Genomic DNA, 45,778 nt, shown 5'->3' on the forward strand with positions numbered 1-45,778 from the left:
CGAGGTGCTGGATCTGGCCAAGGTCGAGGCCGGGCGCGTGGATCTGTCGCTGGAAGCGGTGCCGTGTCCGGATCTGGTGGATGAGTGCGTGATGCTGGTGCAGCCGCTGGCAGAACAGCAGGGCGTGCGTCTGGAGGTTGAGCCCTTTACCGAACGTATGGTGCTGGCCGATCGGATGCGCCTTAAGCAGGTGGTGATCAACCTGCTGTCCAATGCCATCAAATACAATCGCAAACAGGGCTGGGTCTTGATTCGCCCGGTAAGCAGCGCCTCATCCAAACAGGTGGTTCGTCTGGAGGTCAGCGACAGTGGTGTCGGTATCCGGCCAGATCGGCAGGCCGAGATTTTTCAACCGTTTAACCGCCTGGGCGCGGAAATCAGTGGGGTGGAAGGCACTGGTATCGGGCTGGTCATCAGCAAGCGCCTGATTGAAATGATGGGCGGCGAAATCGGTTTTTCCAGTCTGCCCGGCAAAGGCTCCACCTTCTGGATTGAATTGCCCATCGCCCAGGCGCCGCCCAATGAAACGGCAGAGCTGGCGGTACCGGTTGAAGATATGGAGTGGGAAAATGACCTTGATCCCGACTCCTTGCACATTGTTTTGCACATCGAAGACAATCCCTCGAATCTGAAGCTGATTGCCCATGTCCTCACCCTGCGCCCGCAAATCCGCTTGTTGCAGGCACCGACTCCAGGGCTGGGGCTGGAGCTGGCGACCATTCACCGCCCGGATCTCATCTTGCTGGACATCAACATGCCAGGTCTGGATGGCTATGGGGTTTTGGCAGAACTGCGCGCTGATTCAGTCACCGCCAAAATCCCGGTGGTGGCAGTGACGGCCAATGCCACCACCCGCGATATTGAACGTGGCCAGGCGGCCGGGTTTGATGAATATCTGACCAAGCCGGTGAATGTCACCCGACTTTTGGATACGATTGACACCGTTCTGGCACGAAAAAACGCACCTAAGTGATCGCCCCGGCGCATTTCGTATGCCATGGATCAGACGCGCAGGCAGTTAAGCGCAGTGAATTGTTTTAATTTATCTTTAAATGACGAAGCGAGTGTGCCATGACAGACTCTTACGTAGGTCTTTTATCTGCAACCATCATGGTGGTTGATGATGAACCCGCCAATCTCACGCTGATTGACCGCACCCTGCGCAGCGAAGGTTACCGTCATCTGGTGTTGATTCGGGACCCCCGCGAGGTCGAAGACATCTACGTCAGCCAGCGTTTTGATCTGATCATCCTGGATCTGAACATGCCCTATATTGACGGCTTCGGGGTGATGGAGAAACTGCTGGCGCGCAATGACCCCATCTTGCCCCCAATTCTCGTACTCACCGCACAATACGGGCGTGATTTTGTCTTGCGCGCCCTCACCGGCGGGGCGCGTGATTTCCTCAGTAAACCCTTTGACCGCATGGAATTGCTGGCGCGGGTGCGCAATCTGCTGGATGTGCAGCTCGGGCGCCGCCTGCTGCATGACCAAAAGCAGATGCTTGAACAACTGGTCCATGCGCGCACCCAGGAATTGCGCAATACCCGCCTGCAGGTGGTGCAACGCCTGGGGCGGGCGGCCGAATACCGCGACAACGAAACCGGCTTTCACATTCTGCGCATGAGTCACACCTGCGCCCTGTTGGCCAAATCACTGGGCTGGAATGAAGCGGACACTGAACGCATGTTACACGCCAGCCCCATGCACGACATCGGCAAGATTGGCATCCCGGATGGCATTTTGCTCAAACCGGGAAAATTGGACCCCGAGGAGTGGGAGATCATGAAAACCCACGCCACCATCGGTGCCCATATTCTGGATGGTGATGATTCAGACCTTTTGGTGATGGCCCGCGAAATCGCCCTGACCCATCATGAACGCTGGGATGGTGCCGGTTATCCGCGTGGCCTGGCTGGGGATCAGATTCCCCTGGTGGGGCGCATTGTGGCTATTGCTGATGTTTTCGACGCGCTGACCTCAGAGCGGCCCTATAAACGCGCCTGGACGGTTGAAGATGCGCTGAACTATATCCGCGAGAATAACGGACGTCATTTCGACCCGCAGATTGTGGCGCATTTTGAAGAGCGGCTGCCAGAAATTCTGGCCATCCGGGAGCGTTTCTCGGAACCGGAAAACCAGCAAACCCCGTGAACGGGGCAGAAAGCGTGTCCCTGTCTTGCCCATTTCTGGCACACTGAGCGGATTTTTTGATGGAGAACTGAGCTTTGAATCCTGATTTTCTTGATTTTGAACAACCCATTGCCGAACTTGAGGCCAAGGTCGAAGAGTTGCGCTATGTAGGCAATGATGCCGAGATCAATATCCACGATGAGATCTCGCGCCTGCAGGCCAAATGCAAAACCCTGACAGAATCCATCTTTGCCAAGCTCACCCCGTGGCAGATCTCCCAGATTGCCCGGCATCCCCGGCGTCCCTACACGCTGGACTATCTGCCTTTATTATTCAGAGATTTTCATGAGCTGCACGGGGATCGGGCCTTTGCCGATGACCCGGCGATTGTCGGCGGCATGGCGCGCTTTGCCGGTCAGCCAGTGATGGTGATCGGGCATCAAAAAGGCCGCGATACCAAGGAAAAACTGCGCCGCAATTTTGGGATGCCGCGCCCGGAGGGCTATCGTAAAGCCTTGCGCCTGATGCATCTGGCCGAGCGCTTTGCCCTGCCGGTGATCACCTTTATTGACACACCAGGGGCCTATCCCGGCGTGGGTGCCGAAGAACGCGGCCAGAGCGAGGCGATTGCCCGCAACCTGCTGGAAATGTCGCGGCTGCGCACCCCGATTATCTGCACGGTGGTGGGCGAGGGCGGCTCAGGCGGGGCGCTGGCCATCGGTGTGGGCGATCGGGTGATGATGCTGGAATACAGCACTTACTCGGTGATTTCGCCGGAGGGCTGTGCCTCCATTTTGTGGAAAAGCGCCGACCGGGCCGCCGATGCGGCCGAGGCACTGGGCATCACCTCCGCCCGCTTGAAAGAACTGGGGCTGATTGATCATATCATCCCCGAACCTTTGGGCGGTGCGCACCGCGATCTGGAACTCATGGCCCATCATCTGGGCGAGGCTTTGGGTCAAGCCCTGGCCGAGATGCAAAGCATGGATCTGGATACACTATGCGCTCGGCGTTACCAGCGCATCATGGACTATGGACAATTCAAGGACTAAGGCCAGACATCGGCGCCGGTGGCTGGTCTAGGCAGGCCTAAGTCCGGCGCAGCCGTTCGCCGACCGTGTGCCCGCCGGATGCGCGCTTGGCAAGGCATGGCGCAAGGTCTTTGAACGTGTGGAAGATCGCCGCACTAAGCCGTAGCCGGGCACGCCATCTGGCCCGCATCCTCGGCGTGCTGGGGGTGTGCGGCGTAATCCTGCTGCCGAGCGGCGGGGGATCAGGGTTTGATGAGCTTTACCAGCGTCTGCAGCTAATGGCTTATGACCAGACATTGCACGGCTTGCCTCCTCCCTCCTTGCGCGCCTCCGTCCCGCCGCTGGTGATTGTAGATATTGACGAGTTATCCCTGCAGCGCGAAGGCCACTGGCCCTGGCCGCGTGAGCGTCTGGCGACATTGCTGATGCATTTGCAGGCCGCCGAGGTGGCGCTGGTGGTCTTTGATATCCTCTTTGCCGAGGCACAGCACAACCCGGTGGATCAAATTCGCGCGCACCTGAAGGATTCAAGCCTGCAACAGGCTCTGGATGGCCTGCGTCCACAGCTGGATCAGGAGCGTATCTTCAGTGAAGCCCTCGCCCGCCAGCCCACCGTATTGGGCTATGTCTTTCGCCCCCAGGATCAGATATCGCCCATCGGCCAGCTGCCATCCCCGCTACACACCGAGCCACCGCTTGAGGGTTTGCGTCTGTCCATTTCCCCCATGCAGAGCTATTCCGCACCTCTGCCGATCTTAATGCAGGCCGCCGGGAGCGCGGGGTTTTTCAGCCTGCATCCAGATCGTGATGGCGTCATCCGCCGCGTGCCCTTGCTGGCCCTGTATGAGGGACAGCTTTACCCCTCGCTGGCGGTGGAAACGGTGCGCCAATACCTGTTTTTAGAACAGCTACGCCTGTACACCGAAACCATCCAGGGATTTGATGCGCTGCGTTCGGTGCAACTGGATCTGGATGTCAACATCCCCACCGATGGCCAGGGGCAAATGCTGGTGCCCTATCGTGGGCCATTTGGCCACTTTCCCTATGTCTCCGCCGCCCACGTTCTGGCCGGTGAGGTTGACCCGCACATGCTGGCCGGGGCCATCGTGCTCGTGGGCACCACCGCGCCGGGTCTGTTTGATCTGCGCACCATCCCTCTGCAAGCGGCCTATCCGGGCGTAGAAATCCAGGCCAACGTACTCACGGCCATTCTGGGCGAAGCCTATCTGGTGCAACCCAGTTGGGCGCCTGGCGCACAAAACGTGTATTTCCTGATGGCCGGGCTACTGCTGGCACTGTTATTGCCATCACTGAGCGTCGTGTGGCAACTGGCGCTGGCTGTGTGTGTAGGGCTTGTAATCGTAGGGCTTAACACCGCGCTGTGGATCTGGCACGGCTTGGTACTTGACAGCGCCGGGCCACTGCTATTGATGGCCGTCTTGCTGGTCTTCAACATGGGCTGGGGCTTTTTCTTTGAAACCCGTACCCGGCAACGCCTTAAAAATATGTTCGGGCAATACGTGCCACCCGCGCTGGTCGAACACATGAGCGAGCGGCCGGGGCAATTTGGCTTTGCCGGACAGTCCCGCGAGCTGACGGTATTATTTGCCGATATTCGTGGTTTTACCCAGCTCTCCGAGCAACTGCGCGCCGATGCGCTCAAACAGTTTCTCAATCAGTACTTTACCCCGATGACGCGGATCATCTTTGCCCAGCAGGGCACCATCGACAAATATGTCGGCGATATGATCATGGCCTTTTGGGGCGCGCCGGTAAACGACCCCGAACACGCACACCATGCCATCGAGGCCGCCCTGGAAATGCTCAACGAAACCCAACGGCTCAGCCAGAGCTTTATCCGCAAAGGCTGGCCACAGGTGCGCATCGGCGTTGGCATCAACACGGGCCTGATGAATGTTGGCGACATGGGCTCCCAATACCGCCGCGCCTATACCGTCCTGGGTGATGCCGTCAACCTCGCCTCGCGCCTGGAAAGCGCCAGCAAGCAATATGGTGTTGCACTGCTGGTTGGCGAACGTACGCACGCCCTCACCCAATCTCATTTCCTCTGGCAAGAAGTAGACTGGGTGCGCGTCAAAGGCAAACAACACGCCGTGCGCATCTACCAACCGCTGTGCTCCATCGCCAAGGCAACCCCGGCACAACACGCACAGGTCCAACAATTCCAGCAATTTTTACACGCCCTGCGCCAGCAACATTGGCAACAGGCCAGCACTCACCTAGACACCTTACAACAAACCCACCCGACAAACGCCCTCTACGCCCATTACCGCCAGCGCCTGCACACCCTGCAAACCCAGCCACCCGCCCCAGACTGGGACGGGTGCTGGGTCTTGAGCGAAAAATAAAACACTTCTTGGTAAGTCACAAAACATAGAAACATCAAAACCAATACACAAACACCCACCACACGGCCAGGCCACAGATAGCGAGCAGGACAGCGGCCAAGGTCAGGCTGGCAAAGCGTATTTCATCGCTTTCCTGGGGGCCATTGATCTGCTTGCGTCCGGTGATCATCGGGGACAACAGGTTTTCCCGACGCACCAGCCAGTACATGACAATGGCCAGGACATGCAGGCTGATCAGTACCAGCAATCCATCAAACAGCCATTTGTGCAGGCCGGTCATTTCGCGCTGGGTGGCGTAGCTGACCTCGCTGGCAAGCGGGCCGCTCATGAAAATATCATCGTTGGCGAACAGGCCGGTGATGGCGGTGGTGGCGAGCATCACGAGCATGACCACGGTCATCCAGCCGCCGATGGGGTTATGGCCCAGATAGGCAGCCTGCGGACGAAGCCAATGGCGGACATAATGCCAGACGGTTTTTGGCCCATAAAGAAAATCACTAAAACGGGCGCTGCGGCTGCCGACGATGCCCCAGAGCAGGCGAAAAACGATGAGGGCTATCAGGGCATAGCCCAGATAAAAATGCCACTCCAGCATCAGGCTGCCTTGTGTGCCGGTGTACCAAAGGCCGATGATGAGCACCGGCAAGAGCCAGTGAAAAAGGCGGGTGGGCAGATCCCAGACACGCAGTTTGCGCATTGATTTTTCCTCATTAAATGGTGAGCAGCCACTCATAAAAACCTACCCAAACTTGCACGAAGCTGAATAAGTCTGTTCACGCCGTCAACACCCATGCTGCCGAAGCAGTCTGACTTGGCTCTTGCGTGCGTTTAACGTCCGGCCTGAGCGCGTCCAGACGATCCAGACCATAACGGTCTAAATTTTTTGCGGCATTGAGGTCACGATCCATTACATGCCCACAGTCACACGCCATTGTGCGCTGATTCAGTGGCATGTCATGGATTTTCCCGCAGGCGTGACAGGTCTTTGAAGACGGATAGAACCGATTCGCAAAGATCACAGTCACGCCACGCCACGCCGCTTTGTATTCAATTTGTCGCCGCAATTCGCCAAAGCCAGCATCGGCAATAGCGCGGGCAAGACAATGGTTTTTGATCATCCCGGAGACATTCAGGTCTTCCAGGGTAATGACCTGATAGGTGCGGGTCAGCTTATCGGAAAGCTCATGTAAAACGGCCTTACGTTGATGGCTGATCCGCTGGTGCAGTCGTGCAACGGAGCGCTTGGCTTTCGCGCTCCGACGACTACCCTTCACTTTGCGCGACAGGTTCCGTTGCCGCCGCTTTAAATATTTGAGGTGTTTCTTAAGGCGCTGATTGGCGGGGATGACTTCGCCGGTGCTTAATGTCGCTAAATCCTTGATACCCAGATCAACACCGACTGAAGCGTGTTCGGGGGCGTGTGGGTTGTATTCGTCAGTGTCTACCAGAATAGAAGCATAGAACCGGCCTGCCCGCTTGCTGATCGTGACCTGTTTGGTCTGCCCGGTAAAGCGTAAACCTTGGCGCATTTGGTTGTAACAGTGCCGACGCACGCCGCAAGCGCGGTTGAGATAATCGGCCTGCTCAGGTGTTGGGCGCAGTTCGATCTTGTGAGCAATCAGCATGTGCCTCGACCGCCTGTTTCACGTCGTCCAGCAGTTTCTGGTTTTTGTGTGAGCAACTTCCGTAGAGCTGGGCCGAGAAGACGCTGATGATCTCCAGCACATCGTTGACCAGGTCGTCCTCAAAGGTCGTGTCCTCACCCTGGTTGAGGATGACGACTTCGACCTGCTTGGCTTCGCAGATCGCGAACACCAGTTCCGCGCCAAAGCGCAGTAGCCGATCCTTGTGGGTGATGACCAGCCGCCCAACGTGCCCTTCAATCACCTCGTCGAGCAGACGCTTGAGTCCCTTCTTGTGATAATTCATCCCCGAGCCGAGGTCTGAGATTAACTCGAACCTCCAGCCCTGGCGAGCGCAATACAGTTCGAGCACCTGCTTCTGGCGTTCCAGGTCGGCTTTCTGGTCATGGCGGGAGACGCGGGCGTAGGCGAGGGTACGCCGGGCGGCATCGACCCCAGCGCGAAACAGATCCGGGCGCAGCTTGGTTAGATCATAACGACGATGCCCGCCGGCCGTATGCTCGGCAACCAGTTTGCCTTTGGCCTCCCAGCGCCGCAGGGTCGTGATGGACACGCCCAGCACTTTGGCCGCTTCTCCTATGCTTACTAATCTCTTCATTTTGGAAATATTAGCATAGATATGCGTAAATTCTAAGCGAGCAGTTCAAGCCCTCACTGCGGCGCAGAGCGGCATGATTCACTCCTCCTCCCAATCCAGCGCCTCCAGGGCTTCCAGTTCTTCCAGCATCGTCTCGCTGCCGTGCGTGTCCACGGCGCCATCACGCACCAAAAAATCGCGCCGTTGCAGATAGGCATCCCGCAAGGCTGCATAACGATCCGTCACCATCGACTCCATCGCCCGCTCGGTGGGTAAAAATCCGGCACGCATATCCACCAGCTTAACCACCGCCAGGGCATTGCGCGTGGCCGTTTCATCGTAGTGATACAGCGGGCTGCTCAGATTATCCACCACCCGTGCCGGGCCATCACGCAAGGTGCTTGGCCCCAGCAAGGGCAACACTAGATACGGCCCCGAAGACACCCCCCAGGTCCCCAGCGTCTGGCCGAAATCCTCATTGTTTTTCGCCAATCCCATCGGCGTTGCCACATCAAACAGCCCAAACACCCCCCACGTCGAGTTCATGATCAAACGGGTCAAATCAGAGGCGGCATCATGCGGCTTGGCCTGCAACAGATTATTCAACAGCACGACCACATCATTTAAGTTAGAGAAAAAGTTACCCACACTATTGCGCACCGGCTGGGGCAGCGCCTGCTCATAGCCCTGCGCCACCGGCTTTAATACCGCACGATCCACCGCATCATTGAACTGAAACATCGCCCGGTTATAGCCCTCCCACGGATCACGCGGATGCGCCGATTCCGCCGGAACACTCGCACAGCCCCCCAAAAACCACATCAACACCACCGCCAAACCAAGCGACCACACAGACCGTACACACAGGGTTTTCATCAACGTAACGTATCCGGACGGAATAGCCTGCAAGCTTTCCTGTCCCGATCCTCCAAAGGCGTTAAAGGTTAAACAATGAAATCAAGGATAGGAGCGCCGAGTCCCCGCGTGGCATTATGGATCACCGCTCACCCGCGCACGCAAAGCCTACGGCGTTATGTCGCGCACAGGCGGATACCCGCCGCACCTGCACGCCATGATAAGCCGTTGCACACATGATTTCATAGGTTCTCTGGTGCTGGCGGTGGAAAGCCTCAGCATCCGGCGGGCTTTGATGATTTGGCGCTGCGGGGGTTAAATGGGGGGCGCTGTGTGCGTGAGGGTTATGCAACCGCATAAAATCAGCGAATATATGCCCTCTTTGATAAATGGGCACGAGAATTCAGGATTGACAACGTATGAGTGACAACACGATGAAAAAAAAGACGAGTGGATTGGTGCCGAGGTTGCGGTTTCCGGAGTTTCAGGATGCGGGGGAGTGGGAGGAAAAGCCGCTTGAAGAAATTGGTGAATTTACTGGCGGCGGTACGCCAAGTAGAAGCAATGACTCTTTTTGGAAAGGAAATATTCCATGGGTTTCAAGCTCTGACATATCAGAAGACTCGATCCATGAAATTAAAATCAGCCGATTCATCACTTCTGAAGCTCTGAAAAGATCAGCTACAAAGCTAGTGCCAAAGAACAGAATTCTTCTTGTGTCTCGTGTTGGGGTTGGAAAACTTGCGATAATGAAATCTTCTGTTTGCACAAGTCAAGACTTTACCAATTTCACGCCATGTAATGATAATCTTGAATTTATTGGCTATTTGCTTGCGTCAAACAGGAGTGTACTAGAAAAATTTAGCCAAGGCATGGCTATTAAAGGCTTTACAAAAGACGACATTTCAAAGCTCGCGGTCTACCTGCCAAAGCTAAAAGAACAACAAAAAATCGCCGACTGCCTCTCCTCCCTCGACGCCCTGATCACCGCCCAAGCCGACAAACTCGACGCCCTTAAATTGCACAAAAAAGGGCTGATGCAACAACTCTTTCCCCGCCCTGAGGCGGAGACATGACCCAAAAACACGCGCGTTCGCATAAAGGTATCGGTTATCAGACGGCGTTGCGCGGGTGTTTGCGATGATGGCGACCATCAGCCAAGTTCCAGCCGGTCCTGGCCCTGTTCTTTTGCGCGGTAGAGTGCGGCGTCAGCGCGTTTGAGCAGGTCATCCAGGCGATCTGTGGTCTGGTGGGGGGTGACGCCCTGGCTCAGGGTAATCGGTTGACCGGGGCAATTTCGAGGGTGGCGATTTGCTGGCGCAGGCGTTCCGCGAAGTGGACGGCACCGCTGGCCGGGGTATCGGGCAAGAGGATGACGAACTGCTCAGGTCTTCAATGCGCGCCTGCGCTAGCGGATCAGGATACCAAGCGATCCAGCCCCCCCAGATCAACCGAGGTCTGCTCGCCAGACAAGCTCAGCGGGGGAAATTGGGCCTGGGCATTGGCCATCATGCCCGTTGACAGCAACAGCAGCAGAACAGCCCGCATCCGCTGGACAAGGCATTTAAGGATGCGGTGAAAGTCCATGCAGCCGATCCAGTCGCAGACGTTCCCGCTCATCAAAGAGCCGTCGGGAACCCAGCCACACGGCGAGCAGGGTGCCAAAGCCGGTGCCGCTGGCGATCAGGAACATGATCAAGATTTGATATTTGACCGCTTCCATCGGCGGGATACCCGCGAGGATTTGCCCGGTCATCATGCCGGGCAGGGTAATGACACCGGCGGCGGCCATGGCGTTGATAATGGGCACCAGGCCGACGCGAATGCTGTCTTGCACGATGGGCTCAATGGCCTTGGCAGCGGGTAGCCCGAGCATCAGGCGCGCTTCAATGATCTGGCGTTGCTGACGGGCGGAGGTGGTGAGTCGATCCAGTCCCAGGGCAATGCCGCTCATGGTGTTGCCCAGCACCATCCCCAGCAGGGGAATGGCGTATTGTGGCAGGAACCACGGCTCCGGTTGGATCAGGATCACCAGGGCCAGCAGCGTGACCACAAAGGAAGACAGAAACATGGACAGCGTGCCAACCCCAAATCCCCACCAACCGGCAAAGCGTAATTCCTGACGGGCCATAACCTCGCGCCCGGCCAGCAGCAGCATAAAGGTTGCCATCAAGGTGATCCACAGCAAGGTGGCGTTATCGAACAGGATTTTGAGCACCAGACCAATCAGCGTCAGCTGTATGACAGTACGCAGCGAGGCAATGAGCAGGCGTTTTTCGATGCCGAAGTGCATACGCCAGCTAATTCCGGCCAGGATCAACACCAGTATTGAGGCTAAAGACAAGTCTAATACAGACAGCGAGATGACCATTAAGCGATTTTCCTCTGACAGAGGCTGATAGTATAACTATTCACTATCTTGGCGCGAGAAACCCGGCGCTACGCGGCCAAAACTCTCCCCCTGTTAAGGGGGAGTCCCGCCGCAGGCGGGGAGGGGGTCTTGTGTTCAGTCTTTTTTAACCACCCCGCCCCTGACGGGGCACCCCTCCTTGAGAAGGAGGGGAGTTTTTTTGCGCGGCATCAAAATGATGCCGCCACATTTTCAGACGGTTTTAGGCTTAATAGATACGCTGTTCAGATTTGGCAATGACGCGGGCTTGTTTCAGGTCGTCGGGTACGTTGTCAAACATCACTTTCATCGCGGGCAGTAACAGGTCGTAATACAGCTCGGTGCGCACGACGGCCACGTTTTGGGCCGGTATCTGATACAAAAAGTCTCTGGATTCATGCGGTTGCAGGCGGGTGTCGGTACCAATGGCCTTGGCCTGCGGTGGGGGTGCGGGTTTGCCGTCTTCATCCACCAGGGTGAGCATGAGCATGGCCTTGGGGTCTTCGGGCAGGGGGTGTTGGCGGAAATTGGCCCAGACCAGGATGCCGAAGCTGTCATAGGCAGACACCCGTAAAAAGGCGTTACGGAACGGGGCGCCGGTGGGCATATTGTGCGGCAGCATGTTTTGCAGGGTGATGTTGACCTCTATGCTGTCTTGTTCCCGTGCGGCCTGCATGGTGAGGATCACGGAACGGCGCAGCATGGCGGTATCATAGCCGCCGTAGAAGTTATGGCTAACCCGGCCATCAACCACTGGCATGTGGCATTGCTGGCAGTTAAAGGTGCTGGACTGGCGAAATTCTGCACCGGTCATGCACAACGGCACACCGTGCGGATTGTTGCGCTGATCATGACAGCCCAGGCAGGCATCTGCACTGCGCAATAAGGCCGCATTGCCTTCCATCGGGAAGGGGTGAAAGGTGGGTACAATGGCCTCGATGCCGCGCGGTGGCGGTGGAATGAAGCGCGTGGAGAAAACCCGTCCGGAAGGCCCTTGCAGAACTTCAGAAAAGCTGTAAGCCTTGATGCCCAGATTCATCTGGCCGCCTTCGTGGGCGTGAATCCCTTGATAGCTCTTCATCGTATGACAGGTGACGCAGGTCACGCCTTCGCCATAGACCGGCAAGGCATCAAGCTTGGTGCGCCCATCCATGGCTGCTGACGGGGCATGACATTGCAGGCATACCGGAAAGGCGCCATTGCGGGTGGTCTGCCCGTCCTGGCGCGGATCGCCGACCTCACGCCGATACATGGCCTCATGAATCGGGCTGTACAGCGCCGTGGATTTGGCATGCATGGAGGCCGCCCATTCGTTGTAGATTTCCCGATGGCACTCCCGGCAATGCTCCGCCGATAACCGATGGATCGGGCTATTCAGCGGTTCCAGCGGTTGCGCCTTGAGCGGGGTTTGCGCACATAGCCCGAACAGCACAACACTGCCAGCCAGCAGCACAAGGGATGCCCTGAGCCGGTGATACCCAGACATGATATACATCGCACACTCCTTATCGAATACGTTATTGTTATGGGACACTATGGCGTATATGAGCCACAGTGCTCACTTTGCTAAAATTGCAGGGACATTTGCATTGACTAGCGACAGGAAATCGACAAATAGCCCCTGGCAAGGGTGCGCAGCAGATCAATGGCATCCTTCAAATTTGTGTTGAGAACCCCTTTGTGCGTGAGATTCCCCCCTTAGTGCTAGCCTCCAGTTCACCCTTTCGGGCGCAGCTTCTGGCCCAATTGGGTCTGCAGTTTCAGTGTGTCAGCCCGGATATTGATGAAAGCCCGCAGCCCGACGAGACGGCTCCGGCACTGGTGCAGCGTCTGGCCATCGCCAAGGCCCAGGCGGTGGCTTCACATCATCCGCAGGCCTTGATCATTGGCTCGGATCAGTGTGCGCTGCTCAATGGGCAGATTCTGGGTAAACCGGGCCATCACGCCAATGCGGTGGCGCAATTACGGGCCGCACGCGGGCAATGGGTGGTATTTCATACCGGCCTGTGCCTGCTCAATAGCGCCAGCGGCCATCTGCAGGTGGATGAGGTGGCCTATCAGGTGCAGTTCCGCCCGCTCAGCGATGCCCAGATTGAACACTATCTGCAGCGCGAACAGCCCTACCAATGTGCCGGTAGTTTTAAATCAGAGTCCTTGGGGATTGCGCTGTTTGAACGCATGCAAGGTGATGATCCCAGCGCCTTGATTGGCTTGCCTTTGATCCGTTTAGTGACGATGCTGCACGCTGAGGGTCTGTGTGTGCTGACCCACCCCCACTGAACGCCTTGTTGATCAGCGGATGCGTTTGGCCTGTGTTGTCGAGGTGTGCTCATATTTTGGCCCATCCTTTGCTTGTTCTATTGTAGGCTTCACCATGAGCATACCATTCACCTTTTAACCGGTTTAACGCCATGTCTGCACGGATTATTGATGAGCTTCACCCCATCAAGGCGCTAAGCCCGCTCAAACGCGAGCGGCTGGCCCAAGAGGGGTCTATCCTGCTGGCCGACCCGGAGCAGGAATTTCGCAGCGCCGATGAAGCGCAGTGGTTTTTGTATCTGCTGAAAGGCAGTGTGACACTGCTGGAAGACGGCGAGCCCATTTTGATTAACGCAGGTACTTCACGCGCCTTGCATCCGCTGTTTGCGGAGGATAGCCGCGAGGATTATCTGCTGGTATTGGCAGAAAAAACCCAGATTCTGCGTCTGGATCGTGCGCTGTATGCCACGCTCAAACAAGAAGATGAGGCCAATGCCCAGACTGAAAACGCCGAGCAAAACCCCCAGATCAGCGAGACGGATCGGGATATTTTTGCCGGGGTCTATCAGGCCTATCTTTCCGGCAAACTGGAATTGCCCGTTTTGCCGGATATGGCGATCAAGATCAAAAAGATGGTCAATGATCCCAATATTGATGCCAATAAACTCTCGCGCTTGATTCAGGTGGATATGGCAACAACCGCCGCCTTGATTCGCAGCGCCAACAGCGGCATGTATGCGGGCCTCAATCGGATCAACAGTGTCCGCGATGCCATCGTGCGCCTGGGGCTGGAAACCACCCGCAATATGGTGTTTAGCCTGGCGATTCGTCATGTGTTCAAGAGCAAATCCGCCTTATTCAAGCAGCGCCTGCAGCAACTTTGGGAGCGCAGCGTGCATATCTCGGCGCTCAGTTATGTGATCGCCCGCCATGTGCAAGGTTTTGACCCGGAACGGGCGATGCTGGCCGGCTTGCTATGCGATATTGGCGAATTGCCGATCATCGGCTATCTGGAGCAAGTCAAGGCGCAGCCGACCGCCGAGGAGCTGGAACGCATCATCAGCACGCTGAAAACCGATGTCGGCGAGATGATTGTCAAACACTGGGGACTGGATGAAGACATCGCCGTGGTGGTGCGTGAGTCCATGCACTGGCTGCGCGAAACCGCCGATGGCGTGGCTGATTATTGCGATATTGTTCTGGTGGCGCGGCTGTATTATGCGCTGCAAATCGGACGCGCAGAGGAATCACCCCGGTATAACGAGGTTCCGGCCTTTGCCCGGCTCAGTCTTGGCCAGCCTAATGAGGCCCTGAAACTGGATGTGATTGAGGAATCGGAGGAAGAACTCAAGGCAGCGATGGACATTCTCAAAGGAAACGCCACCATGCCCGGTCAGGAAAAGGGCAAACGCCAGGATTCAGCAACGGATACCCACAGCACCCCGGCAAAAAAAAAATCCGCCGCCGAAGCGCAGGCCGCCGTCGCTGAAGCCTCGCCAGAATCCGCTGCTGCGCCCACGCCCACGCAGCGGGGCTTAGTGCAGCGCGTCTTTAAGGAATTACGCGAGGCGCAAGACTTTCGTTTATTGCTTGAGCGTGAGACTGGCCACAGCTATCAGATCAAGCAAACCGCCAATGGCTATATCATCCAGCGCAAACGGCAGATCAAGGAAGCAAGCCCGGTTCTGGCAAACAGCTTTAGCGTACCCAGCCCGGCGCAGCGTCAGGCCATGACCAATGGACTGCTGTTCGCGCCCTCCTGGTTAGCCGCCTGGCCCTTTGCCTTGTCTACCTTGACCGGCCTGGGTCTGCTGATCTTCAGTCTGATCTCCAGCCACTTTGCCCACAGCAGTGCCCTGCTTGCGATTTTTGCGCCGGTGCTCGGGCCAGCGTTTGTGATGATGGGCACCGCCTTGCTGGGCTTTTCGCTTATCGGCGGCCTGATGGCGCGTTATGCGCGTAGCTATCTGGTCAGTCATGAGGGCCTGGAAGTGATCAACGGCCTGTTTTCCTATACCGCGCATCATATTCCACTGGATAAGATTGACGCGATGGCGGTGCAGCAATCCGATTGGGAACGCTGGCTGGGGATTGGCAATCTGACCTTCAGCAGTCTGGCGAAAAACAAGGATCTGATCTTTTCCGGTATTGCCGCGCCCTTTGAGCATCTGGATCAAATCTCCAGCTATATCAATCGCCTGGGCGAAGACGAGATGGAGGCGCTGCTGCAGGCCCCTAAAGACAAAGCTGAGGTGCTCACACTGGCGCCCGGCAGCACTAACGCCGCCGCTACGACCCCGGCCCCAGAAGCCAGCACCGGGGTAAAGTCCGATTGAGCGGCACCTTACGCGTGTGGCGGCGTTGTTTCGGTGCTGTTTTATGTTCCACACTGCGGGATGAAACCATGCGAAACGTACTGCTTTGCTTGCTGTTATTACCGAGTACGCTATGGGCCAGCCCTTTGCTGGATGCGGCGTTTTGGCCGCAGGCCACGCCCGAGACGCTGACGGAGCTGCTGGAAGCGGGAGGCGAGATTATGCTTAAGGATGAGCAGGACAACACGCCTTTGCATCTGGCGGTGCGCCACGGTGCCAGTCCGGAGGTTTTGGCGCTGTGGCTGCAACACGAGGGGGTGGATATTGACGCACAAAATGCGCAGGCAGAAACCGCCTTGCACCTGGCTTTGGATGATGCGGTGGCCCCGGAGATCATGGAGCAGCTGCTGAGCGCCGGTGCCTCGCCTAAGCTTGCCGATGCCGAGGGTTTGACGGTTTTACATCGGGCGCTGAATCAGCGCGTGGCGGCTGAGCGCATTGCGCTGTTGCTCCAGCACGGCGCAGACGTGGCGCAACGTTCCACCGAGGCAGATTGGACCGCACTGCACCACGCCGCCCGCTTTCATGATGACCCTGACGTTGTGAATGCATTGCAGCAGGCCGGGGCCGATCTTCATGCCAAAGACGCGCAAGGTTTGACGGCGCTGCATCTAGCCAGTGCCTACAATCCGGCGGAGGCCGTGGTTGCGCAATTATTGGCGCTGGGTGCCAAGGTGGGCGCGGTCAATCCGCAACAGCAAACCCCGCTGCATCTGGCCGCCGCACAGAGCCAAAATCCAGCCATTGTGCGTCATTTACTTGCCGCCGGAGCGCAACTGACCCAGGCCGATAAACAGGGCTGGACCGCGCTGCATCACGCGGCTGCACATAGTCACACCGCCGCTGTGGTATACGCGCTGATCAATCCGCAGGCAGAGCCCGAGGCGGAGACGGAGGCCGATATTGCGGCTGAAGCGCCCGCCGAACCGGCGCCTGATCTTGCCGAGGATGAGAATACTACGCCAGCGGCTGCAGAAAGCCCGATGATTGACTGGTCGCTGCGCACCCAGCAAGGGCTTAGCCCCTTGCAACTGGCCGCCATGCACAGCGCAAGCCCGGAAGTGATCCAGGTCTTGCTCAACGCCGGGGCGGATGTGCAGGAACGGCTCGCCAATGCGCTCAGTCTGTTTTATGACGAAGGCACCCGCCCAGCCGATGCCGCCCTTGCACAACGCAACACCCAGCGCCTGTTGGCACTGAGCAAAACCATTGACGAGCGGATGGAGCATGGGCTTAGTTCGGTTTACCTCGCGGCGGAGTATCTGCTCAATCCTGCGCAGGTACAAAATCTGCGCACCCTGGGGGAACAAATGGGCGGCTGGGCCGATGATGGACTGACCTCGCGCCAGCTCAACACCGCCTACGAGATCCCTCAGGCGCTGCTTGATAAAGTTGGACAGCTTCCGCTTCCCGTTACCACGCGGCCAGCCGATGACTGGACGCTCTTGCATCTGGCCGCCGCGCATAACCCACAGCCAGATATTGCCCAGGTGTTTACCGCGCACGGTCTGGCGATTGACACCCCCAGCGCGCAAGGCTTGACCCCGCTGCATCTGGCCGCTGCGTACAACGAACAGGCGCAAGTCCTGCAAAAGCTGCTGACCTTGGGTGCCGATCCCCAGGCGCAGACCCAAAGCGGTCTGAATGCCCTGCATCTGGCCGCTGCCGAAAATACCAGTCCCGAGGTTGTGCGCGCCCTGCTGGCCGCAGGCTTGCCCGCACGCAGCCAAACCGCCCAAGGTTTGACACCTCTGGACTATGCCCAACGCAACCCGCATCTCAAGGACACGGATGTCCTCGATCTGCTCAGATAAATGTACCCCATGCTCCTTGATCACGCCCCTACCGACACCATCGCCGCCATCGCCACCGCACCGGGCAAAGGCGGTGTAGGCATTATCCGCATCTCCGGCCCACAGGCTCCACAGATTCTGCAAGGCATCACCGGCAAGGCCTTGCCACCCGCCCGGCAGGCCCGCCGCGCCTGGTTTATCGACGCACAGCGTGCGCCGCTGGATGACGGGCTGGTTTTATGGTTCCCGGCACCGGCCTCCTATACCGGCGAGGATGTGGTGGAATTACAAGGGCATGGCGGCCCGGTAGTGCTGGATCTGCTCTTGGCCCGCTGTCTGGCCTTGGGGGCGCGCATGGCCCGCCCCGGCGAATTTACCGAGCGCGCCTTTCTCAACGGCCAGCTTGATCTGGCCCAGGCAGAGGCCGTCGCGGATTTAATCGAGGCCGGTTCAGCCCAGGCGGCGCGCTGTGCCGCCCGTTCACTGGCCGGAGAATTTTCCCGGCGGGTGGAACCGCTGTTTGAACAGCTGACCGCGCTGCGCGTCTACGTGGAGGCCGCGCTGGACTTTCCTGATGAGGACGTTGAGCTTTTGCACCACGGGGCGATAGGCGAACGCCTGCGCCAGACTCAGGACTCACTTCACGCACTGACCCGCAGCGCCCAGCAGGGCAAATTGCTGCAAGAGGGGATTCATCTGGTGATCGCCGGTCTGCCCAATGCCGGTAAATCCAGCCTGCTCAATGCCTTGGCCCAGCGCGAGGCCGCGATTGTCACCGACATTCCCGGTACTACCCGTGATCTTGTGCGCGAATGGATCAGCCTGGAAGGATTACCGCTGCATCTGGTAGACACGGCGGGCCTGCGCGAATCCAGCGACCCCATCGAACAGGAAGGCATCCGCCGTGCCTGGCAGGCCATTGAGCAGGCCGATCTGGTGTTATTGGTCATCGACGACACCTTGGGCGAAGGCGCAGCCGAGGCCGCCATCCGCGCCCGTCTGCCTGCCCGTCTACCCGTGCTGAGCGTACATAACAAGATCGACCTTAGCGGGCAGCCCGCCGGCGTGCGCGAAGAACGGATTTATGTCAGCGCCAAACAACACGACAGCCTGCACCTTCTCCGTGAGCGCATCAAGCAACAGGTTGGCTACGAGCAATGCAGCAACGAGGGCCTCTTCATGGCCCGCCGCCGCCATCTTAACGCACTGGCACACACCGCTCAACATCTGCAACAGGCCAATACCCACCTGCACCAACACACCGCCGAATTGCTCGCGGAAGAACTGCGCCTGGCGCAAGAAGCCCTGGGAGAAATCACCGGCCGTTTCACCAGCGATGACCTCCTCGGACGCATCTTCAGCAGCTTTTGCATCGGCAAATGAAACAACCCGCTTGATTGACATCCTCCCCGCCCTACCTGCCTGCGCCGCGTGCGTCGCGGCAGGCAGGAAGGACGGGGATTCCTAACCTCACGATCAGGACTTTCTGTTTCAACGAGATCAGCCGATGCCGCTTTACAGCAACACGGGACTTACGTTCTCTCCACAGACTAACCCCGCCAGCCCGGCGGTTAACACATTGCGCGCTGCATTCACATCGCGGTCGTGGAGACTGCCGCATTCCGGGCAGACCCAATCTCGGACAGACAGCGGCATTTTCGCTACGGTGTGTCCACACTCAGAACAGCGTTTGCTCGACGGATACCAGCGGTCGATACCCACCAGCATTCGCCCACACCATTGCGCCTTGTACGTTAACTGCCGGACAAACTCCGACCAGCCTGCATCACTGATGGACTTCGCCAGACAGCGGTTCTTCTGCAGGTGGCTCACGGCCAGCGTCTCGACGGCGATCACTTGCTTTTCGTTGATCAACCGGGTTGAGCGCACGTGGCGGACGCATCTTGCGTTCGCTTGGTTTTCAGCGGCACCTGGAAGGTGCCGCCACGTCTTTGAAGGCGCTCGTCGTGTATTCCGCTGACTGCGAGCCGTCCTTGCGCTTGAACGCGGGATACCCGGCACGCTTGGCAAAAAAGTTGGCGAACGCCGTTTGCAAATGGCGTAACGCCTGCTGTACCGGGACGCTGCTGACTTCGTTGAGCCACGCATGTTCTGGCGTCTTCTTCAACTCGGTCAGTCGTGCGGAGGTCTCGTGATAGCCGACGCGCTTTTGGTCCTTGAACCACGCATCCGTACGCAGCCGCAGCATGTGGTTGTAAGCAAAACGCACACAACCGAACGTCCGGGCAAGGGTTTGTTCCTGCGCGGGCGTTGGATAGAACCGGAACTTGTAAGCGCGTTTAACTTCCATTCACAGGAAATAGCATACATGTATAAAGATAACAACCCACTACAGAGGAGGCGTCGGGAACAGGAGCACGCTTTGCGTGCTGCGCTATCCCTCTTCGGCCTGAAGGGCCGAGGTTTCCCGCGCAAACTGATGACCACTGCACCACCATGGGAATACAGGGAAAAGAAATCCCGTCAATGGGTTTAAAAAGCGTTTGACAGCGTGGTGTCAGAAGGTATAATTAGCAGCTTAGCAACGACAGGCGCGTAGCTCAGCTGGTTAGAGCACCACCTTGACATGGTGGGGGTCGTTGGTTCGAGTCCAATCGCGCCTACCACTGAACAAATTCTCCAAGCCATTGTCTATCTCTATTAAGCAATGGTATTCAAGCTTCTTTATCATTACCCATTATTAAAAAAGAGAACTGCAAGGGGGCGACCTGGCTTCGACGGGGGTCGCGAAACCTGAGGTGCATGCCGAGGATGCAACTTACCTCGTAAATCATGTTGCTAACTTATAGTTGCCAACGACGACAACTACGCTCTAGCCGCTTAAAACCGGCTGGACCCTCATTTAAAGTTTGCTTGTGGGTTTTCTTTGAGGGTCACTTTACACAAGATCGCAAAGCGGACTCGCCCGGGTCTTAATTGCTAAACCTGATCGGGCCAGCGTTTGGGTATCCTGTCCGTCGGAAATTCAGGCGTTAAATTAAAGACCGGACTAAGCATGTAGTACCAACGGCGTAGGGCTTTCGGACGCGGGTTCGATTCCCGCCGCCTCCACCAATACCTAAAATCCTGACCCTTATCGATCGGTTGGGATTTTTTTTGCCTGTTCCCCCACCGTTGGCGCGTTTTCCGGGCATGGCCTCGTGAGCGCCATCTCACCAAACTCTGCCATTTCGTCATCACTGAATTTCGAAGATTTCGCCTCTATTCGGCTTTTGTTTAGCACGCGCATTGATAGATCTGGAAACCGTGAAAGCAACGCCTGACCGGAGGGTACCGGCGACGGGCTCAGGCTGCTGGCCCGGCTGCAACGGCTCTCGCGCAGCCTCAGCCGCACGCAAAAAAGCTATGCCAACCGCAAGAAGGCCAAAGGCAAACTGGCAAGACTGCATGCCCGCATTGCCAACATCCGGTCTGATGCCTTGCACCAACTCACGACGAATCTGGCCCGGCGATTCCACCGTTGCAACATCTTTACTGAAATGCCCAGCAACGTTGCTGCCTTACCTGTGCTCATCGTATTTTCCATGAAACAATAATAAACTAACACACGCTATTCACAGAATTTCCGGCGCGGAAGCCCCTGACTTCAGTCGGGGGAAATTGACAATGGTAGAGTTTAGCCCCCTAGAATATGTTTTAATACCGTGGGCTACGCGATGATGCCTGCAGCTATCCATTTATTTGCGATGAAGACTAACGTTTGGAGGAACAGTACCGTGATTGATCGAACCAGGGGGCGTTATTTACGCACAGGATTGGCCTTGCTCCTGTTGGCTGGGCTTGGCGGTTGTGCTGGGCTTGGCAAAGACCCACAGGCCGAACAGGCTCAGGCCGTACACGCCCGCATGGAGATGGCGCAGGCGCTGCACGCAGACGGTGAGCGGGCACAGGCATATCAGCAGTATCTGGAGATTTTAGCTGAGGCCGACGCCCCCCCTCAGGCCGACGCAGCCGCCCGTGAATTATTACAAGATCAGCTCAACGAGGCGCGCAGCGCTCTACAGCAAGGGAATCTGATCAAGGCCCAGCAGTCGCTGGATACCTATCAGCGTATGGCCAGCGCCTTACCCGGCTATGTCAGTCAGGCACCGAGTGTGCAGCAGGACATCCAGCAGCAAAAGCAAGCCCAGGCCCGTCAGGCGCGTTTAACAGAACTGCACGCTGAGGCCGAACGAGCCGAGCAGTCGGGAAATCTGAGCCAGGCGGCCCATGTGTATCGCCAGATACTCAATGAAGATGGCGCCAATGTGGAGGCCCTGACCGGCCAAAAACGCCTGATTGAACGCCAGGAATCGCTGGTTAGCCAATCACTTGATGCCCGCCGTTTCAATGAGGCCGAGCAGCGTTTAGCCACCTTGCGCGAGCTCAGTATTGGTCTGGATCAGGATAATATGATCGGGCGGCTGGAGCGGCGTTTAACTCAGCTACGCGCCGCGCAAGCGGCTCAAGCCAGAGCACAGCGGGCAGCGCAAGCTCAGGCACAGGCTACGCCAGTGCCCACGCCGTCGCCAACCCCGGCTCCAGTTTCGGCTGAACCCAGTCAGGCCGAACGCATTGCCGCGCAAATGCAACGGGCGCAGCAGCTTGAGCAAGCGGGCGAGCGCACTCAGGCCTATGGCGAATATCTGGACATTCTGGCACAGGATGCAACCCACGGCCCGGCGCAAGAAGGTGCCCAGCGTTTACTGGAAGCCAAGGCATGGATGGTGCGCTCCGCCATTGCCCAAGGAGAACTTGTGCAGGCAGAAAGCCACTTGAACCTGTATCGCCAGATGAGCGCCTCCTTGCCGGATTATCGCAGCCATGCGCAAGCCCTGGCCGATGAGATCGTTGAGGCCCAGCGTCAAGCGGTAGCTCCAGTGCCGTTACCCGAGCCAGTACCTGAACCCATACCCGAGCCAATCCCTACCCCGGCGCCTGAACTGGCCTCACCCTTTGTCCCTGAACCCATTGCCACTCCAGAACCGCCGCCCGCCGTGCGTGCGCAAGCCGTTGAGCGACCACAGGATGCCCTGGAGACGGTTGTAGATACCCAAACGGTGGCCGCCATGACCGCCGAGGTGATGGATAGCGCTGAATCGGCAACTCCGGCAGTCGTTGTGGGTGAGCGTTATCTGGATCATGCCAATGGCACGGTGACCGATACCCAAACCGGCCTGCACTGGATGCGTTGTTCACTGGGACAGGACTGGAACGGCCAACGCTGCGAAGGTTCGGCCCAGCGTCTGACCTTCGATCAGGCTAAAGCGGCGTTAGCTGCGTTTAACCGCGAGGGCGGTTTTGCCGGTTATCGTGACTGGCGCCTGCCCACCCGTGAGGAATTGCGCAGCCTGATTTATTGCTCCACCGGTCAGCCGCAAACCTGGAATAACAGCGGCGAGCCGTGTGAAGGCAATTATCAGCGCCCCACCATCCATGCCGAGGTCTTCCCCAATACCCCGGCCTGGAATTTCTGGACCTCATCGGCCTATGATGCCAGCAATATGCCTGCCTGGGAGGTGAATTTTTACCTCGGGCGTGATGGCTGGGAGCGTGAAGACGGTGGCGATACGCGGGTACGTCTGGTGCGTTAAACGCCGCGACCTTGGCACTCTGGCGATGGTATAGCGCTGTCGCCAGTGTGTATGGCATCGCCATGTCCCGGCCCTGTGCCGGGGCTTACTTTTAAATAAAAAGCAGATCATGCGTGTTCAAGAAACCATAAAAATGCAACGCGACTGTCTGGCAGTAGCGGTACCCTCAGGACAGCGCGTATTGATTGGCAAAGATGGCGAAGTGGGTTTGGTACAAGCCCTGGGCGGCAGTTTTACCGTCAAGGCCCAGGGTCGGCTTTATCGCATTGATGGCAAAGATGCTGATGCGCTGGGTAAAACCCCGCTGCCCCCGCCGCAATTGCCACACGGGGCCACGACTGCGGATGTGGAAAAACTCATCTGGCAGCAAATGCGTTCCTGCTATGACCCGGAGATCCCGATCAATATCGTCGATCTGGGCCTGATCTATCGTTGCGAAGTCAGCCCGCTGGAAGATGGCGGCTGGCAAGTGGCTGTCGATATGACCCTGACTGCACCGGGCTGCGGTATGGGCGATATTCTGGCCAGCGATGTGCGCCAGCTGATTTTGCAAGTGCCAGAGGTCAAACAGGCCGAGGTTGAAGTGGTTTTTGACCCGCCGTGGGACGCCTCGCGCATGACTGAAGAAGCGCGCCTTGCCACCGGCATGTTTTAAGTATATGGAGATTTATTTAAATGACGCAGTGGATTGATGTGATCAACGCCGATGCCCTCGCCCCAGGCGAGCATCACACCTTGGAGATTGAACACCTGGCCATCGTGGTGTTTAACGTCGATGGAGCCTTTTACGCGGTGGAAGATCTCTGCTCTCACGACGAACAGCCATTAGCGGACGGGCGCTTATCGGGCACCACCATTGCCTGCCCGGCACATGGCGCACTGTTTTGTCTGCGTACCGGCAAGCCCCTCTCACCGCCAGCCTATGAACCCATCCGCCATTTTGCCACACGGATTAAGGACGGCATGGTGCAAATCAACCTTCAGGCACATTGATCGGAGGCGCGCAATGGCCACGCCAGTCCCTGCCGAAACCACTGAACTCCCTCTGTTTCCCCTCAATACCGTGCTGTTTCCCGGCGGGTTATTGCCCTTGCGCATCTTTGAAATACGCTATCTGGACATGATCAGCCGCTGTCTGCGCCATGACAGTGGCTTTGTCGTCTGCCTGGCCCCGCAAGAGCAGCACGAGGGCGAGTCAAGCGAGCTGGCCCAAGTCGGCACCGTGGCGCGCATCATTGACTGGGAGCGTTTGCAGGATGGCTTGCTGGGGATTATGGTGCAAGGGGAGCAGCGGGTGCATATCCAGCAAACCCGCGAGCAAAAAGACCGGCTGCTGCTGGGCCAGGTCCATTTTCTGGAAGAACCGCCCGATGTCGCCCTGCCCGAGGAGTTTATCTCGCTGGCGGAATTGCTGGAGCGGATTCTTTCCACCCTCGGCGGGCACTATGCGCAGATTGAGCGCCATGGCCAGCAGGCCAGTTGGGTCGCCGCCCGGCTGACGGAAATCCTGCCCATTCCGCCGCTGGAAAAGCAGCGCATTTTAGAAAATAACGACCCGTTGGCTAGACTTTTTTACCTACGGGATGCCATGATGCACACCTACGCCTGAAGGGAATTTGCCCTCCATTCAATCAATCGTGCAGCCCAACACCGCGCTGCGCAGCGGATCAAAACGATCCGTTTTATTTTATCCACAGGAGCCGTACATGGCCGTCATTGAACTGACCGAATCCAATATTGAAGACACCATCAATCAAAACGACATTGTGATCATCGACTTTTGGGCCTCCTGGTGTGCGCCGTGTCGTGCCTTTGCGCCGATCTTTGAGGCCGCCGCCGACAATCACCCCGATGTCGTCTTCACCAAAATCAACACTGAAGAACAGCAAGGCTTAGCCAGCTATTTCCAGATTCGCTCCATTCCCACCTTAATGATCTTTCGCGACCAAATCGCCCTGTTCAATCAAGCCGGGATGCTCTCCGCCCCACAGATTGACGAACTGTTGGGCAAGGTCAAGGAGCTGGATATGGACCAGATTCGCGCAGAGATCGAACGCGAACAAAACACCACGCAATAATTTTCCCGATGCCGCTATGGTGAAAGTCACTGCTCTGCTGGCGGATTCGCGGTGTTTTGCTGTTTTTTGACAAGGTAGCTGATTTGTTGATGGGCTTTGCGCAGGGCGGCTTCCAGATGCGTGTTGCGCTTTTGGGCATTGACACAGCTTTGACGCCAGTCCTCGGCGTGGGCCATCACATAGGCCAGGCTGTTTTGTAAACCCTCGGCATAGGCCTGTTGTTCTGCACGGTGCGCTTTGAGGGAATCAAGCTGTTCTGCTTGTTCAAGCAACTGCTGCTTTAACTGTCTTTCCAAGGCATCCTGCTGTGCGCGTTGAGCGGCCTGTTCAGCGCGCACCGCCGCCAAGGCATCCTGCACCGCTGCAAGCTGGCTTTGTTTTTCCTCCAGACGCTGCTGATAAGCTCGCGCCTCATCTTGCGAGCGTTGCCGCTCAATATCCAGACGTGCCACATACTGCGCCTCGCGTTGTGCCGCGTGTTTGGCCTGCTCGGCCTGCTCGGCGCGCAAATGGCGTATCTGCTCCTGAGCCTGCGCTAGTTCACGCATCAAGTGACTGGTTTCCTGGGTTTTAACCGCCAACGCTTGGCTCTGCGCCTGAAACTGCTGTTCTAAGCGTGCGTGCTGTTCGCCCAGCGCACGATATTCCACCTGTTGCTGCTCATATTGCTCACGCTGTGCATTAAGCGCAGCATCGGCTTTATCCAGACGTTCCTGCAATGCGGCCAGCCGCGCCTGCGTTTGCGCCTCAATCTCCTGCTCTTTGGCCTCAAGGCTCTGTGTCATCTCGGCCCATAAGCGTGCAGCCGCCATGCTGATCGGATCGGGCACGCGCTCAAGCAGTGCCGGTGCCAACTGCTCAAGCTGTTCCAGCTCAATTTCATGCAATAAACGCCGCAATCGCGGAATAGAGCCACGACCAATGTGTTTTTGCAAGCGCAATAAACCTGGGCGCATAACGCCCTGGGCGCGGAAATGTGCCAGCGCATCAAGCACATCTGATTTTTCTAAGGTTGCTTTAGGCATGAGTAAATTATAACGCTATGTCGATATATCGACATATTAAGACATAAAACTATGCAAAACAAGCTGGAATCTGCTTGTTTGATGCTTTCGACAATTGGACTTATTGAAAGTATGTGCAGAACAACCGGGAACGTGGCGACACCTTCCAGGTGTCGCTTTGGATTGGAGATGAGTTGGAGGTGAAGAGGCGAAGATGCACCCGCAAAAATCCGACGAACGGTCGATTTTTCCTGACAAACGGCAGCGCGGTCTTTTCTTCTATGGGCTATGCTAATACTATGGAATGATTCATTTCTTCCACCCCTTTGCAGGAGTACTGCTCATGCTTTCCCCTACGCGCCGTCGCGGTTTCACCCTGATTGAAGTCATGATTGTGGTTGCCATTATTGGCATCCTTGCCGCCATCGCTTACCCCTCTTATATGCGCTATGTGGAGCGCTCGCACATTTCCGAGGGCAAAACCGCACTGTTACAGGCGGCGCAGTGGATGGAGCGCCGTTATACACAAGCAAATAGCTATCCTGATGACGCTGCATTCCAGGCGGGTTTTGGCAGTGGTGGAACCGATTACTACACGTTAAGCATTACGGCACGCACAAATACAAGCTACACCCTGACAGCGACCAGCGCGGCTAAAAAAGTTGGTACCAAATGCAATACCATGACGATTACAAATACGGGTGTCACAACGGGTAGCACGGGCGGTGCTGCTGACAACAGTTGTTGGAATTAAGCGATGCATACCATCCCACGCCACGCCTTTATGCGTGGCTTGACGCTGGTCGAGTTGATGATTGCGCTGGCCGTTTTGGGCATCATGCTGACCATCGGCGTTCCGGCGCTGAGTCAGGTGGTCAATCAAAATCGCCTGACCAGTCAAGCCAATCTCTTCGTCGGTTTAGTCACGTTGACCCGCAGCGAGGCGGTCAAACGGCGCACGGATGTCAGTCTGATTTTTGTACACGAATCCGGAAACTGGACGGGCGGGTTGCAGGTTCGCGAGGGCGCGAACAACCCCAACGGTACCTTGATTCGCCAGGCTCAGCTGGCGAATGATTTTTTTGCCTTCGGGGTGATCGATGCCGCCAATTTACCTGCCGCAATCTCATTTAATGCCGTTGGCCAAACCGACAACAGCATCAGCATCACGTTTTATTTTCAGCATAACGATTGCAAGGGCGACCTGCGCCGTGAAATCACGGTGTCGCCGCTGGGCAATCTGCAGATGGAAAGAAAGTCATGCGCCACCTAACGACCTGCCGTACACCACACCGCCGCGCTGCGCTGCCGTTTACACGAGGCACACAGCAGGGCTTTACTCTGATTGAAGTGCTGGTGTCGTTTATTGTGCTATCCATCGGCTTGTTGGGTCTGGCTTCGTTGCAACTCAATGCGCTGAAAAGCTCACATTCGGCGTATCAACGCACCGTCGCCAGCATTATTGCCATGGATGCCGGTGAACGGCTATGGGCGAATCTGGCAGCCGATGACCCGCTGGATGCAGACGCCGTTGAAACAGCATGGCTTAATGCTTGGCAGGACAATGAAGATGAGGATAAGCCGCCTCTGGTTACTCTCCTTGGGCTTGAAGAAGAAAGTAATATTTTATGTGATCCTGATACTAATGTATGCACTATCACCGTAATCTGGCAAGATCAACGCTTTGCAGATGATGACGCCGACGCGACAACTTTTGAATATACCATCAGGCTAATGCCATAGCTGAATATCGTGCCTTCGTCGAGGCGATATCAGGAAGGCATTTTTAGAATAGCTGACACATTGCGGAGAATTTTTATGTGGTCGAGAAATAACGCGACACCCATGCGATTAAAACTCGGCGGCTTCACCCTGGTTGAGCTGATGGTGGCCTTGGTCATCGGCCTGATTCTGATTGCCGGAGCGCTTAAGGTGTTTGAAGGCAACCGCGCAACCTATCAGCAAGCGCAGCACTTGTCTGAGTTGCAAAATAATATGCGCTTCGTCACTGAGGTGTTTGCGCGTGAGATTCGCGGTGCTACAGCTATTGATTACGAAAAAGTCACCGTCAGTGGCCAAGATCGGTTTATTTTAAAAATTACGTCCAATCGACCTGGTTCTTGGTGTAGTGCAACTGCAGGCCAAGAAATTCAATATTTTGTTATGACAAGCCCTACAACCGGCTTGCGTCAACTTAGCTGCAGGCCTCCGCCAACTGCGACTAATCTTAACCCTAATTCTGAGCCTATTATAGAGGGACTGAAACCAAGCTCTCATCTAGCAGTCAATGGATATGATGCAGATGGCGTTGAATTATTTACTTTTGATAAAGAAAATTCAACGCTTAGAGAGGGAGATATAAATGGCCCTGTAATTACATCACTTACTACAGACATGCAAGAAAACGTAATTCGCTTGGAACTCGAATTAGATTTTGAAACCACGCCTGGGGGTCAACAGTTTCAGCTAAAGCGCACCTTGAAATTTAATGTCACACTGCGTAATCGCGCATTGCAGAAGTACAGCAGTTAACGGCTATCCAAACCCAGGCCCTGTGGCCTGGATAGTACCATCCCCGGCGCAGATTGCTTATGCGCCATCAACCGAAGTGGAGGGCGTTACTCAGAGTCCAGGACTTTGAAGCGGAGAAACTGATGAACACATATCCTATGTACACACAGCAACGGGGCGCGGCCCTGGTGATCAGTCTGGTGATGCTGGCCACCGCGACGATGGTCGGCGTTGCCGGGATGATGGGCGCCGTCACCGAGGAACGCATTGCCGCCAATCAGCGCCAGATTACCAGCGCGTTTATGAGCGCCGAAACAGGGGTATCTAGTGGCTATGCACAACTGATTGATCCTGATAAAAAATTTGAATGGCCAAAATCTGATGATTGGGAGCCTGACCTGTGGAAATCAGACGGTACTCCTGAGAGCGCAAATGTCTTGCAAGACTGCGTCATGAAATATGGAGATCGGGAAGATCAAGACGGTGAAATGGTCCAAATTGGTTCGGACAGTATTATCTGTGCCGCCAGGCTAAAAACTCCTGAAAAACCCGAAGAGGGTTATATTATTAAGGTAAGAGGCAATCATGTGCTTACCGCAAATGGAAGCAACAGCAATGGAATCTGGAAAATCGAGCATCTGCATTTTGTCTATGCCGTAAAAAATAACGAAGGAGAGTATGTCTTTATTTTTCCCGGAACAAATGATGTGGTAACGCACCAGACAGCAAATGCTGCACAGATTGTCGTTATGCGTGTTGCTGGAACTGTTGATGGCGCTAAAAGACAGATAGAAATTATATTCAGCAGAAAAAACCAAAGCGGTTTTGGTTTCCCCCCGCCAGAAGCAGCCTATACCTGTTATGGTGCGCACTGTACAACAGCTACAGGCTCAAACAGCAATAGCGCTATTTACTATGATGGGCGTGATTGGAATTTGCCAGCATCCACTTCTTGTACAGGTGCTGGCTGCAATGGAACGCTGGGAACGGGAGGAACCACAGGCATTTATTTGATTGGCAACAATGCGGGCGATGCCATCAGCACTGGAAATCAAAGTGGTGATAGCAGGCCAGATCAAATAAGAGGTGAGCCTGATGCAAGAAAGCAAACAGATCAAGCTGTATCACAAAATGGTATCTCTGTGGATGATTGGAATGCATACATTAGCCGAGTCCTGAGCAGCACCAGCCCTCTTCCCAGAAACACTCATGTATCGGGTAGCAATAATACAATCCTGCAAACAGATTTTGGGGAGAGAGATAATCCGACTATTTTGCATATTACCGGTGCAGGGTCTGTTAGAATGTCTGGAGGTGCGCACGGTGCCGGAGTCATGATTATTGATGGCAATATTGATGTTGGGCCTGCCAACGGAACATCAACTTTTGAGGGCTTGATTATTTTGAAAAACGGGGCTCGTTTCGCCCAAGGAAATGGCACATTTAATGTTTTCGGTTCAATTATTTCTTTGGGGGGCATTGAAAATCAAACAGACGCTGATTTTGGAGGTAATTTTACTCTAAAGTACAGCAGCCAGGCACTTGGAAATATTCAAAACCTGGGTAATAGCTCAGGCTCAGGAGGAGGCAATCATTCCCCTTTGTCGATTGCATCCTGGTCAGAGTTATAAAATTAATCGTCAATACACATAAAACCGCCAGCCCCTGTGCTGGCGGTTTTTTATTCCTGCCGATACTGGCCTCGGGTGATGCGTAGAAACACCAGGCGAGCGGGTTGGCCTGCGGGGTCGTTGATTTCGCGGGTGCCGTAGGGCAAAAAGCCCAGTTCGGCAAACAGCATCATTGCCGGTTCATTGCCGCCGACGATGGCGACATGCACCTCACGCAGGCCGTGGCGGGAAAAGCTGCTGTCAAGCGCGGTGCGCACCAGTTGCGTGGCAATATCCTGGCCCCGGTGCGTGGGGGCGACCATCAGATGCTGCAACATGCCACTGCGCTCTCCTTCCAGCGCGCTGAGGCTGACAAAGCCCACGATGTGTTTATCTACGTCGGCGACATAACATAACAGGGCCTGGGCGCAGTGTTCGCTGATCCATGCGGGGCTTTGCAGGCTGGCGGGCGCATACTCTGGAAAGCTCCACCAGCGCTCGATGGGGTCGGTGAGCAATTCGGCAATGGCGGTGGCATCCTCTGCACGGGCCTCACGCACTGCCGGGGTATGATGTTTTTTGGCAAAATCCACACAGGCACCCGCACCGCCGCCCTAGACATTAAAGCGAAAATGCACCACGTCAGCCTCTTGCATCAGGTATTCCTTGCCTTCCAGACGCCAGCGACCGGCATCTTTGGCGCCTTGTTCACCACCATAACGAATATAATCATCATAGCCAATCACTTCCGCACGGATGAAGCCGCGTTCAAAGTCGGTGTGGATCACGCCAGCGGCCTTGGGGGCGGTGGCACCGTGCTGCACGGTCCAGGCGCGCACTTCTTTGACCCCGGCCGTGAAAAAGGTCTGCAACCCCAACAGGGTGTAGGCGGTGTGAATCACGCGATCCAGACCCGGTTCACTCAGCCCCAGATCGGCTAGAAATTCGGCGCGTTCAGCCTCTGGCAGGCGGGCAATTTCGCCTTCCAGTGAGGCGCACACCGGCACGACCAGCGCCTGTTCAGCCTGCGCATAAGCGCAGACGGCATCTAAAAGCGGATTGTCCTGAAAACCCCCTTCGTCCACATTGGCGACATACATCAAGGGTTTGGCGGTGATCAGTTGCAGCTCTTTGAGCCAGGGACGTTCGGCCTCGGTCAGTTCACAGACCCGCGCCGGTTTACCGTCAGCCAGTACACTGGCGACTTTTTCAGCAAGGCGCAGACGGGCCTGTTGCTGCTTGTCGCCCGATTTGGCGGCCCGGCTCAGGCGGTTGATGGCGCGTTCGACGCTTTCCAGATCGGCCAGCGCCATCCGTTATGGGATCGCCCGTGGGATTTTCTCCAACGAAGCCGGGCTGGGCTCGGCCTCCATCGTTCATGCGCAGGCCCAGAACAAGCCTTTTGCTCAGGGTTTGTGGGGCATGTGGGAGGTATTCATCGACACCCTGGTGATCTGCACCATGACGGCGCTGGTGATTCTGGTGACCGGCGTATTGCAGACTGGCCAGACCGGCGCCGAGCTGACCAGCAATGCTTTTGCGACCGGGCTTCCCGGGTTGGGCGGCTGGATTGTACTGCTCTCCATCGTGCTGTTTTCATATACCACCATGCTCACCTGGAATTTCTACGGCGAGAAAAGCTGGGAATATGCCTTCGGACGGCGGGTGATCTTGCCGTATCGGATTATGTTCATCGCCGTGCTTTATCTGGGAGCCATTGGTGGCCTGACCACCGTATGGGACATTTCCGACACCCTCAACGGCTTGATGGCCGCGCCGAATCTCATTGCCTTGTTATTGCTGGCTGGCGTACTGGTGCGTGAAAAGACCCAGTATCTGCAAGAACAGAAAGCGGCTTTGAAACGGCAGCCTAAGGATGCGGATGCTGCACAGGCAGACGATGAGCCACCGCCCAAGGAAATACATGGGGGGCGGCCCTAGGAGCGCACCGCTCCCGCTCTGCATAAAAACGTAGCGGCATCTTCCTGATGTCGCTACGCCCACCCATCCTGCACGCTATGTCAAACAAAAGCCACGTTTAAGGTTTAAAGCCCAGCAGTTGGGAGACGTTATCACCTTGGGTATTAGCTTGGGCAAGGAGGGTGATAGTGCTGTTTTGTAAAATCTCGGCACGGGTCAGCTCTGCGGTGGCCTTGGCATAGTCAGCATCCAGAATTTGCATACGGGCGGCAGAAAGATGCCGCTGGCTTTCGCTGGTGTTGTTGATCGCCTGTTCGAGCCTGTCGATGGCCTGCGTATGGCCCTCACGATACTGATCCACCGTGGTCAAGGCCTGTTCAATCCGTTCACTCGCCTGCGCGCGCCCTTCAGCCGTGCTCAAATCCACGGCACTCAAGCCAAGGCTTTGGCTATCGGCGGGGCTGGCTTGCAGATTGAAGGGGGTGGCTTTGCTGGTCAGTAGGCCATCGGCTGAGGCTGCCAAAGGTTTGACGCCAAAAATCTCCGTGTCCTGGGCCAAGCGGTCAATCTTTGCCGCCAGAGCGGCAAAATCTTCCGCTGTACCCGAGGCCACCAGCTCGCGCCCCTGCACCAGCAAGCCCTGGGTCTGGCTCAACGCGCCATCCGCCGTTTGCACCATCACCACGGCATTATTGATGCCTTGATAAAGCTGCGTTTTGGCCTGCATGCTTTGATCCACGCGCTGGCTTAGGGCCAACAGGCTGGCGTCGTCCACGGCTTTGGGCTTGGCCTGGGCGGATGCATTTTGCGCGGTTTCCTTGGCCGGTGTGCCTTGGCCGGGGGCGATCTGCTTGGCAAGATTGCGTAACAGCGCATTGGCGTCGATGGTGCTCATGATCACTCTCCTATTAGGGGTTGCAAGTCTGTCTATAGTGGGCGTGTGCGTACACCACGACACACCGCTTCACTATGGCTTAGCAATTTTTATGCACAATCCGTGCGCACAACAGACGCTGACTGCGTACATCCGCCATCATGCGAAAATTTTCCCCTTTTACATCAAAAACCTGTAAGCATTTCAATATCGCAGGATCGGTGCTTTCTGCGCTGAGATCCAAGCGTGTATGGGCGCCGAGTTCGACAAGCCATTGAGGGCGATACAGGCAATGCGCGGCCTTGGGAAACAGGGCGACATAGGCGATGCGCGATTCCACCAGATCCTGAAAAAAATGCGAACCAAAAGACAAGTCAGGCACCATGCCATTGCCCATCGCCGCGACTTCCACCAGGGCCATGACCTTGCTGATATCGGCAAAACGAATCGGCACCCCCAGCTCTGGCGTGGTGGTTCCCCAACGCCCCGGCCCGACCAACAGCGTCGGACAGCTTTCGCGGCTGCTGATGGCGCGATTGAAGCGCCCGATACAGCGCGCCAGTTCAAAGCGCTGTACCGTGCTCAGGCGACTATATTGCTGCGGATCGACGAAAATCACCCGATCCAGCGGCTGATCAATGCTCCCGCCCATGAAATCCCCCTGACTCTGGAAAAACACCTGCTGGGGCGGCAGTGTTGTGGGCACCTCCACGCACAGACTTTCTCCCAGGGTCTGCAAGGGACGGCATTGCACCAGATTGATCAACGGCTCGCCATCGGCCTGCAGGTGCAGGGTGAATTCCACATCGACGGGATAGTTATAGGTACGCTCCAGGGTTTTGAGCAGTTGTTGCAGCAAATCCACAAACGGCGTGTGCTGCAACAGCGGCGTAAAATTCAAATGCCACAGCGTCGGCTGTTGTGTCTGTGCGCGCAGGCTGGCAATGTCTTGTGCGCTGCGCTGCGGCTCTCCGCACCACGCCAAGGGCAGGTCATCCACCACCTGCTGCAAACGGCGCAGTGCTATCGATTCCAGCTGATTGCTGCGAATATTGAGCACATCGACATCATGCTGGGAAAACTGCATGGCATCACTGCGCGTGGCAAAGGGGCGTTTGTGCGGCTGATCCAGCGCCACCACACAGGCATGATCCCCCTCAATGCGATCTACCGCCCGCGTGCCCAAGCCCATTACCAGACGCACCATGCCGGCATCCGGGCGCATCGACGGCTCCCAGGCAAAGGTATTGCGCGAGATGCCCACCCCGGCGGCATCGGGCATATAATAATGCGCATGATAACGGCCGCTGACCCGCTGCAATAGCAAGGCCATGGGCTCCTCGTGATGCGCCAGTCCGCGTTGCTGGCGATACGCCAGCGCATCCTCGCTCATGGTGCTGGCAAAAACCCGCTTGATGGCCGCCTGCAGATGCGCCAGGCGCTTGTTCGGTGAGCCCTGATTGACGCAAAACAGGCTTTCATATTTCCCGGCAAAGGCATTGCCAAAGCCATCTTCCAGCAGACTGCTGGAACGCACCAGCAGCGGATATTGACCGTAATAATCCAGCATCCGCTCAAGCTCTGCCCCGATCTCGGGCGATAACTCGCCTTTCAGCATCGCCTGCTCTAAAAACTGCGCTTGGGTAAAATAGCCCGTTTCGGTTTTTTGCAGCATGAACTCGCGCCACCAGCCGTTATGCACGATATAGGCATAATACACATCCGCGCCCAGATAAAAGGAATCGTGCGGCTCCAGATAGCGCGACCAGGTTAGCCCATCGTGTTGCAGCAAAATCTTGCGCGCCAGCAACATCCCTGCCGCCTTGCCGCCGATATGGCCGGTACCGATCATCCGCGAGCGGATATCCAGCAGATCCTGCAAGGAAAAATACTGCCGGGCAATGGTTTGTAAAATCTCATCCTGCCCCAACAACACACGCAGCAAGCGATCCAGCAACACCTCTGCCCGCTCGCCTTGGGCCTGCGTTTCGATCAGTTCACCGGCTTCCCAAAACAAACGATCCCAATAATCCAGCTGGCGTTTTTGCATCTGCGTCTGACGCTGATGCAGGGTTTTTTGCAGCAAGGTCGCATCGCTGCTATTGATCACCGGCAAAAAGGTATCTTCTTTCTGGATATGCGGCAAAAACATCGTCGGTGAACTGCGCCCCCACACCTTGATCGGCTGGACATAGCACTGCGGGCCGGTGCGATGAATATCAATCAATACCTGCGTCGTCGCCCGGATACGCCCCACCGTGGCCAGCGAATGGCGCTGCGAGAAAATCGCAAAATACGCCACCGTATCCAGCTCATACAGATACGGGCAGATCACCTTGAAAAAATAACCCACCATCAGGTCGGTGGCCCACACCGACAACAAATCCGAAAGGCAATCAAACACATAAAAAGCCCCCCGGCCATAATCGGTAATCAACTGGTAAATCTGCCGGGTGAATGGCTCAAAACCGCGATAAGCATCGACATCCACGATCTTGACATGCTCGGAGGGTGCTACCAGCGGAGGATGCTGCCCAAACCGCAAATAAATGATCTGACGCTGCGCCGCCAGCGCCGACATCACAAAAGGATTGACCAATGCCTGATAATCGCTGATCTCATCAACCCGCCACACCACGTTATCGCCAATGCGCAGGCTATCTAGTACGGTATCCAGATGTTCAAGACCCGTAGAAACCTTGTCGCTATGCATAAAACAACCCCTTTCTTCAAAGAATGTAACTGGATCACCGACTGCTCATCGGCCCAGGCGCTACGCCCCCACTGGCCAAGAGAAACCCGTTGATCCATCGCCCCACAGGCATGCCCAATGATTATACCGCCACCGGCCGACACACTTTCATCTTGGCGTGCCTGCTTCTGCCAGCCCCTCCCGCAAGCCTTGCGAATCCTGTAATATCACCGGATACTATTTCAGCGGTGGTTGCCGCTGGCAGCCACCATCCCTCCCCGGCCTTGTGATGGGCGCGGGGTCTCTCGCGGAGAAATTGATGATAAGCACTGTGAATTTTACGGATCACTTTCTTATCGCTATGCCAGCACTGGCAGACCCGAATTTTTTTCATTCGGTGACGTATCTGTGTGAGCACAGTGAGCGAGGGGCTATGGGGATTGTGATCAATCGCCCCACGGAGCTGACCTTGCAGACCATTCTTAATCATATGGAGATTAGCTCCACCCTGCCCAATGAGCAGATTTCGGTGTATAGCGGTGGGCCGATTCAGCCGGATCGCGGTTTTATTCTGCATCCGACCGGGCGCATGTGGGAATCTACGCTGCGGGTGGGTAAGTCGATTTCGGTGACGACCTCGCGCGATATTCTGGAGGCCATGGCCGGTGGCGATGGGCCACGCCAATGCCTGGTGGCGCTGGGTTATGCCGGGTGGGGACCGGGCCAGCTGGAGCAGGAGATTGCCGAAAATGCCTGGCTGACCGGCCCCTCTGATCCTGACATTCTCTTTCGCACTCCCAGCGCTGATCGCTGGCAGGCGGCGGCCCGCTCCTTTGGCATTGATATCGCACTGGTTTCGGGTGTAGCCGGTCATGCCTGAGTGTACGCAGGCGGCAGTGGCCTCAGCGTCTGCCAGGCCCCGCATGATCACTTTGCTGGGTTTTGATTATGGGACGCGACGCATTGGCGTGGCGGTGGGCAATCGCTACACGCAAAGCGCCAACCCGCTGGAGGTGGTGGCTAACCGTGCCAGCGGCCCGGACTGGCAGGCGCTGGATGCCTTGGTGAAAGACTGGCAGCCGGAGGGACTGGTGATCGGCTGGGTCAGTTATGCCGATGGCCGTGAGCACCCGCTGGCGCGGGCCATTCAGCGTTTTGCTGACCAGTTGGGCCAGCGCTACGGTCTGCCGCTTTACCGGGTGAATGAATATGCCAGTTCCGCCGAGGCCAGCGCCCGCCTGGAAGCAGCTCGCCAGCACACCGGGCGCAAACGCAGCAAAACCCCGGCCCTTGATCCCTTGGCAGCCAGTCTGCTCCTTGAGCAGTGGTTTGCGGAGCATCCTTTGTGACAAATCCCCCTGTATTTGATGTCCCGGCCTTGCTGGAACAGATGAGCCGTGCCCTGGCGACACGCATCAAAAGCTACCCCACGCCACCGGCGATGGTGGGTATTCACACCGGCGGTGTCTGGGTGGCGCAGCATCTGCATCAGCGCCTGGGCCTGGACAAGCCGCTGGGTCTTTTGGATATTGCCTTTTATCGTGATGATTTCAGTCACATGGGCCTGCATCCGCAGGTGCGCCCCTCGCAGCTGCCCTTTGAGGTGGATGATCAGCATTTAATCCTGGTCGATGATGTGCTCTACAGCGGTCGCACCATTCGCGCCGCGCTCAATGAGCTGTTCGATTATGGTCGTCCGGCCTCGGTGACGCTGGCCGTGCTGGTGGCGCGGGATGGGCGCGAGTTGCCCATTGAGGCGCAGGTGGTCGGAACGCAGATACAGCTGCTGGATTCCCAGCATATCAAGCTGCGCGGACCTGCGCCCTTACGTCTTGAGCTCCTTTCTACCAACCTGGCCGCCGATTAAATGGATATTGCCACGCCTATTCCCGCCTTCGGGCCACTGGCCCCGGATTTACAACTTGATGCACAGGGCCGCCTGCGCCATCTGCTGACCATTGAAGGGCTGTCGCGGGCACTGCTGATGGAGCTGCTCGACACCGCTGCCTCCTTTGCCGGGGTTAATGAAAAAGCGGTCAAGAAGGTGCCCTTGCTGCGCGGGAAGACCGTGCTCAATCTCTTTTTTGAGGCCAGCACCCGCACCCGAACCACCTTTGAGCTGGCCGCCAAGCGCCTGTCGGCGGATGTGCTCAATATCAATATCGGCACCTCCTCGGCGGTCAAGGGGGAAAGCCTGCTGGATACCTTGCGCAATCTGGAGGCGATGCAGGTGGATATGTTCGTGGTGCGCCATGCCGAAAGTGGTGCGGCGCATTTTATCGCCCGCCATGTCGCCCCGCATGTCAGCGTACTCAATGCCGGTGACGGGCGCCACGCCCACCCCACTCAGGCCCTGCTGGATGTGTTTACCATCCGCCGCCACAAGCCGGATTTTTCTTCGCTGTGTGTGGCCATTGTCGGTGATATTCTCCATTCCCGCGTGGCCCGTTCGCAGATTCATGCACTCAATATTCTCGGCACCGGTGAGGTGCGCGTGGTGGCACCGCGTTCCCTGCTGCCGGCCTCAGTGGAATGTCTGGGAGTGCGGGTGTTTGAGGATATTCGCCAGGGGCTTAAGGATGCCGACGTTATTATCACCCTGCGCCTGCAGCGCGAGCGCATGGACAGCGGCCTGCTCCCCTCCGAACAGGAGTTTTATCAACACTGGGGACTCAGCGCAGAACGTCTGGCGTTGGCCAAACCGGATTGCATGGTGATGCACCCCGGCCCGGTCAATCGCGGCGTAGAGATTGACTCGTGCGTAGCTGATGGGCCGCAGTCGGTGATTCTTGAGCAGGTGACGAACGGAATTGCCGTGCGCATGGCGGTGATGTCATTGATCATGGGCAGTATGGCAGGAGGTGAGGCGTGAAAACCTTGATCAGCAACGCACACCTGTTTGATCCCGCCCAGGGGCTGGATCGTCCCGGCGCTGTAGCGATTATGGATGATACCCTCGTGGCGGTTGGAGAGGTGCCCGCCGATTTTCACGCGGAGCGCCATCTGGATGCCCAGGGGGCGCTGCTGCTGCCGGGGCTGATTGATCTTTGCGCCCGTCTGCGCGAACCCGGTCAGGAATACAAGGCCACGCTGGTCTCGGAAACCCGCGCGGCGGCGGCCAGCGGCATCACCACGGTGGTATGTCCGCCAGACACCGATCCGGCGGTTGACTCGCCCGCACACATCGAGCTGATTACCCGCCGCGCACAGTATGGCAGTGGGGTGCGGGTCAAGGTACTGGGGGCCTTAACCGCCGGGCTTGACGGGCGCCAACTGGCTGAAATGGCGGCGCTTAAACAGGCCGGGGCCTTGGGCGTCAGTCAGGCGCTGCGCCCCATCAGCAGCCCGGTGCTGTTGCGCCGTGCGATGGAATATGCCGCCAGCCATGACCTGACCGTCTTTTTGCATCCCCTGGATGCCTCGCTGGCGGGCAGTGGCTGTGTTCATGAAGGCCCGGTGGGCACGCGCATGGGCCTGCCCGGTATCCCGCAAGCCGCCGAAACCGCCGCACTAGGGGTGATTCTCGCCCTGGCAGAGCAAACCGGCGCACGGGTGCATCTATGCCGCCTGTCCACCGCCCGGGCAACCGCCATGATTGCCCGTGCCAAGGATGATGGCCTGCGCATCACGGCGGATGTCTGCGCTCATCAACTGTTCCTGACACAACACGATGTCGCTGACTTTAACAGCCTATGCCATGTCATCCCGCCGCTGCGCACCGAACAGGACCGTGAAGGGCTGCGGCGCGCCCTGGCAGAAGGCGTCATTGATGCCATTTGCTCCGATCATCAACCACATGAGGCCGATGCCAAACTGGCCCCCTTCCCCTCGACCCAGCCGGGCATCTCCGCACTGGAAACGCTGCTGCCCTTGAGCCTGAAGCTGGTCAGTGAAGGCGTTTTGTCGCTGGCCGAGGTCATCACGCGCCTCACCCGCGCCCCGGCAAATATTCTGAGACTACCGCTTGGACAGCTACAGGTCGGCCAGGCCGCTGATCTGTGTCTGCTCAATCCCCATACCGCCTATTGCCCGCAGCCGGAAAACTGGCACAGCCAGGGGCTGAACACCCCCTTTTTCGGTCAGCGTTTTGCCGGGGTGGTTACGTACACCATGGTCGCCGGGCAACTGATTCATTCCATTGACGCAAGGCCGATTTAGCCATGAGCTCCACTGCGCATCGCGATACCCTGTTTGTTGAACAGGCCCCGATCATCCACAACCACCGCTGCCCCGGCGGCCAATATCTCCTGCGCCTCAAGGCCCCGATCTGCGCGCAAAAAGCCCAGCCAGGACAGTTTATCCACCTGCAATGTGACCCGCATCTGCCCTTGCGCCGCCCCTTGTCGATTTTATCCACCGACGCGGATGCGGGCGTTGTGGATCTGCTCTACCTTCCTGTTGGCCAGGGCACCCAGACATTAACGACCCGCAAGGCGGGCGAAATCCTTGATCTCATTGGCCCCATCGGCCAGCCCTTTAGCCTGCCTGCGCACGCATCCCGCCCGCTGCTTTTGGGCGGTGGCGTAGGGATTCCGCCGGTGCTATTTCTGGCGGCGCGTTTAGCGGCGAATGCACACCATCAGCCGCTGGCCTTTCTAGGCTCTGAACTGCCCTTTCCCTTCGACACCCGCAAGGCGGCGCTGGACATTCCAGGGCTGCCCACCGAGGCCAGCGACACCCTGAGCTGTTGTGAAGACTGGGGCATTCCCACCCGCCTGAGCTCACGCGCTGGCCTGCCCGGCTGCTTTAATGGCTTTGTCACCGAACTTGCCGACCACTGGCTCAAACAGCTCGCCCCCGCCGAACGCGCCAAGGTGACTATCTATGCCTGCGGCCCACACCCCATGCTCGCCGCCTGCGCCGCACTGGCCAAAGCCTACCAGCTACCCTGCCAGGTCTCCTTGGAAGAACACATGGCCTGCGGCGTCGGCGGCTGCGCGGGCTGTGTCGTAGAAACCCAGCAAGACGGACAACCACGGATGCAACGCGTCTGCGTCGATGGCCCGGTCTTCGACGCCTATCAGGTGTTTTAGAGACTGTCGTCACACGATTCGCGGCCAGATAGCCACACAGCGTATTGAGCCGCCGCCAGGAATGAAGCGGCGTTCTGGGCATAGTGACTGGCAATCCCTCGCCAGCCTTTGAGGTGCAAAAAAGCGTTCTCGACCTGATACCGGTGACGGTAGGTAGAGCTTGACATTATGGCGTTAGCTGTTTTCGCGAGGGCCTAATAACACGACTGCATGGGCGGCGATGCCTTCCTCGCGCCCGGTGAAGCCGAGTTTTTCGCTGGTGGTGGCTTTGACGTTGACCTGGGTTATGGCGATGCCCAGATCAGCGGCGAGATTGGCCTGCATGGCCGCGATATGCGGGGCCATTTTGGGGGCCTGGGCAATGATAGTGCTGTCTACGTTGAGCACTTGCAGCCCGCGACTGTTGAGCATTTGCATGACCCGGCGTAACAGCTCACGGCTGTCAGCACCTTTGTAAGTGGGGTCAGTATCGGGAAAGTGGCGCCCGATATCCCCCAGTCCACAGGCGCCGAGCAGGGCATCACAGAGAGCATGGATCAGCACATCGCCATCAGAATGCGCCGTGAAGGCCTGGTGATAAGGGATTTTCACCCCGCCGAGAATGACATGATCGCCTGCACAGAAGGCGTGTACATCAAAGCCGTGACCGATGCGCATTATGCGTTCTCCAGTGATTGCATGGCGGCGATTTTGAGCTGCCAGGTTTTGGGGCCGGTTTCATGCACTGATTCGCCCCGGCTGTCCACGGCGACGGTGACCGGCATATCCTGTACCTCAAATTCGTAAATCGCTTCCATGCCCAGATCTTCAAAGGCCACCACGCGGGCGGATTTGATCGCCTTGGACACCAGATAGGCCGCACCGCCGACCGCCATCAGATACACCGCGCCATGGTGCTTGATCGCCTCAATCGCCACCGGGCCACGCTCGGCTTTACCGACCATGCCCAGAAGGCCGGTCTGGGCGAGCATCTGCGGGGTGAATTTATCCATGCGGGTTGCGGTGGTCGGGCCGGCCGGACCCACCACTTCATCACGCACCGGGTCCACCGGGCCGACATAATAGATAAAGCGGTTATGCAGATCGACGGGCAAAGGTTGGCCCTGATCCAGCAGCGCTTTGAGGCGCTGATGGGCGGCATCACGTCCGGTGAGCAGACGGCCACTGAGCAAGAGTTCATCACCGGGTCGCCAGTGCGCAATCTCTGCAGATGTCAGCTGATCCAGATTGACCTGACGCCCGTGGCTGGTGTCATAGGGAATCTGCGGGAATGAGGCCAGCGAGGGCGGGGTTAGCTTTGCCGGACCGCTGCCATCAAGATGGAAATGCACATGACGGGTGGCCGCGCAATTGGGTACCATCGCCACCGGCAAGGAGGCGGCATGGGTGGGATAATCCATGATCTTGACATCCAGCACCGTGGTCAAGCCGCCCAGCCCTTGCGCGCCAATGCCCAAAGCGTTAACTTTTTCATAAAGCTCAAGGCGCAGCTTTTCGGCGGTGGTTTGTGGGCCGCGCGCGCGCAGTTTATGAATATCAATCGGTGCCATCAAGGATTCTTTGGCCATCAGCACCGCCTTTTCCGGAGTGCCGCCGATGCCGATGCCCAGAATCCCCGGCGGACACCAGCCTGCGCCCATGGTCGGCACGGTTTTGAGCACCCAGTCCACGATGGAATCAGAGGGATTGAGCATGGCCAGCTTGGTTTTGTTTTCCGAGCCACCGCCTTTAGCCGCACAGATAACCTCGACCTGATCGCCGGGCACCATCTCCACATGCACCACCGCCGGGGTATTGTCTTGTGAGTTTGTGCGGGCACCTGCGGGGTCGTGTAATACCGAGGCACGCAGGCGATTGTCCGGGTGGTTATAGGCGCGGCGCACCCCTTCATCGACCATGGCCTGCAGGCTCATGGCGCTATCCCAGCGGACCTGCATACCGATTTTAAGAAATACCACCGCAATCCCGGTATCCTGACAGATGGGGCGTTTGCCCTCGGCACACAGACGCGAATTAACCAGAATCTGCGCCATCGCATCCTTGGCCGCCGGGTTTTGCTCTAGCTGATAGGCCGCATACAGCGCCTCGATAAAGTCCAAGGGATGGTAATAACTGATAAACTGAAAAGCATCGGCGATGCTGTCAATAAAATCGCCTTCACGAATTACACACATAACCACCGGGTTCCTCATTTTAGGTCTCAGGGCGCATCAATACACAAGCTTTGGCGTGAACGCAAGCCGCCCGATGCCAAGCCCGCAGATACACAGTTAAGGATTTATGGTAGCACCTTTGTCAAGCAACACTGCACTGGCTGTCAAACAGCTCAGCAAAATCTATCCGCTGTACGCCAAACCCACGGATCGTTTGCTGGAGCTTTTGCTGCACCGGCGTCGCCATACGCCATTTGTTGCCCTGGATCAGCTCAGCTTTAGCCTTGCCAAAGGGCGCACCCTGGGCATTGTCGGGGAAAACGGCTCAGGCAAAAGTACCTTGCTGCAGCTGATTGCCGGCACCCTGACGCCCTCATCGGGCCAGATTCACCGTCAGGGTAAGGTCTTGGCGCTGCTGGAGCTGGGTATTGGCTTTCATCCGGATTTCACCGGGCGGCAGAATCTGTTTTTTTATGCCGATATTCTGGGCCTGTCACGCCAATACCTGCAATCCAAACTTACCGAGATCATTGAGTTTTCCGAGCTTGGGGTGTTTATTGAGCGCCCCTTAAAAACCTATTCCACCGGCATGAAAATGCGCCTGGCTTTTGCGCTGGTGGCTTCGCTGGAGCCAGATATTCTCATTATTGATGAGGCCCTGGCGGTCGGTGATGTGCATTTTCAGAAAAAGTGCATTGATCGCATGATGGACATCCGTGCTGGCGGCTGTACCATTTTGTTTTGCTCTCACAGCAGCTATCAGGTCAGCATGTTTTGTGATGAGGTGATCTGGCTCAAAGCCGGCCGGATGCAGATGCACGACACCCCCGCCCGCGTATTGCCACATTATGAGGCCTATCAGCTCAGCAAGGATTGCCCACCCGCCGAACTACAGGCCGGTCACGGCGGCACGCCTGCGCTTATCACGGCGCTGGAGATCTTAAGCCCGCTGCCGCTACAGCCGCATGGTGATCTGAGCATACGCATCGTGGTGGAATGTCCGCGCCCGGATACGCCCTATCATGTGAGCCTGTCGCTAAAGCTTGAAGACGGTCGCGGGGTGTATGTTACGGCAACACACCTGCAAGGCATGGCCCCGCTCCAGGGCTTACACCGCGAGATTTATATCCACTTTCCGGCGCTGCCCCTGCTGGCGGGCATCTATATCCTGCATGCCCGCGCCTTTGATGATCAAGGTCTGTTGGTCTATCACGAAAAACTGATCACGGACCTGGAGATTCTCAAAACCAGCGAAGAGCGGGGGTTTCTCAAGCTGGCGCATCAGTGGCAGATTGCTTGATCTGGCGGTGTTACGGTGCCATCGCATGCTGTCGTATATCTCACAAAACGGCGGTGGATGTTGTTTTTATCACAGGTCGCTGGCGGCGGGTGCTGTTCGGGAGGTGTTGCGGTGGCGCTGCATGGGCGTGACTGTGGATAAGGTATGCTTATTGCTAAGCCTGCTTGCTTATTTTTATATTTATAACATTTGAGGAGCACGGCGCCATGGCAAAAGTTACCTTTAGAAGTCCCTTACACAAAGACCGCACGATAGAGGCGGTGGCAGGCAGCCATAAACAGACCATTTTGCAACTGGCCAAGGAGAATCATATCCCCATTGATTTTGGTTGCCAGAATGGTGAATGCGGCACCTGTCTGGTCAAAGTCACCTCGATGGATCAGTCCAAGCCGATGGGCGGGCCGTTAAATCCCAGCGAGACGCAGGTGCTCAAAGAAATGGGCAAGATTACTCAGGAAGAAATTGATCAGATGCTGATTGATGATCTGCCGCCTTCTCCCTGGCGTCTGGCCTGTCAGATGATTTTGCGCGATGAAGAGGTGTTGATCGAATACCCCAGTCGTTAAGCCTGACCGCTCCCCTCGTGTTCAAGGAGGGGAGTCGTTTTTACCCATCAGCTTGCGTATACAACAAACACCTGTTCCTAAAAACCTAAACAAAGTTGCTTATGCGATTTTTAGGCACTTCGCTCTCCGTTGATAACACCCTTGCGGGCGAGCAACTGGAGTCCGGGTTGAGCAGTCCCAACCGAATGGCCGGTCAACACCGGCAACATGGGCGGTTTCAGCCGTCGAAACCCAGCTTGCGCCATAAAAGTGACCTCGGCGTTCATCCTGAACAGAGAACAACTTTGCGATTCGACTTCGACCCCGACCATAGAACGCGAAACCTTCGCGCTTGTAGATAACCTATCTACAAGCGAAAATTCTGATAAACAATGAAGAAAAAATCAAGAACTGTTTTTTGCTCTGCGGCGCGGTTTTACTGCGCTGATCGAGTTTCGCTAACAAACGTTAGCGCGCACCCTCAAGTGAGGATGGGCCGATCCGCCAAAGCCAGATGAACAAACATCTGGCGCTAAGTTCTTGAGTACGCTTTAGGTTTTACATCTGAGACTTGCCCAGATAACCGCAAACCTAAACTTATTAAAGAACGAGAACAGCCCTTGGTTCTCGGGCTAAGGCCATGGTAGGGTATGCTAAAGCGTATGTAAACCCTATTTCTAACTGTGTGTTAGCCCAAAGCAGTAATGTCCCCTTCGTCCAATTCTAAAATGTCCCCTTTATATTTAAGCGGGAGGGGCACGCATGACGAAGGAGCACATTACGATGAGTCACAAAGAAATTGACCGACTAGAGATGATTCAGGCGGTGGCGAACAAGCATCTGCGGCAGGCCGAGGCGGCCCAGCGCCTGGGGTTGAGCGTGCGCCAGGTCAAGCGCCTGGTTCGCCGCTATCGTGAGCATGGGGCGACAGGGCTACGCAGTGGCCACCGTGGCCGACGTCCCAATAACGCCATTGCCGAGACAGTACGCCAGGAGGTGCTCGCCTTGGTCAAGACGCACTACACCGACTTTGGCCCCAC

46 protein-coding genes, 1 tRNA gene, 1 other RNA gene and 2 pseudogenes (1 of these 50 only partly in view) are annotated in these 45,778 nt (G+C 56.8%); 32 read left to right on the top strand and 18 right to left on the bottom strand.

Going from position 1 to position 45,778, the window contains the following annotated elements; all coding sequences use genetic code 11:
* The 4 genes from THISIDRAFT_RS02075 to THISIDRAFT_RS02090 form a co-directional block, all read left to right on the top strand.
* Positions 1-973 carry the final stretch of a PAS domain S-box protein gene (locus THISIDRAFT_RS02075; protein WP_006786321.1) on the top strand. It extends 2,156 nt beyond the left edge of the window, so the window shows 973 of its 3,129 coding nt (coding positions 2,157-3,129); the start codon falls outside the window, past its left edge; it ends in the stop codon at positions 971-973.
* A 98-nt stretch (positions 974-1,071) separates the two neighbouring features.
* Positions 1,072-2,154 (top strand): HD-GYP domain-containing protein, encoded by a 1,083-nt coding sequence (locus THISIDRAFT_RS02080; protein WP_006786322.1) that lies wholly within the window; start codon positions 1,072-1,074, stop codon positions 2,152-2,154.
* A 74-nt stretch (positions 2,155-2,228) separates the two neighbouring features.
* Positions 2,229-3,185, top strand: coding sequence for an acetyl-CoA carboxylase carboxyltransferase subunit alpha (locus tag THISIDRAFT_RS02085; protein ID WP_006786323.1), 957 nt, complete (start codon positions 2,229-2,231; stop codon positions 3,183-3,185).
* A 116-nt stretch (positions 3,186-3,301) separates the two neighbouring features.
* The gene (locus THISIDRAFT_RS02090; protein ID WP_246585410.1) at positions 3,302-5,533 is read left to right on the top strand and encodes a CHASE2 domain-containing protein; all 2,232 of its coding nucleotides are present in this window, start codon (positions 3,302-3,304) and stop codon (positions 5,531-5,533) included.
* Between the two features lie 34 nt (positions 5,534-5,567).
* Here THISIDRAFT_RS02090 and THISIDRAFT_RS02095 read toward each other — a convergent pair whose 3' ends face one another.
* From THISIDRAFT_RS02095 to THISIDRAFT_RS02110, 4 genes are all read right to left on the bottom strand, one after another.
* Complete coding sequence (locus THISIDRAFT_RS02095; protein ID WP_006788490.1) at positions 5,568-6,230, bottom strand: cytochrome b/b6 domain-containing protein; 663 nt, start codon at positions 6,228-6,230, stop codon at positions 5,568-5,570.
* A gap of 76 nt (positions 6,231-6,306) precedes the next feature.
* A complete protein-coding gene (locus tag THISIDRAFT_RS02100; protein ID WP_221913940.1) occupies positions 6,307-7,158 on the bottom strand; it encodes an RNA-guided endonuclease TnpB family protein in 852 nt (283 codons plus the stop codon).
* Positions 7,118-7,774 (bottom strand): IS607 family transposase, encoded by a 657-nt coding sequence (locus THISIDRAFT_RS02105; RefSeq protein WP_006788492.1) that lies wholly within the window; start codon positions 7,772-7,774, stop codon positions 7,118-7,120. Before THISIDRAFT_RS02105 ends, THISIDRAFT_RS02100 begins: the two co-directional genes overlap by 41 nt.
* Positions 7,775-7,852: 78 nt before the next feature.
* Positions 7,853-8,629: an MlaA family lipoprotein gene (locus THISIDRAFT_RS02110; RefSeq protein WP_006788493.1), complete on the bottom strand. Its 777-nt coding sequence runs from the start codon at positions 8,627-8,629 to the stop codon at positions 7,853-7,855.
* Positions 8,630-9,027: 398 nt separating this feature from the next.
* Between THISIDRAFT_RS02110 and THISIDRAFT_RS02115 the strand changes: the two genes are divergently transcribed.
* Positions 9,028-9,684 (top strand): restriction endonuclease subunit S, encoded by a 657-nt coding sequence (locus THISIDRAFT_RS02115; protein WP_006788494.1) that lies wholly within the window; start codon positions 9,028-9,030, stop codon positions 9,682-9,684.
* Between the two features lie 77 nt (positions 9,685-9,761).
* Here the strand turns inward: THISIDRAFT_RS02115 and THISIDRAFT_RS15245 are convergent, their stop codons facing one another.
* The 4 genes from THISIDRAFT_RS15245 to THISIDRAFT_RS02135 form a co-directional block, all read right to left on the bottom strand.
* Positions 9,762-9,887, bottom strand: a complete 126-nt coding sequence (locus tag THISIDRAFT_RS15245; RefSeq protein WP_139064083.1) for a diguanylate cyclase domain-containing protein — start codon at positions 9,885-9,887, stop codon at positions 9,762-9,764.
* 137 nt (positions 9,888-10,024) lie between these two features.
* Positions 10,025-10,195 (bottom strand): hypothetical protein, encoded by a 171-nt coding sequence (locus tag THISIDRAFT_RS02125; RefSeq protein WP_006788495.1) that lies wholly within the window; start codon positions 10,193-10,195, stop codon positions 10,025-10,027.
* Positions 10,173-10,979, bottom strand: coding sequence for an ABC transporter permease (locus tag THISIDRAFT_RS02130; RefSeq protein ID WP_006788496.1), 807 nt, complete (start codon positions 10,977-10,979; stop codon positions 10,173-10,175). The genes THISIDRAFT_RS02125 and THISIDRAFT_RS02130 overlap by 23 nt, the downstream gene beginning before the upstream one ends.
* A 247-nt stretch (positions 10,980-11,226) precedes the next feature.
* Entirely contained in the window at positions 11,227-12,492 is a 1,266-nt protein-coding gene (locus THISIDRAFT_RS02135) for a multiheme c-type cytochrome (RefSeq protein ID WP_006788497.1), read from the bottom strand.
* Between the two features lie 185 nt (positions 12,493-12,677).
* Here THISIDRAFT_RS02135 and THISIDRAFT_RS02140 point away from each other — a divergent pair, with 185 nt between their 5' ends.
* From THISIDRAFT_RS02140 to mnmE, 4 genes are all read left to right on the top strand, one after another.
* On the top strand, positions 12,678-13,277 hold the full coding sequence (locus THISIDRAFT_RS02140) for a Maf family protein (protein ID WP_006788498.1): 600 nt from the start codon (positions 12,678-12,680) through the stop codon (positions 13,275-13,277).
* A 131-nt stretch (positions 13,278-13,408) separates the two neighbouring features.
* On the top strand, positions 13,409-15,592 hold the full coding sequence (locus THISIDRAFT_RS02145) for an HDOD domain-containing protein (RefSeq protein ID WP_006788499.1): 2,184 nt from the start codon (positions 13,409-13,411) through the stop codon (positions 15,590-15,592).
* Between the two features lie 68 nt (positions 15,593-15,660).
* Complete coding sequence (locus THISIDRAFT_RS02150; protein ID WP_006788500.1) at positions 15,661-17,445, top strand: ankyrin repeat domain-containing protein; 1,785 nt, start codon at positions 15,661-15,663, stop codon at positions 17,443-17,445.
* A gap of 9 nt (positions 17,446-17,454) precedes the next feature.
* Positions 17,455-18,807, top strand: coding sequence for a tRNA uridine-5-carboxymethylaminomethyl(34) synthesis GTPase MnmE (gene mnmE / locus THISIDRAFT_RS02155; RefSeq protein WP_006788501.1), 1,353 nt, complete (start codon positions 17,455-17,457; stop codon positions 18,805-18,807).
* Positions 18,808-18,939: 132 nt separating this feature from the next.
* On the opposite strand, the gene THISIDRAFT_RS15145 is transcribed toward mnmE, so the two are convergent.
* The gene (locus tag THISIDRAFT_RS15145; RefSeq protein WP_006788814.1) at positions 18,940-19,314 is read right to left on the bottom strand and encodes an RNA-guided endonuclease TnpB family protein; all 375 of its coding nucleotides are present in this window, start codon (positions 19,312-19,314) and stop codon (positions 18,940-18,942) included.
* Between the two features lie 31 nt (positions 19,315-19,345).
* Positions 19,346-19,735, bottom strand: coding sequence for an RNA-guided endonuclease InsQ/TnpB family protein (locus THISIDRAFT_RS15150; RefSeq protein WP_336245393.1), 390 nt, complete (start codon positions 19,733-19,735; stop codon positions 19,346-19,348).
* A gap of 239 nt (positions 19,736-19,974) precedes the next feature.
* Here THISIDRAFT_RS15150 and THISIDRAFT_RS02165 point away from each other — a divergent pair.
* The 8 genes from THISIDRAFT_RS02165 to trxA all read left to right on the top strand — a co-directional run bounded on the left by THISIDRAFT_RS02165 (position 19,975) and on the right by trxA (position 25,096).
* Positions 19,975-20,051, top strand: a tRNA-Val gene (locus THISIDRAFT_RS02165).
* A gap of 93 nt (positions 20,052-20,144) precedes the next feature.
* Positions 20,145-20,499: a transfer-messenger RNA gene (gene ssrA / locus THISIDRAFT_RS02170) on the top strand.
* A 248-nt stretch (positions 20,500-20,747) separates the two neighbouring features.
* The gene (locus THISIDRAFT_RS15250) at positions 20,748-20,981 is read left to right on the top strand and encodes a transposase (protein ID WP_418896138.1); all 234 of its coding nucleotides are present in this window, start codon (positions 20,748-20,750) and stop codon (positions 20,979-20,981) included.
* Between the two features lie 225 nt (positions 20,982-21,206).
* The gene (locus tag THISIDRAFT_RS02180) at positions 21,207-23,018 is read left to right on the top strand and encodes an Lcl C-terminal domain-containing protein (RefSeq protein ID WP_050984923.1); all 1,812 of its coding nucleotides are present in this window, start codon (positions 21,207-21,209) and stop codon (positions 23,016-23,018) included.
* A gap of 109 nt (positions 23,019-23,127) precedes the next feature.
* Positions 23,128-23,673 (top strand): putative Fe-S cluster assembly protein SufT, encoded by a 546-nt coding sequence (gene sufT / locus THISIDRAFT_RS02185; RefSeq protein ID WP_006788128.1) that lies wholly within the window; start codon positions 23,128-23,130, stop codon positions 23,671-23,673.
* 20 nt (positions 23,674-23,693) lie between these two features.
* Complete coding sequence (locus THISIDRAFT_RS02190; RefSeq protein WP_006788129.1) at positions 23,694-24,011, top strand: non-heme iron oxygenase ferredoxin subunit; 318 nt, start codon at positions 23,694-23,696, stop codon at positions 24,009-24,011.
* Positions 24,012-24,024: 13 nt separating this feature from the next.
* The gene (locus THISIDRAFT_RS02195; RefSeq protein ID WP_006788130.1) at positions 24,025-24,627 is read left to right on the top strand and encodes an LON peptidase substrate-binding domain-containing protein; all 603 of its coding nucleotides are present in this window, start codon (positions 24,025-24,027) and stop codon (positions 24,625-24,627) included.
* 97 nt (positions 24,628-24,724) lie between these two features.
* On the top strand, positions 24,725-25,096 hold the full coding sequence (gene trxA, locus THISIDRAFT_RS02200) for a thioredoxin (protein WP_006788131.1): 372 nt from the start codon (positions 24,725-24,727) through the stop codon (positions 25,094-25,096).
* A 26-nt stretch (positions 25,097-25,122) separates the two neighbouring features.
* Here the strand turns inward: trxA and THISIDRAFT_RS02205 are convergent, their stop codons facing one another.
* The gene (locus tag THISIDRAFT_RS02205) at positions 25,123-26,121 is read right to left on the bottom strand and encodes a coiled-coil domain-containing protein (RefSeq protein WP_006788132.1); all 999 of its coding nucleotides are present in this window, start codon (positions 26,119-26,121) and stop codon (positions 25,123-25,125) included.
* A gap of 322 nt (positions 26,122-26,443) precedes the next feature.
* On the opposite strand from THISIDRAFT_RS02205, the gene THISIDRAFT_RS02210 reads away from it, so the two are divergent.
* The 5 genes from THISIDRAFT_RS02210 to THISIDRAFT_RS02230 all read left to right on the top strand — a co-directional run bounded on the left by THISIDRAFT_RS02210 (position 26,444) and on the right by THISIDRAFT_RS02230 (position 30,242).
* Complete coding sequence (locus THISIDRAFT_RS02210; protein ID WP_006788133.1) at positions 26,444-26,854, top strand: type IV pilin protein; 411 nt, start codon at positions 26,444-26,446, stop codon at positions 26,852-26,854.
* A gap of 3 nt (positions 26,855-26,857) precedes the next feature.
* A complete protein-coding gene (locus THISIDRAFT_RS02215) occupies positions 26,858-27,373 on the top strand; it encodes a GspH/FimT family pseudopilin (RefSeq protein WP_006788134.1) in 516 nt (171 codons plus the stop codon).
* The gene (gene pilV / locus THISIDRAFT_RS02220) at positions 27,361-27,843 is read left to right on the top strand and encodes a type IV pilus modification protein PilV (RefSeq protein WP_006788135.1); all 483 of its coding nucleotides are present in this window, start codon (positions 27,361-27,363) and stop codon (positions 27,841-27,843) included. The genes THISIDRAFT_RS02215 and pilV overlap by 13 nt, the downstream gene beginning before the upstream one ends.
* Positions 27,844-27,945: 102 nt before the next feature.
* Positions 27,946-28,632, top strand: a complete 687-nt coding sequence (locus tag THISIDRAFT_RS02225) for a PilW family protein (RefSeq protein WP_159098530.1) — start codon at positions 27,946-27,948, stop codon at positions 28,630-28,632.
* A gap of 122 nt (positions 28,633-28,754) precedes the next feature.
* Positions 28,755-30,242 (top strand): pilus assembly PilX family protein, encoded by a 1,488-nt coding sequence (locus THISIDRAFT_RS02230; protein WP_006788137.1) that lies wholly within the window; start codon positions 28,755-28,757, stop codon positions 30,240-30,242.
* Positions 30,243-30,292: 50 nt separating this feature from the next.
* Here THISIDRAFT_RS02230 and THISIDRAFT_RS02235 read toward each other — a convergent pair whose 3' ends face one another.
* The gene (locus tag THISIDRAFT_RS02235) at positions 30,293-30,814 is read right to left on the bottom strand and encodes a GNAT family N-acetyltransferase (RefSeq protein ID WP_006788138.1); all 522 of its coding nucleotides are present in this window, start codon (positions 30,812-30,814) and stop codon (positions 30,293-30,295) included.
* A gap of 21 nt (positions 30,815-30,835) precedes the next feature.
* Positions 30,836-31,534: pseudogene (locus THISIDRAFT_RS02240) on the bottom strand (redox-regulated ATPase YchF); the annotation flags it as partial.
* Here THISIDRAFT_RS02240 and THISIDRAFT_RS02245 point away from each other — a divergent pair.
* Positions 31,497-32,162 carry an alanine:cation symporter family protein gene (locus tag THISIDRAFT_RS02245; RefSeq protein WP_083824645.1) on the top strand — a complete coding sequence of 222 codons (666 nt, stop codon included), beginning with the start codon at positions 31,497-31,499 and terminating at the stop codon, positions 32,160-32,162. The pseudogene THISIDRAFT_RS02240 and the gene THISIDRAFT_RS02245 overlap by 38 nt on opposite strands.
* A 97-nt stretch (positions 32,163-32,259) precedes the next feature.
* Here the strand turns inward: THISIDRAFT_RS02245 and THISIDRAFT_RS02250 are convergent, their stop codons facing one another.
* Both THISIDRAFT_RS02250 and THISIDRAFT_RS02255 read right to left on the bottom strand, forming a co-directional pair.
* Positions 32,260-33,036 carry a flagellin gene (locus THISIDRAFT_RS02250; protein ID WP_006788141.1) on the bottom strand — a complete coding sequence of 259 codons (777 nt, stop codon included), beginning with the start codon at positions 33,034-33,036 and terminating at the stop codon, positions 32,260-32,262.
* Positions 33,037-33,115: 79 nt separating this feature from the next.
* Positions 33,116-35,728 (bottom strand): PEP/pyruvate-binding domain-containing protein, encoded by a 2,613-nt coding sequence (locus tag THISIDRAFT_RS02255; RefSeq protein WP_006788142.1) that lies wholly within the window; start codon positions 35,726-35,728, stop codon positions 33,116-33,118.
* 298 nt (positions 35,729-36,026) lie between these two features.
* On the opposite strand from THISIDRAFT_RS02255, the gene THISIDRAFT_RS02260 reads away from it, so the two are divergent.
* Genes THISIDRAFT_RS02260 through THISIDRAFT_RS02285 form a run of 6 tightly spaced genes read left to right on the top strand, consistent with a single transcriptional unit; the run spans position 36,027 to position 40,740 of the window.
* Positions 36,027-36,587, top strand: a complete 561-nt coding sequence (locus THISIDRAFT_RS02260) for a YqgE/AlgH family protein (protein ID WP_006788143.1) — start codon at positions 36,027-36,029, stop codon at positions 36,585-36,587.
* Positions 36,580-37,056: a Holliday junction resolvase RuvX gene (gene ruvX / locus THISIDRAFT_RS02265; RefSeq protein ID WP_050984925.1), complete on the top strand. Its 477-nt coding sequence runs from the start codon at positions 36,580-36,582 to the stop codon at positions 37,054-37,056. Before THISIDRAFT_RS02260 ends, ruvX begins: the two co-directional genes overlap by 8 nt.
* Positions 37,053-37,574: a bifunctional pyr operon transcriptional regulator/uracil phosphoribosyltransferase PyrR gene (pyrR, locus tag THISIDRAFT_RS02270; RefSeq protein WP_006788145.1), complete on the top strand. Its 522-nt coding sequence runs from the start codon at positions 37,053-37,055 to the stop codon at positions 37,572-37,574. The genes ruvX and pyrR overlap by 4 nt, the downstream gene beginning before the upstream one ends.
* The gene (locus THISIDRAFT_RS02275; protein WP_006788146.1) at positions 37,575-38,579 is read left to right on the top strand and encodes an aspartate carbamoyltransferase catalytic subunit; all 1,005 of its coding nucleotides are present in this window, start codon (positions 37,575-37,577) and stop codon (positions 38,577-38,579) included.
* Positions 38,576-39,865, top strand: coding sequence for a dihydroorotase (locus THISIDRAFT_RS02280; RefSeq protein ID WP_006788147.1), 1,290 nt, complete (start codon positions 38,576-38,578; stop codon positions 39,863-39,865). Before THISIDRAFT_RS02275 ends, THISIDRAFT_RS02280 begins: the two co-directional genes overlap by 4 nt.
* 2 nt (positions 39,866-39,867) lie before the next feature.
* Entirely contained in the window at positions 39,868-40,740 is an 873-nt protein-coding gene (locus tag THISIDRAFT_RS02285) for a dihydroorotate dehydrogenase electron transfer subunit (protein ID WP_006788148.1), read from the top strand.
* A 9-nt stretch (positions 40,741-40,749) separates the two neighbouring features.
* Here the strand turns inward: THISIDRAFT_RS02285 and THISIDRAFT_RS02290 are convergent.
* The 3 genes and pseudogenes from THISIDRAFT_RS02290 to THISIDRAFT_RS02300 all read right to left on the bottom strand — a co-directional run.
* Positions 40,750-40,892, bottom strand: a pseudogene (locus tag THISIDRAFT_RS02290) (IS5/IS1182 family transposase); the annotation flags it as partial.
* Between the two features lie 22 nt (positions 40,893-40,914).
* A complete protein-coding gene (gene ispF / locus THISIDRAFT_RS02295; RefSeq protein ID WP_006788149.1) occupies positions 40,915-41,397 on the bottom strand; it encodes a 2-C-methyl-D-erythritol 2,4-cyclodiphosphate synthase in 483 nt (160 codons plus the stop codon).
* Positions 41,397-42,914, bottom strand: a complete 1,518-nt coding sequence (locus THISIDRAFT_RS02300) for a fumarate hydratase (protein WP_006788150.1) — start codon at positions 42,912-42,914, stop codon at positions 41,397-41,399. The genes ispF and THISIDRAFT_RS02300 overlap by 1 nt, the downstream gene beginning before the upstream one ends.
* Positions 42,915-43,032: 118 nt before the next feature.
* On the opposite strand from THISIDRAFT_RS02300, the gene THISIDRAFT_RS02305 reads away from it, so the two are divergent.
* From THISIDRAFT_RS02305 to THISIDRAFT_RS02315, 3 genes are all read left to right on the top strand, one after another.
* Positions 43,033-44,193 carry an ABC transporter ATP-binding protein gene (locus tag THISIDRAFT_RS02305; RefSeq protein ID WP_159098531.1) on the top strand — a complete coding sequence of 387 codons (1,161 nt, stop codon included), beginning with the start codon at positions 43,033-43,035 and terminating at the stop codon, positions 44,191-44,193.
* A 206-nt stretch (positions 44,194-44,399) separates the two neighbouring features.
* On the top strand, positions 44,400-44,759 hold the full coding sequence (locus THISIDRAFT_RS02310) for a 2Fe-2S iron-sulfur cluster-binding protein (RefSeq protein ID WP_006788152.1): 360 nt from the start codon (positions 44,400-44,402) through the stop codon (positions 44,757-44,759).
* Positions 44,760-45,521: 762 nt separating this feature from the next.
* On the top strand, positions 45,522-45,778 hold a 257-nt coding region (locus tag THISIDRAFT_RS02315), incomplete at its 3' end, for a helix-turn-helix domain-containing protein (protein ID WP_418896120.1).

It is taken from the genome of Thiorhodospira sibirica ATCC 700588 (assembly GCF_000227725.2).
Classification (GTDB): Bacteria; Pseudomonadota; Gammaproteobacteria; order Ectothiorhodospirales; family Ectothiorhodospiraceae; genus Thiorhodospira; species Thiorhodospira sibirica.

What these genes read in the sequence shown, in the direction of transcription:
- THISIDRAFT_RS02100 (WP_221913940.1), bottom strand. Translation starts at nt 7,158, where the DNA reads ATGCTGATTGCTCACAAGATCGAACTGCGCCCAACACCTGAGCAGGCC.
- pilV (WP_006788135.1), top strand. Translation starts at nt 27,361, where the DNA reads ATGCGCCACCTAACGACCTGCCGTACACCACACCGCCGCGCTGCGCTG.
- ruvX (WP_050984925.1), top strand. Translation starts at nt 36,580, where the DNA reads ATGCCTGAGTGTACGCAGGCGGCAGTGGCCTCAGCGTCTGCCAGGCCC.
- THISIDRAFT_RS15150 (WP_336245393.1), bottom strand. Translation starts at nt 19,735, where the DNA reads ATGGAAGTTAAACGCGCTTACAAGTTCCGGTTCTATCCAACGCCCGCG.
- ispF (WP_006788149.1), bottom strand. Translation starts at nt 41,397, where the DNA reads ATGCGCATCGGTCACGGCTTTGATGTACACGCCTTCTGTGCAGGCGAT.
- THISIDRAFT_RS02080 (WP_006786322.1), top strand. Translation starts at nt 1,072, where the DNA reads ATGACAGACTCTTACGTAGGTCTTTTATCTGCAACCATCATGGTGGTT.
- THISIDRAFT_RS02195 (WP_006788130.1), top strand. Translation starts at nt 24,025, where the DNA reads ATGGCCACGCCAGTCCCTGCCGAAACCACTGAACTCCCTCTGTTTCCC.
- THISIDRAFT_RS02250 (WP_006788141.1), bottom strand. Translation starts at nt 33,036, where the DNA reads ATGAGCACCATCGACGCCAATGCGCTGTTACGCAATCTTGCCAAGCAG.
- trxA (WP_006788131.1), top strand. Translation starts at nt 24,725, where the DNA reads ATGGCCGTCATTGAACTGACCGAATCCAATATTGAAGACACCATCAAT.
- THISIDRAFT_RS02225 (WP_159098530.1), top strand. Translation starts at nt 27,946, where the DNA reads ATGCGATTAAAACTCGGCGGCTTCACCCTGGTTGAGCTGATGGTGGCC.
- THISIDRAFT_RS02190 (WP_006788129.1), top strand. Translation starts at nt 23,694, where the DNA reads ATGACGCAGTGGATTGATGTGATCAACGCCGATGCCCTCGCCCCAGGC.
- THISIDRAFT_RS02215 (WP_006788134.1), top strand. Translation starts at nt 26,858, where the DNA reads ATGCATACCATCCCACGCCACGCCTTTATGCGTGGCTTGACGCTGGTC.
- THISIDRAFT_RS02125 (WP_006788495.1), bottom strand. Translation starts at nt 10,195, where the DNA reads ATGGACTTTCACCGCATCCTTAAATGCCTTGTCCAGCGGATGCGGGCT.
- THISIDRAFT_RS02285 (WP_006788148.1), top strand. Translation starts at nt 39,868, where the DNA reads ATGAGCTCCACTGCGCATCGCGATACCCTGTTTGTTGAACAGGCCCCG.
- THISIDRAFT_RS02115 (WP_006788494.1), top strand. Translation starts at nt 9,028, where the DNA reads ATGAGTGACAACACGATGAAAAAAAAGACGAGTGGATTGGTGCCGAGG.
- THISIDRAFT_RS02130 (WP_006788496.1), bottom strand. Translation starts at nt 10,979, where the DNA reads ATGGTCATCTCGCTGTCTGTATTAGACTTGTCTTTAGCCTCAATACTG.
- THISIDRAFT_RS02230 (WP_006788137.1), top strand. Translation starts at nt 28,755, where the DNA reads ATGAACACATATCCTATGTACACACAGCAACGGGGCGCGGCCCTGGTG.
- THISIDRAFT_RS02145 (WP_006788499.1), top strand. Translation starts at nt 13,409, where the DNA reads ATGTCTGCACGGATTATTGATGAGCTTCACCCCATCAAGGCGCTAAGC.
- THISIDRAFT_RS02205 (WP_006788132.1), bottom strand. Translation starts at nt 26,121, where the DNA reads ATGCCTAAAGCAACCTTAGAAAAATCAGATGTGCTTGATGCGCTGGCA.
- THISIDRAFT_RS02110 (WP_006788493.1), bottom strand. Translation starts at nt 8,629, where the DNA reads ATGAAAACCCTGTGTGTACGGTCTGTGTGGTCGCTTGGTTTGGCGGTG.
- THISIDRAFT_RS02275 (WP_006788146.1), top strand. Translation starts at nt 37,575, where the DNA reads ATGGATATTGCCACGCCTATTCCCGCCTTCGGGCCACTGGCCCCGGAT.
- THISIDRAFT_RS02105 (WP_006788492.1), bottom strand. Translation starts at nt 7,774, where the DNA reads ATGAAGAGATTAGTAAGCATAGGAGAAGCGGCCAAAGTGCTGGGCGTG.
- THISIDRAFT_RS02150 (WP_006788500.1), top strand. Translation starts at nt 15,661, where the DNA reads ATGCGAAACGTACTGCTTTGCTTGCTGTTATTACCGAGTACGCTATGG.
- THISIDRAFT_RS02260 (WP_006788143.1), top strand. Translation starts at nt 36,027, where the DNA reads ATGATAAGCACTGTGAATTTTACGGATCACTTTCTTATCGCTATGCCA.
- THISIDRAFT_RS02135 (WP_006788497.1), bottom strand. Translation starts at nt 12,492, where the DNA reads ATGTATATCATGTCTGGGTATCACCGGCTCAGGGCATCCCTTGTGCTG.
- sufT (WP_006788128.1), top strand. Translation starts at nt 23,128, where the DNA reads ATGCGTGTTCAAGAAACCATAAAAATGCAACGCGACTGTCTGGCAGTA.
- THISIDRAFT_RS02255 (WP_006788142.1), bottom strand. Translation starts at nt 35,728, where the DNA reads ATGCATAGCGACAAGGTTTCTACGGGTCTTGAACATCTGGATACCGTA.
- mnmE (WP_006788501.1), top strand. Translation starts at nt 17,455, where the DNA reads ATGCTCCTTGATCACGCCCCTACCGACACCATCGCCGCCATCGCCACC.
- THISIDRAFT_RS02300 (WP_006788150.1), bottom strand. Translation starts at nt 42,914, where the DNA reads ATGTGTGTAATTCGTGAAGGCGATTTTATTGACAGCATCGCCGATGCT.
- THISIDRAFT_RS02310 (WP_006788152.1), top strand. Translation starts at nt 44,400, where the DNA reads ATGGCAAAAGTTACCTTTAGAAGTCCCTTACACAAAGACCGCACGATA.
- THISIDRAFT_RS02095 (WP_006788490.1), bottom strand. Translation starts at nt 6,230, where the DNA reads ATGCGCAAACTGCGTGTCTGGGATCTGCCCACCCGCCTTTTTCACTGG.
- THISIDRAFT_RS02210 (WP_006788133.1), top strand. Translation starts at nt 26,444, where the DNA reads ATGCTTTCCCCTACGCGCCGTCGCGGTTTCACCCTGATTGAAGTCATG.
- THISIDRAFT_RS02245 (WP_083824645.1), top strand. Translation starts at nt 31,497, where the DNA reads ATGGCGCGTTCGACGCTTTCCAGATCGGCCAGCGCCATCCGTTATGGG.